The 55,606-nt window shown below is 70.6% G+C and carries 45 protein-coding genes, 1 tRNA gene and 5 pseudogenes (1 of these 51 cut by a window edge); 29 read left to right on the top strand and 22 right to left on the bottom strand.

All coding sequences use genetic code 11. From position 1 onward, the window contains the following. Nucleotides 1–1,086: the 3' portion of an alpha-D-ribose 1-methylphosphonate 5-triphosphate diphosphatase gene (locus ACK4S2_RS05960; protein ID WP_409621506.1), read on the top strand. It extends 90 nt beyond the left edge of the window; 1,086 of the gene's 1,176 nt are visible here — the last part of the coding sequence; its start codon lies beyond the left edge, outside the window; its stop codon occupies nucleotides 1,084–1,086. Nucleotides 1,087–2,057: 971 nt separating this feature from the next. Here the strand turns inward: ACK4S2_RS05960 and ACK4S2_RS05955 are convergent. The 10 genes from ACK4S2_RS05955 to ACK4S2_RS05910 all read right to left on the bottom strand — a co-directional run bounded on the left by ACK4S2_RS05955 (nucleotide 2,058) and on the right by ACK4S2_RS05910 (nucleotide 10,689). After that, nucleotides 2,058–2,675 (bottom strand): chloramphenicol acetyltransferase, encoded by a 618-nt coding sequence (locus ACK4S2_RS05955; protein ID WP_409621503.1) that lies wholly within the window; start codon nucleotides 2,673–2,675, stop codon nucleotides 2,058–2,060. 4 nt (nucleotides 2,676–2,679) lie between these two features. After that, nucleotides 2,680–3,999, bottom strand: coding sequence for a phosphonate ABC transporter, permease protein PhnE (gene phnE, locus ACK4S2_RS05950; RefSeq protein WP_409621500.1), 1,320 nt, complete (start codon nucleotides 3,997–3,999; stop codon nucleotides 2,680–2,682). A gap of 3 nt (nucleotides 4,000–4,002) precedes the next feature. Beyond that, a complete protein-coding gene (gene phnE, locus ACK4S2_RS05945) occupies nucleotides 4,003–4,881 on the bottom strand; it encodes a phosphonate ABC transporter, permease protein PhnE (protein WP_409621497.1) in 879 nt (292 codons plus the stop codon). Nucleotides 4,882–4,942: 61 nt separating this feature from the next. Continuing rightward, nucleotides 4,943–5,839 (bottom strand): phosphonate ABC transporter substrate-binding protein, encoded by an 897-nt coding sequence (gene phnD, locus ACK4S2_RS05940; protein WP_409621494.1) that lies wholly within the window; start codon nucleotides 5,837–5,839, stop codon nucleotides 4,943–4,945. Nucleotides 5,840–5,882: 43 nt separating this feature from the next. Then, complete coding sequence (gene phnC, locus ACK4S2_RS05935; protein WP_409621491.1) at nucleotides 5,883–6,701, bottom strand: phosphonate ABC transporter ATP-binding protein; 819 nt, start codon at nucleotides 6,699–6,701, stop codon at nucleotides 5,883–5,885. Continuing rightward, a complete protein-coding gene (locus tag ACK4S2_RS05930) occupies nucleotides 6,680–7,174 on the bottom strand; it encodes a hypothetical protein (RefSeq protein WP_409621488.1) in 495 nt (164 codons plus the stop codon). Before ACK4S2_RS05930 ends, phnC begins: the two co-directional genes overlap by 22 nt. A 322-nt stretch (nucleotides 7,175–7,496) precedes the next feature. Then, nucleotides 7,497–8,183: a glycosyltransferase gene (locus tag ACK4S2_RS05925; protein ID WP_409621485.1), complete on the bottom strand. Its 687-nt coding sequence runs from the start codon at nucleotides 8,181–8,183 to the stop codon at nucleotides 7,497–7,499. After that, nucleotides 8,180–8,737 (bottom strand): DedA family protein, encoded by a 558-nt coding sequence (locus ACK4S2_RS05920; protein ID WP_409621482.1) that lies wholly within the window; start codon nucleotides 8,735–8,737, stop codon nucleotides 8,180–8,182. Before ACK4S2_RS05920 ends, ACK4S2_RS05925 begins: the two co-directional genes overlap by 4 nt. Before the next feature lie 3 nt (nucleotides 8,738–8,740). Then, on the bottom strand, nucleotides 8,741–9,877 hold the full coding sequence (locus ACK4S2_RS05915) for a ceramide glucosyltransferase (protein ID WP_409621479.1): 1,137 nt from the start codon (nucleotides 9,875–9,877) through the stop codon (nucleotides 8,741–8,743). After that, nucleotides 9,874–10,689 (bottom strand): UDP-2,3-diacylglucosamine diphosphatase, encoded by an 816-nt coding sequence (locus ACK4S2_RS05910; protein WP_409621476.1) that lies wholly within the window; start codon nucleotides 10,687–10,689, stop codon nucleotides 9,874–9,876. The genes ACK4S2_RS05915 and ACK4S2_RS05910 overlap by 4 nt, the downstream gene beginning before the upstream one ends. A gap of 227 nt (nucleotides 10,690–10,916) precedes the next feature. Between ACK4S2_RS05910 and ugpB the strand changes: the two genes are divergently transcribed. The 4 genes from ugpB (at nucleotide 10,917) to ugpC (ending at nucleotide 15,105) form a co-directional block, all read left to right on the top strand. After that, nucleotides 10,917–12,230 carry a sn-glycerol-3-phosphate ABC transporter substrate-binding protein UgpB gene (gene ugpB, locus ACK4S2_RS05905; RefSeq protein ID WP_409621473.1) on the top strand — a complete coding sequence of 438 codons (1,314 nt, stop codon included), beginning with the start codon at nucleotides 10,917–10,919 and terminating at the stop codon, nucleotides 12,228–12,230. A gap of 77 nt (nucleotides 12,231–12,307) precedes the next feature. After that, nucleotides 12,308–13,186, top strand: a complete 879-nt coding sequence (gene ugpA / locus ACK4S2_RS05900) for a sn-glycerol-3-phosphate ABC transporter permease UgpA (RefSeq protein WP_409621470.1) — start codon at nucleotides 12,308–12,310, stop codon at nucleotides 13,184–13,186. Between the two features lie 2 nt (nucleotides 13,187–13,188). After that, nucleotides 13,189–14,037, top strand: coding sequence for a sn-glycerol-3-phosphate ABC transporter permease UgpE (gene ugpE, locus ACK4S2_RS05895; RefSeq protein ID WP_409621467.1), 849 nt, complete (start codon nucleotides 13,189–13,191; stop codon nucleotides 14,035–14,037). Nucleotides 14,038–14,040: 3 nt separating this feature from the next. Then, on the top strand, nucleotides 14,041–15,105 hold the full coding sequence (gene ugpC, locus ACK4S2_RS05890) for a sn-glycerol-3-phosphate ABC transporter ATP-binding protein UgpC (protein ID WP_409621465.1): 1,065 nt from the start codon (nucleotides 14,041–14,043) through the stop codon (nucleotides 15,103–15,105). Between the two features lie 81 nt (nucleotides 15,106–15,186). Here the strand turns inward: ugpC and ACK4S2_RS05885 are convergent. From ACK4S2_RS05885 to ACK4S2_RS05870, 4 genes and pseudogenes are all read right to left on the bottom strand, one after another. Beyond that, nucleotides 15,187–15,312 (bottom strand): annotated as a pseudogene (locus ACK4S2_RS05885) (acyl-CoA dehydrogenase family protein); the annotation flags it as partial. Between the two features lie 227 nt (nucleotides 15,313–15,539). Further along, a pseudogene (locus tag ACK4S2_RS05880) lies at nucleotides 15,540–15,653 on the bottom strand (hypothetical protein); the annotation flags it as partial. A gap of 67 nt (nucleotides 15,654–15,720) precedes the next feature. Then, a pseudogene (locus tag ACK4S2_RS05875) lies at nucleotides 15,721–16,017 on the bottom strand (acyl-CoA dehydrogenase family protein); the annotation flags it as partial. Between the two features lies 1 nt (nucleotide 16,018). Then, the gene (locus ACK4S2_RS05870; protein ID WP_409621462.1) at nucleotides 16,019–16,474 is read right to left on the bottom strand and encodes a MarR family winged helix-turn-helix transcriptional regulator; all 456 of its coding nucleotides are present in this window, start codon (nucleotides 16,472–16,474) and stop codon (nucleotides 16,019–16,021) included. 179 nt (nucleotides 16,475–16,653) lie between these two features. Here ACK4S2_RS05870 and ACK4S2_RS05865 point away from each other — a divergent pair. The 5 genes and pseudogenes from ACK4S2_RS05865 to ACK4S2_RS05845 all read left to right on the top strand — a co-directional run. Next, nucleotides 16,654–17,345, top strand: a pseudogene (locus tag ACK4S2_RS05865) (3-keto-5-aminohexanoate cleavage protein). Beyond that, nucleotides 17,284–17,547, top strand: coding sequence for a hypothetical protein (locus ACK4S2_RS05860; protein ID WP_409621459.1), 264 nt, complete (start codon nucleotides 17,284–17,286; stop codon nucleotides 17,545–17,547). The pseudogene ACK4S2_RS05865 and the gene ACK4S2_RS05860 overlap by 62 nt, the downstream one beginning before the upstream one ends. Before the next feature lie 30 nt (nucleotides 17,548–17,577). Then, a complete protein-coding gene (locus ACK4S2_RS05855) occupies nucleotides 17,578–17,886 on the top strand; it encodes a hypothetical protein (RefSeq protein ID WP_409621455.1) in 309 nt (102 codons plus the stop codon). After that, entirely contained in the window at nucleotides 17,781–18,821 is a 1,041-nt protein-coding gene (locus ACK4S2_RS05850; RefSeq protein WP_409621528.1) for a TRAP transporter large permease subunit, read from the top strand. Before ACK4S2_RS05855 ends, ACK4S2_RS05850 begins: the two co-directional genes overlap by 106 nt. Further along, nucleotides 18,743–18,982: pseudogene (locus ACK4S2_RS05845) on the top strand (FAD-dependent monooxygenase); the annotation flags it as partial. The gene ACK4S2_RS05850 and the pseudogene ACK4S2_RS05845, both read left to right, overlap by 79 nt. 174 nt (nucleotides 18,983–19,156) lie before the next feature. Here the strand turns inward: ACK4S2_RS05845 and ACK4S2_RS05840 are convergent. Beyond that, on the bottom strand, nucleotides 19,157–19,828 hold the full coding sequence (locus tag ACK4S2_RS05840; RefSeq protein ID WP_409621451.1) for a YggS family pyridoxal phosphate-dependent enzyme: 672 nt from the start codon (nucleotides 19,826–19,828) through the stop codon (nucleotides 19,157–19,159). Nucleotides 19,829–19,906: 78 nt separating this feature from the next. Beyond that, nucleotides 19,907–20,860 carry a porin gene (locus ACK4S2_RS05835; protein ID WP_409621448.1) on the bottom strand — a complete coding sequence of 318 codons (954 nt, stop codon included), beginning with the start codon at nucleotides 20,858–20,860 and terminating at the stop codon, nucleotides 19,907–19,909. 283 nt (nucleotides 20,861–21,143) lie between these two features. Here ACK4S2_RS05835 and ACK4S2_RS05830 point away from each other — a divergent pair, with 283 nt between their 5' ends. The 7 genes from ACK4S2_RS05830 to ACK4S2_RS05800 all read left to right on the top strand — a co-directional run bounded on the left by ACK4S2_RS05830 (nucleotide 21,144) and on the right by ACK4S2_RS05800 (nucleotide 28,834). Beyond that, nucleotides 21,144–21,707: a DUF3576 domain-containing protein gene (locus ACK4S2_RS05830; protein WP_409621445.1), complete on the top strand. Its 564-nt coding sequence runs from the start codon at nucleotides 21,144–21,146 to the stop codon at nucleotides 21,705–21,707. Between the two features lie 79 nt (nucleotides 21,708–21,786). Beyond that, on the top strand, nucleotides 21,787–24,345 hold the full coding sequence (gene leuS / locus ACK4S2_RS05825; protein ID WP_409621442.1) for a leucine--tRNA ligase: 2,559 nt from the start codon (nucleotides 21,787–21,789) through the stop codon (nucleotides 24,343–24,345). Next, nucleotides 24,332–24,814 (top strand): LPS assembly lipoprotein LptE, encoded by a 483-nt coding sequence (lptE, locus tag ACK4S2_RS05820; protein WP_409621439.1) that lies wholly within the window; start codon nucleotides 24,332–24,334, stop codon nucleotides 24,812–24,814. Before leuS ends, lptE begins: the two co-directional genes overlap by 14 nt. After that, on the top strand, nucleotides 24,811–25,839 hold the full coding sequence (locus ACK4S2_RS05815) for a DNA polymerase III subunit delta (RefSeq protein WP_409621436.1): 1,029 nt from the start codon (nucleotides 24,811–24,813) through the stop codon (nucleotides 25,837–25,839). The genes lptE and ACK4S2_RS05815 overlap by 4 nt, the downstream gene beginning before the upstream one ends. Nucleotides 25,840–25,907: 68 nt before the next feature. Further along, nucleotides 25,908–26,495: a glutathione S-transferase family protein gene (locus ACK4S2_RS05810; RefSeq protein ID WP_409621433.1), complete on the top strand. Its 588-nt coding sequence runs from the start codon at nucleotides 25,908–25,910 to the stop codon at nucleotides 26,493–26,495. A gap of 156 nt (nucleotides 26,496–26,651) precedes the next feature. Then, nucleotides 26,652–27,308, top strand: a complete 657-nt coding sequence (locus ACK4S2_RS05805; protein ID WP_409621430.1) for an SDR family NAD(P)-dependent oxidoreductase — start codon at nucleotides 26,652–26,654, stop codon at nucleotides 27,306–27,308. Next, on the top strand, nucleotides 27,302–28,834 hold the full coding sequence (locus ACK4S2_RS05800) for a cryptochrome/photolyase family protein (RefSeq protein WP_409621428.1): 1,533 nt from the start codon (nucleotides 27,302–27,304) through the stop codon (nucleotides 28,832–28,834). The genes ACK4S2_RS05805 and ACK4S2_RS05800 overlap by 7 nt, the downstream gene beginning before the upstream one ends. A 20-nt stretch (nucleotides 28,835–28,854) precedes the next feature. On the opposite strand, the gene ACK4S2_RS05795 is transcribed toward ACK4S2_RS05800, so the two are convergent. Further along, nucleotides 28,855–31,392 carry a response regulator gene (locus tag ACK4S2_RS05795; RefSeq protein ID WP_409621425.1) on the bottom strand — a complete coding sequence of 846 codons (2,538 nt, stop codon included), beginning with the start codon at nucleotides 31,390–31,392 and terminating at the stop codon, nucleotides 28,855–28,857. A 154-nt stretch (nucleotides 31,393–31,546) separates the two neighbouring features. Between ACK4S2_RS05795 and ACK4S2_RS05790 the strand changes: the two genes are divergently transcribed. Beyond that, a complete protein-coding gene (locus ACK4S2_RS05790) occupies nucleotides 31,547–36,955 on the top strand; it encodes an alpha-2-macroglobulin family protein (RefSeq protein WP_409621422.1) in 5,409 nt (1,802 codons plus the stop codon). Next, on the top strand, nucleotides 36,952–39,006 hold the full coding sequence (gene pbpC / locus ACK4S2_RS05785) for a penicillin-binding protein 1C (RefSeq protein ID WP_409621420.1): 2,055 nt from the start codon (nucleotides 36,952–36,954) through the stop codon (nucleotides 39,004–39,006). The genes ACK4S2_RS05790 and pbpC overlap by 4 nt, the downstream gene beginning before the upstream one ends. A 213-nt stretch (nucleotides 39,007–39,219) precedes the next feature. Here the strand turns inward: pbpC and ACK4S2_RS05780 are convergent, their stop codons facing one another. Next, entirely contained in the window at nucleotides 39,220–40,140 is a 921-nt protein-coding gene (locus ACK4S2_RS05780; protein ID WP_409621417.1) for a rhodanese-related sulfurtransferase, read from the bottom strand. 91 nt (nucleotides 40,141–40,231) lie between these two features. On the opposite strand from ACK4S2_RS05780, the gene ACK4S2_RS05775 reads away from it, so the two are divergent. From ACK4S2_RS05775 to aspS, 4 genes are all read left to right on the top strand, one after another. After that, a complete protein-coding gene (locus ACK4S2_RS05775; RefSeq protein WP_409621414.1) occupies nucleotides 40,232–40,819 on the top strand; it encodes a Pr6Pr family membrane protein in 588 nt (195 codons plus the stop codon). Between the two features lie 68 nt (nucleotides 40,820–40,887). Next, nucleotides 40,888–41,496 carry a bifunctional nicotinamidase/pyrazinamidase gene (gene pncA, locus ACK4S2_RS05770; protein WP_409621411.1) on the top strand — a complete coding sequence of 203 codons (609 nt, stop codon included), beginning with the start codon at nucleotides 40,888–40,890 and terminating at the stop codon, nucleotides 41,494–41,496. A gap of 1 nt (nucleotide 41,497) precedes the next feature. After that, nucleotides 41,498–42,790, top strand: a complete 1,293-nt coding sequence (gene pncB, locus ACK4S2_RS05765; protein ID WP_409621408.1) for a nicotinate phosphoribosyltransferase — start codon at nucleotides 41,498–41,500, stop codon at nucleotides 42,788–42,790. Between the two features lie 140 nt (nucleotides 42,791–42,930). Then, a complete protein-coding gene (gene aspS / locus ACK4S2_RS05760) occupies nucleotides 42,931–44,709 on the top strand; it encodes an aspartate--tRNA ligase (RefSeq protein WP_409621405.1) in 1,779 nt (592 codons plus the stop codon). On the opposite strand, the gene ACK4S2_RS05755 is transcribed toward aspS, so the two are convergent. Next, on the bottom strand, nucleotides 44,706–46,253 hold the full coding sequence (locus ACK4S2_RS05755; protein ID WP_409621402.1) for a Na/Pi cotransporter family protein: 1,548 nt from the start codon (nucleotides 46,251–46,253) through the stop codon (nucleotides 44,706–44,708). The two genes, aspS and ACK4S2_RS05755, sit on opposite strands and share 4 nt — an antisense overlap. 110 nt (nucleotides 46,254–46,363) lie before the next feature. Here ACK4S2_RS05755 and ACK4S2_RS05750 point away from each other — a divergent pair, with 110 nt between their 5' ends. After that, entirely contained in the window at nucleotides 46,364–47,263 is a 900-nt protein-coding gene (locus ACK4S2_RS05750; protein WP_409621399.1) for a DMT family transporter, read from the top strand. A gap of 56 nt (nucleotides 47,264–47,319) precedes the next feature. Continuing rightward, a tRNA-Pro gene (locus ACK4S2_RS05745) sits at nucleotides 47,320–47,396 on the top strand. Between the two features lie 54 nt (nucleotides 47,397–47,450). On the opposite strand, the gene ACK4S2_RS05740 is transcribed toward ACK4S2_RS05745, so the two are convergent. Next, nucleotides 47,451–48,326, bottom strand: coding sequence for a LysR family transcriptional regulator (locus ACK4S2_RS05740; protein ID WP_409621396.1), 876 nt, complete (start codon nucleotides 48,324–48,326; stop codon nucleotides 47,451–47,453). A 105-nt stretch (nucleotides 48,327–48,431) separates the two neighbouring features. Here ACK4S2_RS05740 and ACK4S2_RS05735 point away from each other — a divergent pair, with 105 nt between their 5' ends. From ACK4S2_RS05735 to ACK4S2_RS05725, 3 genes are all read left to right on the top strand, one after another. Further along, a complete protein-coding gene (locus ACK4S2_RS05735; RefSeq protein WP_409621393.1) occupies nucleotides 48,432–49,994 on the top strand; it encodes a proton-conducting transporter membrane subunit in 1,563 nt (520 codons plus the stop codon). Nucleotides 49,995–50,012: 18 nt separating this feature from the next. Beyond that, entirely contained in the window at nucleotides 50,013–52,382 is a 2,370-nt protein-coding gene (locus ACK4S2_RS05730) for a YbcC family protein (protein WP_409621390.1), read from the top strand. A gap of 218 nt (nucleotides 52,383–52,600) precedes the next feature. Then, nucleotides 52,601–52,834: a VPEID-CTERM sorting domain-containing protein gene (locus ACK4S2_RS05725; protein WP_409621387.1), complete on the top strand. Its 234-nt coding sequence runs from the start codon at nucleotides 52,601–52,603 to the stop codon at nucleotides 52,832–52,834. 65 nt (nucleotides 52,835–52,899) lie between these two features. Here the strand turns inward: ACK4S2_RS05725 and xrtE are convergent, their stop codons facing one another. Both xrtE and ACK4S2_RS05715 read right to left on the bottom strand, forming a co-directional pair. Continuing rightward, complete coding sequence (gene xrtE, locus ACK4S2_RS05720) at nucleotides 52,900–54,525, bottom strand: exosortase E/protease, VPEID-CTERM system (protein ID WP_409621384.1); 1,626 nt, start codon at nucleotides 54,523–54,525, stop codon at nucleotides 52,900–52,902. A gap of 102 nt (nucleotides 54,526–54,627) precedes the next feature. Further along, entirely contained in the window at nucleotides 54,628–55,098 is a 471-nt protein-coding gene (locus ACK4S2_RS05715; protein ID WP_409621381.1) for a transglycosylase SLT domain-containing protein, read from the bottom strand. Nucleotides 55,099–55,366: 268 nt separating this feature from the next. On the opposite strand from ACK4S2_RS05715, the gene ACK4S2_RS05710 reads away from it, so the two are divergent. Further along, complete coding sequence (locus ACK4S2_RS05710; protein ID WP_409621378.1) at nucleotides 55,367–55,573, top strand: cold-shock protein; 207 nt, start codon at nucleotides 55,367–55,369, stop codon at nucleotides 55,571–55,573. The last annotated feature ends 33 nt before the right edge of the window (nucleotides 55,574–55,606 follow it).

Raw genomic sequence — 55,606 nt, 5'->3', positions numbered from 1 at the left:
GTCGTGGCCGACGGGCCTGCGCGCGAGATCGACCTGTCGGGCTACCTGGTGCTGCCCGGCATCGTGGACCTGCACGGCGACGGGTTCGAGCGCCACCTGGCCCCGCGCCCCACCGCCCCCTTCGACAAGCGCCGCGCCCTTGCCTCGGCGGCGGCCGAGCTGGCGGTGAACGGGGTCACCACCGCCTGGTTCGCCCAAAGCTGGAGCTGGGAAGGCGGCCACCGATCCGGCGCCGCCACCCGCGACCTGCTGGCAGCTCTCGACGCGGTGCGCAGCAGCCTGCTGCCCGATGTGCGGGTCCAGATCCGGCTGGAAACCCACGTCACCGCCGACCACCCCGAGGTGCTGGCCACGGTGGCGCGGCACGGGGTGGACTACGTGGTCTTCAACAACCACCTGCCCGAGGCGCTGGACATGGCGCGCAGCGCCCCGGTCCGCTTTGCCCAGTGGGCGGCGCAAAGCGGCCGCTCGGCCGAGGAGATGCTGGCCGTCGTCCATGCCGCCGAGGCCGTAGGCCCGGCGGTGCCGGCGGCACTGGCCCGGATCGCCGCCTTGCTGGCGGCCTGCGGGGTGCGGCTCGGCTCGCACGACGACAACAGCGGCGAAACCCGCGCCTTCTTCCGCCGGATCGGGGCGCCGATCTGCGAATTTCCCACCAACGAGGTGGCGGCGATGGCGGCCCGGTCGGCGCGCGAGCCGGTGCTGATGGGGGCGCCCAACGTGGTGCGCGGCGGCAGCCAGTCGGGCAACATCGCGGCGCAGACCCTGATCGCGGCGGGCCTGTGCGACGTGCTGGTGTCCGACTATTACTACCCCGCCCTCCGCCAGGCCGCCTGGACGCTGGTCGATGCCGGGCTGGCCGACCTGCCCGCCGCCTGGGCGATGATCTCGACCCGCCCGGCCGAGGTCGCAGGGCTTGCGGATCGCGGGCGCCTGATGCCAGGGCAACGCGCCGACCTGGTGGTGATGAACCCCACGACCCGCGAAGTCGAGATGACCCTGTGCGCCGGTCGGGTCGCCCACCTGTCGGGCGAGATGGCGCGCCGGATGATGGGGGGCGGCGCGCTGCAGGCTGCGGCCGAATAGGCCGAACCCGCGCCCCGACCTGCTGCCCGTCCCTTGAAGGGACACAACGAGACCTTATTGAAATCAACAAGTTGCGCGATCGTTTTCACGCTTTGTTAACGCTTGACCGCCCCGCAACTCTTGCCGCCCCCGGCTTGGCCCCCCCGACCAAGGCCGCGCGGCCGGGCCTGGGTCATGGCCGCGCGGCGTCGCGTGGCTCCTGCAATATGTCGGAGGGCAGGGAACAGCGTGTCGCTGCGATCTGGTCCGGCGGCCAGCGGAAGCGACATGGCGATGCCGAACGAGGCGGCGGCGCCCCGCCTGGCCGGGGCGCCGCCGGATTGCGCGCTGGCTCGTCCCGCGGCGCTGCCCGGCAAGCCCCCCGCCTGCGCGCCGCGCTGGCCGATTTTTCGCGCGCTGGGGGCCGAGGCGTTTCCCGGCCGTCACGGCGGCGGTGCAGGGGCTCTGCCCCTCTGGGCCCGTGCCGGGCCCATTCACCCCGGGATATTTCGGTCAAGGTGAAAGGCAGACTGCGCGCCGGGGGGGTGCGCCTGCCGAAAGGGGCGGAATCGCACCGGACAAGCCGGCGCCGGCAGGCCCGTTCGGTCCGTCGCTGCATCCTTCGAGGGAAAGCGTGCAAGCGCCGCCGCCCTTTCGCCGGGTCATCTGGCCCGGGGCGGGCATCCGCACCTTCGGGCCGGGCGAGCTTGCGACATCGCACCGAGGCCACAGGACCGCCGCCCCCCCCGGCCCATTTCAACGCCCCCCGATTTCCGGCCCCCGGCCGCTCAGGCCCGGTTCGGCGGCCACCAGGCTTCGGCCCTGGCCCGTCCCCGCGCGCCCGCTGCGTGCCACTGGCAAGGCTCCCCTGCGCGCGGCCTGCCTTTCACCTTGACCCAAATATCCCGGGGTGAATGGGCCCGGCACGGGCCCAGAGGGGCAGAGCCCCTGCACTGCCGCCGCCGCGGCCCGGCGGCGGCGCGGGAAGGGGCTCAGCCGCCGTGACGGTCGAGGAAAGCCTCGGCCCCCAGCGCGCGAAAATCGGCCAGCGCGGCGCGCAGGCGGTCGTGCGGCCAATCCCACCAGGCCAGGGCCAGCAGGCGCGCGGCGGTGCGGGTATCGAAACGCGACCGAAGCGGTACCGCAGGGCAGCCGGCCACGATGGCAAAGGGCGCCACATCCCGCGTCACCACCGCGCCGGCGGCCACGATGGCCCCGATGCCCACGGTCACCTCGGGCTTGACGATGGCGCCGTGGCCGATCCAGCAATCGGCACCCAGCACGGTGCGCCGCGCGGCGCGGGCGGCGAAGAAGGCGGCATCGTCCTCGACATCGTCCCAGTAATAGCTGGAACGATACAGGAAATGGTGCTGCGCGGCATTGGCATAGGGGTGGTCGGTCGGGCCGATCCGCGTCAGCGCGGCGATATTGGCGAACTTGCCGACGCTGGTGTTGGCAATGTCGGCCAGCCGGTCGCAATAGGCGTAGTCGCCGAAGTCGCTGTTGGCGATGCGCGACCCTTCGCCCACCTCGCACCAGGCACCGAAGGTGGAATTGGTGATGGCGCAGCCGGGGTGGATCAGCGGCCGGTCGGCAGACAGTTTCGGCATGGGATCATTCGCCCTTGATGAGCTTGCGCCGCAGCCAGCCCGACAGGCTGTCCATCGCCATGACCATCAGCACGATGAGGGTCATGTAATAGGCCACCTCCTCCCAATCCTTCTGGGTCTGGATGGCCTGGGTCAGCATCAGGCCGATGCCGCCGCCGACGATGGCGCCGATCACCGTGGCGCTGCGGGTGTTGGATTCCAGGTAATACAGCACCTGGGACAACAGAACGGGTGTGACCTGCGGGATCACGCCGAAGCGCGCGCGCTGCAGGGCGTTCGCGCCGGTGGAGCGCACGCCTTCGACCTGCTTTTCGTCGATGTTTTCCAGCGCCTCGGAAAACATCTTGCCGAAGGATCCGGTGTCGGTGACCAGCATGGCCAGCGCGCCGGTCATCGGGCCGGGGCCGAAGGCGCGGCTGAGGATGATGGTCCAGATCAGCCCGTCGACCCCGCGGATGAAGTCGAACACCCGCCGCAAGGCAAAGCGCAGCGGCCCGAGCGGGTTGAAGTTGCGCGCGGCCAGAAACCCCAGCGGCAGCGCCACCATCGCCGCGCCCATCGTGCCCAGAAACGCCATCAGCACGGTTTCGAAGATGGCCCAGGCCACATCGCCGTGGCGCCACATCGCGTTGGTCCAGAAATCCTGCACCATGCCGGCGATGTTGCTGCGCGCCGGGTCCAGCCTTTCGCCCCACAGGGCAAGGCCGGCGAGTTCCAGCGGGCCGCGGCCCCAGTAGGGGCTTTCGACGGTGAAGAAGAACTGTTCCCACCCCGCGAAGTAGCGGAAGGTTTCGACCTTGGAGCGGGTGTAGGTGAACCGCCCGGCCGGCGTGGTGACGGCAACGCGGGTGTCCGACGCGTTGATCCAGGCCGGCAGCGGCAGCGGCGCGTCGAGCGCAAGGCCCGAGTCGCCCGGGCGAACGGCGATGGTGCCGTAGCCCGGCACGTCATAGCGCGCGCCCTGGTCGTCGTAGGTGACGATGTGGCCATTGCCGAGGTCGATGGTGGTGCGCGTGCCGTCGGTGGCGATCCAGGCAGGGTATTTTTCCGGCGGGAACAGGCCCTTGCCTTCGCCTTCGTAGGCGACCGACAGCGCGCCCGAGCGGTTGTCGCGGGTGACGTGGATCTTGTGGCTGACGAAATCCGACAGCAGAATCCGCGCATTGTCGAGCCGCGCGCGCGCCGCAAGGCCCGCCACGTCGAAGGCGACGAAGGCATAGGCCAGGTAGGCAAGGATCGCGGCCGGCACGGCAAAGGCCAGCAGGCGCTTGCGGGCAAAGCCGGCGGTGACGCGGGCGGTCAGAACGGGGTCGATGGTGGCCAAGGCTCAGTGCCCCCTGACAAGACGGTTGCGGAAGTGGTCGGACAGCCGGTCGATGGCGAAGATGGCCAGGAACAGCAGGGCGAAGATGGCCACCACCTCGTCATAGCGGCCCTGACCCCATTGCATGGCGATCTTGAGGTCGTGGCCGATGCCGCCTTCGCCGACGAAGCCGAGGATGGCCGAGGCGCGCACGTTGATTTCGAAGCGCAGCAGGGCGTAGCTGATCCAGTTCGGCGCCACCTGCGGGATCACGCCCAGCCACATGCGCTGAAACCAGGTGGCCCCGACGGAGTGCAGCCCCTCGACCGGCTTGAGGTCGGCGTTTTCGGCCACCTCGGAAAACAGCTTGCCCAGCGCCCCGCCGGTGTGCAGCGCGATGGCGATGACCGCGGGCACCGGGCCGCCGCCAAGAATGTAGATCAGCACCAGCGCGATGACGATTTCGGGAATGGCGCGCAGCCCGTCCATGCTGCGGCGGAACAGCGGGATCGCCCGCGGCCAGCGCGCGAGGCCGCGCGTGGACAACAGCGCCAGCGCCATTGCCGCAAGGCCCCCCAGCAGGGTGGACACGGCCGCGATGTTGATCGTTTCGATCAGGGCGGGGACATGGTCCAGAAACAGGCCGGGCAGGTTGGCGCGTTTCGCCCAGGCCTCGGTCAGCACTTCGGCAGGAAAGTCGAACACGCGGGGGGCGCCGTTCCAGAGCCCGCCGGCGTTGCGGCTTTCGGCCAGCAGGAAGCCCGAGGCCATCAGCGCCACGAAGATCGCCAGCAGCAACCCGCCATACATGCGCTTGCGGCGCACCATCTCCAGATAGGCGGCGCGGGTATCGGTGGCGTCGGGGCGCGGGCCCCGTTCCGGCCCGAAGGCGATATCGACCATGAGAACCCCCGGAATGCAATTGCCGGGCCCCTTGCAGGGCCCGGCAGACGGTGATGAAAGCTTACGAGCCCTGCTGCAGCTTGCGCGCGGCGATCACGCCCAGGTAGTCTTCGTGCGTGATCGGCACGAAGTCCTTCGCCTCGCCGGCGGCGACGTTGTAGGCGCACTTCGGGTCGGTTTCCCACATGGTGTCGAGCAGCGCGACGACCTTGGCCTTGGTATCGGCGGGCAGCGCGCGGCGCAGCACCATCGGGCCTTCGGGGATCAGCTTCGAGCGCCAGATCTCCACGAGGTCGTTCATGTCCACGAGGCCCGAGTCGGAGGCCTTGCGGAAGGCGCCCGAGGTGAAGCCGTCTTCCCAGTTGCCCAGGCCGTCGGCCCAGGTCACGCCGGCGTCGAAATCGCCCTTGGCCACGCCGACGATGGTCTGTTCATGCCCGCCCGACATCTTGACCTGGCCGAAGAAGGCATCGAGCTTGCCATACTTTTCGGTCAGTTCCGCACCGGGGATCAGGTAGCCCGAGGCCGAGTTCGGGTCGGCGAAGGCAAAGACCTTGCCCTTGGCGTCGTCCATCGAGGTGATGCCGCTGTCCTTGCGCGCGAAACCGATGGAGTAGTAGCCGGTAGAGCCGTCCACGTTCTGCTTGGTCAGCACCACGTCCACCGCCTCGGGGTCGGTCAGCCAGACCTTGGCATAGGCCGACGGCCCGAGCCAGGCGAAATCCAGCGTGCCGCCCAGCAGGCCCTGGATGACGCCGTCGTAATCGGCGGGGGTGAACAGCTTGACCGGCACGCCCAGTTCGGCCTCGACCTTGGCGCGGAAGCATTCGGTGTTGGTCATGCGGTCCTGGGCGTTTTCGCCGCCGAGGATGCCGATGTTGAAGCCGGTGATGGATTGCGCCTGCGCGGCGCCGGCCAGCGCGGTAGAGGCGGCAAGAGCAAGGAGAAGGTGTTTCATGGCAGTCTCCGGGGTTGAGGGGGGAGCAGGGGGAAAGCAGGCGTCAGGCCAGCATCCGCGCGGCGTATTCGGCGTCGGCCCGGGTGTCGGCCGGAATGGCGGTGGAGGTGGCAGCCTCGTTGAAGCTGTCGTCGGCGCCGTAGATGTCGCGCGCCACACCGGTGGACAGCTGGTCGGGCGTGCCGTCGAACACGATGCGGCCGTCGCGCATGCCGATCACGCGGTCGCAGTAGCGGCGCGCGGTATCGAGCGTGTGCAGGTTGGCGATGACCATGCGCCCGTCTTCGGTGTTGATGCGCTTGAGGGTATCCATGACGATCTGGGCGTTCATCGGGTCGAGGCTGGCGATGGGCTCGTCGGCCAGGATGATCTTCGGATCCTGCATCAGCGCGCGGGCGATGGCGACGCGCTGTTGCTGGCCGCCCGACAGCGCCTCGGCCCTTTTGGGCGCCTGTTCGGCGATGCCGAGCCGGTCGAGGATTTCCAGCGCGCGCAGGATGTCGGCGCGCGGCCAGAGGTTGAACAGCGTCTGCAGCGTGGAGCGCCGGTTCAGGATGCCGTGCAGCACGTTCGAGGCCACGTCCATGCGCGGCACAAGGTTGAACTGCTGAAAGATCATCGCGCATTGCGATTGCCAGGCGCGCGCCTCGGCGCCCTTGAGCGCCAGGATGTCGCGGCCATCGACCAGGATTTCGCCCGAGGTGGCGGCGGTCAGCCGGTTCATCATGCGCAGGAAGGTGGATTTGCCTGCCCCCGAGCGCCCGATGATGCCGACGAAGGCCGGGCCATCGACGGCAAAGCTGATCCGGTCCACCGCGGCCTTCGGGCCGAAGGTCCGGGTCACGTTCCTGACTTGCAGCATCTCACCGTCCTTGCTGTCTGCGACCGCTGCCGGATACCGGCGATGCGTGACGGGTCTGCTGCGGTTCGATGAACTTTGCGTGACGCGGGCTGTGCCGGCACCCGGGCCGTCGGCCCGGTTTCCACGATGCGCCCGGCCTGCATGACCGCGACGGGGTGGCCGACCCGTTCGGCCACGGCAAGGTGGAGGCCGATGAGCCGGAACGACACCCCGTCGCGGGCCGGAAGGTCGGCTGCAAGGTCGCCTGCGCGGCGCGCCGGTGCGGTCGCGCGGTCGCGCACGGTCAGGTCGCCGGCCTTTTCGGCGCGGTCGAAGTTGGCCAGCCGGTCGCGCCTGCGCACCTGACAGGGCGAGACATCGGCCCGCACCCTGCGGCTGTGCGTGAACCGCAGGCCGTAGAGGCTGCGCGAAAGGATGTTGCGGCCCGGCTCGTCGGTGCCTGGCCAGTGGCCGGGGCGGGCGAAAGCGGGCAAGCAGGCTTTGCGCGGTGGGGTCGTGCGGCGCGATCGGCACGGCAAGCTGCGGCTGCGGCTGGGCCCGGGCAATTCGATGCCCGGCATCGCCATTGCCGGGCGGATACTGGCGCAGCATTCTGGCCTGTCGATCGGGGTGGTGACCGGCGTGCACCAGCAGATCCTGTCGGCGGTGCTGCGGCGCGAGGTCGGGGCGGTGCCGCCCGACGTGCCGGCCGATGCGCGGTTCCGACGCGCCGGGCCGGTGCCGGAACCGCGGCTGACTGCCCGCACCCGCGATGCCGTCTGCGAGGCCGTGACAGCGGGCAGCGGGGCGGGGGGGTCAGGCCCCGGCGCGGGCGGCCATGCGGCGCATGGCGCGCATCTGCGCAACCGCCCGGCGCAGGCCGACGGTGCGCCCGATGTCGCGCAACATGCCGAAATCGCCGGCCAGCCCGGCGGCCAGCCCGTGCTTGGCGGCCTTGGCCGGGCTTTGCACCGGCAGGCGCACCACGGCAAGGCGCAGGTCGGCGGCGATCCACAGGTCGTTGAGCCAGACCTCCAGCCCGAAGCGGCGCAAGGCGGCCATCTGCGCCAGGTGCGGCGCCAGCAAGGCGCGCGGCATCACCCTTTCGCCCGAGATGTAGTCGAGCCCCAGCGCCTGCCAGGCCCGCGGCGCGTTGGCGCGCAGGCTGAGCGCGGCATCGGCCCGGCCCGTCAGCACCGGGTCGAGCAGCCGCGTCAGATCGGCCGCGGTCAGCCCGACCAGGTCGGCATCGAGCAGCAGCACCAGGTCGCCCCGCGCCGCCGCCAGCCCGCGCGCCACGGCGGCCGATTTGCCGCCGTTCTGCGGTTGGCGCAGCACCCGGGCGCCTTGTGCCGCGGCAATGGCGGCGGTGGCGTCGGTCGAGGCATCGTCCACCACGATCACCTCGGCCAGGGCGGGGTGGGCAAGGGCGGCGTCCAGCACGGCGCCGATGCGCGCCGCCTCGTTCCAGGCCGGGATGATGCAGGAGACGGGCGCGGTCATCGCCGGCCCCGCCGCTGCTGCCATGCCCAGGCCGCGGTGCCGAGGCCGGCGGCGCCGAGCACCAGCGCGGCCGGCCAGTTCGCCGCCAGCGCCTGCCCGAAGCCGTAGCCCGCCGCCACCAGCACCGCCACCTTGGGAATGGCGGCCAGCGTGCTGGCCAGCGCGAACAACCTCGCCGGCACCCGCGCCGCCCCGGCCGCCAGGATCACGGCAAAGCCCAGCACATGCGTGAGCTTGCCCAGCACCAGAAGCCGCCAGGCCTGCGCCTGCATCAGGTCGCGCAGGCCGCCGCTGCGGTCCAGCACGGCGTTGACGCGGCGGCCGGCCAGGCGCCGCGTCAGCCCCGGCGACAGCCGGCCGATGGCGTAAAGCACCCCGTCGCCGGCCAGGTCGCCGGCCAGCGCCACCGCGAACACCGCCGCCGGGTCCAAAAGGCCGCGCGCCGCCATTGCCGCGGCCACGAGGGTGGCGACCGGCCCTTCGATCAGGGTCAGCAGCAGCAGCACCCACAGCCCGTGGCGCTGGATCAGCACGGCGATTTCGGCATCGGCCATCGGTCAGCCGGGCAGCTTTTGCAGCGCGCCGGGCGCCATCGCGTTGCCGCGCCAGGCAAAGCCGCGGCTGCGCAGCGTGGCCAGCCAGATCGGCAGCAGCAAGGCATCGCGCAAGGGCAGCAGCGCCAGGTCGCGTGCCCGCGACACCCAGCCCATGCGCCAGGCCAGCGCCGATTCGGCGCCATACCACGCCAGCCCCAGCGCCAGCGCCGCCCCCGGCCCCCCGGCCAGCAGCGCCGCGGCCAGGGGCAGCGCACCGCCGTTCAGCGGCTCCAGCGCGAACAGGGCCGGAAAGCCCTCGCGCCGCACGCGCGACCAGCGGACCTGCCGCTGCCAGACCTGGGCCGCGCTGCGCCGCCCGATGGGCTGGGCGAACAGCACCCGCGGCAGCGCCACCCGAAGGCCGGCGCGGCGCACGATCCGGGTGGCGGCCACATCTTCGGCCAGGCGGGCGCCCAAGGTCGGCAGGCCGCCGGCGGCGGTCAGAAAGGCGCGGTCCCACAGCATGGTCTTGCCTTGCGCAAAGCCGAAGCCCAGCGCATCGGCCGCCAGTTGCAGCCGCGCCTGGTTGGAGTTGAGAAAGGCGCATTCCATCGCGCCCCAGAACCCTTCGCCCAGGGTGCCGACCGGCGGGGCCGACACCAGCCCCACGCCGGGGCCGCGCGCGGCCAGCAGGTGCCACAGGTAATCGGGCGGCAGCAGCAGGTTGCTGTCGGCCATGACCACAAGGTCGCCTTGCGCCGCCTCCCAGCCCTTGGCCAGGTTGTTGAGCTTGGGGTTGGCGGTGATGCGGTCGTCGCCCACCAGCAGGCGGGCGCGCACGCCGGGGTGGGCGGCGATCAGGTCGTGCAGCAGCGGCACCGCGGGGTCGGCCGGGTCGGCCACGCAGAACAGCACCTCGAAGCGCGGATAGTCGAGCCCGAAGCTGGAGCCAAGGGTGGCGCGGTCGGCCGGGTCGCGCCCGCAGACCGGGCGCAGCAGCGTGACGAAGGGCGCATCCGCCGGGCGCGGCGGCGGCGGCGTGCGCCGCCCGGCCACCAGGGCGCAGCTGCCCAGGTGCAAGGCCAGCATCAGCACGGCGAAACCAAGCAGCAGCAGCGGCCAGAGGTCGGAGGGCAGGGCGGAGGGCAGGTCGGTCATGGGCGTGTGCCTTGGGCTGTGGCCAGGGCGCGGGCGGGGGCGGGGGCCGCCCCGTGCGCCACCAGCGCAAGGGTGCCGCCGTGATCCTCGATCAGGGCGGTGCAACTGTCGGTCCAGTCGCCGCAGTTGGCGTAGCGCAGGCCGTGGTCGTCGTGCAGCGCGGCGATGTGGAAATGCCCGCAGATCACGCCGTGGCACCCTGCCGCACGGGCCAGTTGCACCAGCCGGCGTTCGTGGCGCCGGCCGCGATACATCAGGCCGTTGAGCGCGCAGATCGCCAGTTCCATCGGGCCGCGCGCCTCGGGGCCGAAGCGCAGGCGCATCCGCCGCAGGCCGCGGTCGAGCAGGCGCAGGAAGCTGTCGGTGCGGCTTCCCAGCCGGGTCCAGACGTGAAAGCGCAACAGCCGTGCATCGCAGACATCGCCGTGCAGCACCAGATAGCGCTGCCCGTCGGCGGCGTGATGGACGAAATCGTGCCGCACCGCCGCCGCAAGCCCGGCCACCGCCGGATGCGCCTTGCCGCGGTCGGTCAGCAAGGCGCGGTCGTGGTTGCCCACCAGCAGCACCACCTGCCGCCCGGCCGCGGCGCGGTCGCGCAACAGGCCGACGATGCGATCGTGCGCATCGGACCAGTGGGTGAACATCGGATCCCACAGGTCGAAGGTGTCGCCCACAAGGCAGATGGTGTCGGCATCGTGCCGGCGCAGGAAATCGAGAATGGCTTCGGCCCGACAGCCCGGCGCGCCCAGGTGCAGGTCCGACAGGAACAGGCTGCGCAGGCGGCGCACCGGCGGGATCGTGCAAGGTTCCATGCCCTGGGGCTCCGGCGTGGGGGCGACGTGGCACGACCCTGGGCCGGATTTGCGATGGTGCCGCAACGCAGCGATGACAAGGCGATGAAATCCGCCCCGCGCGGCGATGACGTTGCGGCAGCTGCGAGGCCCGGGGCGCATTTGTCACCGAACCGACAAGCGGCGGTTACGCAGTTGTCGCATCGCCCGGTCACAAGCGCCCCCAGGCGCAACCCGAGAGGACCGACATGATCCGAACCTTCAGCCTGGCTTCCGTGGCCGTTGCCGCCACCGTTTCGGCGGCGATGGCGCAGACCGAAATCCAGTGGTGGCACGCCATGGGCGGCGAACTGGGCGAAAAGCTGGAAGCGATTGCCGCCGACTACAATTCCAGGCAGTCGGACTACAAGGTCGTGCCCAGCTTCAAGGGCACCTATGGCGAGACGATGACCGCCGCCATCGCCGCCTTCCGCGCCAAGGAACAGCCCGCCATCGTGCAGGTGTTCGAGGTGGGCACCGGCACCATGATGGCGGCCAAGGGCGCCATCTACCCCGTCCACAAGCTGATGAAGGATGCCGGCGAGCCCTTCGACCCGGCGGCCTTCCTGCCGGCGGTGGTGGGCTATTACACCGACACCGACGGCAACATGCTGTCGATGCCGTTCAACAGCTCGACCCCGATCCTGTATTACAACAAGGACGTGTTCGAAAAGGCGGGGCTGGACCGCAACACCCCGCCCAAGACCTGGGAGGATGTCGAGGCGTTCTCCAGGAAGATCATGGAATCGGGCGCCGCGAAGTGCGGCTTTACCACCGGCTGGATCAGCTGGGTGCAGCTGGAAAACTTCTCGGCCTGGCACAACCAGCCCATCGGCACGCTGGAAAACGGCTTCGGCGGGCTGGCGACCGAGCTGACGGTGAACGGCCCCCTGCAGGTGCGGCACTGGGAAAACCTGGCGCGCTGGCAGAAGGAAGGCATCTTCCAGTATGGCGGCCCGGTGGGCGGCAACGATGCCCCGCCCAAGTTCTACACGCAGGAATGCGCGATCTACATGAACTCCTCGGCCAGCCGCGCGGGCGTGATCGCCAACGCGAAGGATTTCGAGGTGGGCTACGGCATGTTGCCGCATTATGCCGACGTGCAGCCGCAGAACTCGATCATCGGCGGGGCGACGCTGTGGGTGCTGCAGGGCCGGCCGGAAGCGGAATACAAGGCTGTGGCCAACTTCTTCAGCTACCTGTCCTCGGCCGAGGTGCAGGCGAAGTGGCACCAGTCCACCGGCTATCTGCCGATCACGCAGGCGGCGTGGGATCTGTCGAAGTCGCAAGGCTATTATGACGCCAACCCGGGTGCCGACGTTTCGATCCGGCAGATGACGCTGAACGCGCCGACGCCCAATTCCAAGGGCCTGCGTTTCGGTTCCTACACCCAGATCCGCGGCATCATCGACGAGGAGTTCCAGGCGCTGCTGGGCGGGCAGAAGTCGGCGCAGGCGGCGCTGGACGATCTGGTCAAGCGCGGCAACGTGCTGCTGCGCGAGTTCGAAGCCGCCAACAAGTAAGGCGCCCTGGGCGCCGCAAGGGCAGCCCGCGCCGCATCGCGCGCGGGCTGCCGCCCTTTTTCCTGCGGGATACCCCGATGAAGCGTTCGATCTTTCGCAACCAGCTGCTGCCCTGGCTGTTGCTGGCGCCGCAACTGGCGGTGACCTTCGTGTTCTTCCTGTGGCCGGCGGCGCAGGCCGGGTGGCAAAGCTTTCTGCGCGAGGATGCCTTCGGCCTGAAGACCGAATTCGTCGGGCTGGCGAATTACGCGCGCCTGATCGGCGATGCCGAATACCTGAAATCGGCGCAGGTGACGGTGGTGTTTTCGGTGGCGGTCGCGGTGCTGGCGATGGCGGTGGCGCTGGTGCTGGCGCTGGCGGTGGACCGCATGATCGCCACCGCGCGCACCTATACCACGCTGCTGGTCTGGCCCTATGCGGTGGCGCCGGCGATTGCGGGGCTGTTGTGGTGGTTCATCTTCAACCCGACCATCGGGCTGATGCCCTTTGCGCTGAAGGCGCTGGGCTATGACTGGAACCACAGCCTGAAGCCGAACGATGCGATGGTGCTGGTGGTGATTGCCGCAGCGTGGAAGCAGATCAGCTACAACTTCCTGTTCTTTGTCGCGGGGCTTCAGGCCATTCCCGCCAGCTTGCGCGAGGCCGCGGCCATCGACGGGGCAGGCCCGGTGCGGCGGTTCTGGACCATCACCTTTCCGCTGCTGGCGCCGACCAGTTTCTTCCTGCTGGTGGTCAACACGGTCTATGCGCTGTTCGACACGCTGCCGGTGATCGACGCCACCACCGAAGGCGGGCCGGCGCAGGCGACCAACATCCTGGTCTACAAGGTTTATGTCGATGGCTTCCTGGGGCTGAACCTCGGGTCTTCGGCGGCGCAGTCGGTGGTGCTGATGGCGGTGGTCGTGGCGCTGACCGTGGTGCAGTTCCGCTATATCGAGCGGCGGGTGGAGTATTGAACATGGTCGAACGCAGACCCTGGCTGAACCTGCTGGCGCATGGCGTGCTGATCGCCGGCGTGCTGATCGTGGCCTTTCCGGTGTGGGTGGCGCTGGTCGCCTCGACCCACCCGGCCGAGGCGTTCCAGACCGGGCGCATCCCCCTGTGGTTCGGGGATGCCGCTGTGGCGAATTACAGCCTGATGCTGGGCAACGGCCTGTCGACCATGGGGGCGCCGCCGCTGGCGGGGATGCTGTGGAACAGCCTGCTGATGGCGTTGCTGATTGCGGTGGGCAAGATCGCCATCTCGATCACCTCGGCCTTTGCCATCGTGTATTTCCGCTTTCCGTTCCGCATGTTCGCCTTCTGGTGCATCTTCATCACGCTGATGCTGCCGGTGGAGGTGCGGATCCTGCCGACCTTCAAGGTGGTGGCCGATCTGGGCATGCTGAACAGCTATGCGGGCCTGACCATCCCGCTGATCGCCAGCGCCACGGCCACCTTCCTGTTCCGGCAGGTGTTCCTGACCATCCCCGACGAGCTGCTGGAGGCCGCGCGGATCGACGGGGCGGGGCCCTTGCGGTTTTTCCGTGACATGCTGGTGCCGCTGAGCCGCACCAACATCGCGGCGCTGTTCGTGATCCTGTTCATCTATGGCTGGAACCAGTATCTGTGGCCGCTGCTGATAACCACGGACGAGGGGTATTACACCATCGTCGCGGGCATCAAGCGCATGGCCGAAGCCGTGGATGCCAACCCGATCTGGAATTACGTCATGGCCGCCGCAGTGCTGGCCATGCTGCCGCCGGTGGTGGTGGTGATCCTCATGCAGCGGGTCTTTGTCAAAGGCCTGATCGAGACGGAGAAGTAGGACATGGCATCCATCACGCTGGAACGGCTGGGCAAGACCTATGCCGGGGGCACGCAGGCGGTGTCGGAGATCGACCTGGCGATTGCCGACGGGGAATTCGTGGTGCTGGTCGGGCCGTCGGGCTGCGGCAAGTCCACCTTGCTGCGCATGATCGCGGGGCTGGAGACGGTGAGCCACGGCACCGTGCGCATCGGCGAGCGGGTGGTGAACGACCTGGAACCGGCCGAGCGCGACGTTGCGATGGTGTTCCAGAGCTATGCGCTCTACCCCCACATGACGGTGCGGCAGAACCTGGCCTATGGGCTGAAGAACCGCCGGATGGACCGGGCCGAGATCGCGCGCCGGGTGGATCAGGCGGCGGCGATGCTGGAAATCGGCCCCTATCTGGACCGCAAGCCGCGCCAGTTGTCGGGCGGGCAGCGCCAGCGCGTGGCGATGGGGCGCGCCATCGTGCGCGAGCCGGCGGCCTTTCTGTTCGACGAACCGCTGTCGAACCTGGATGCCAAGCTGCGGGTGACCATGCGCGGCGAAATCCGTGCGCTGCAACGCCGGCTGGGCACCACCAGCGTCTATGTGACCCACGACCAGGTCGAGGCGATGACCTTGGCCGACCGGCTGGTGGTGCTGAACGGCGGCCGGGTGGAACAGATCGGCACGCCGCTGGAGGTCTATCGCCGCCCGGCCTCGGTCTTTGTCGCGGGCTTCATCGGGGCGCCGGCGATGAACCTGCTGGCCGCAGCCCGCGACGGCGGCCGGGTGGTGCTGGACGGGCGCGCGCTGGCGCTGCCGGCGGCGGGCGCGGGGGCGGTGACGCTGGGCCTGCGGCCCGAAGATCTGGTGCCGGTGGCGCCGGGCACGCCGGGCGCGCTGGACATGGCGGTCACCCATGTCGAGGAACTGGGCGCGCAGCGGCTGGTGCATGGCCGGGTCGGCGGGCAGGCGCTGGTGGCCGCGCTGCCGGCCGATGCGGCGCTGGCCGACCGGCTGGCGCTGGCGGTCGAGCCCGCGCGGGCGCATCTGTTCGACGCCGCCAGCGGGGCCCGGCTGGGCCAGGCCGGTGCCGCCTGACGAAAAGGGCGGCCCCTTGCGGGGCCGCCAGTCGAAAGGGAGGGTCGTGAAACCGGGCGGGCGCGGCCAGAGCGCGCGGGAAATCAGTTCGCGCAGGATCTCGGACGTGCCGCCATAGATGCGCTGTAGCCGGGCATCGGCGTAAAGGCGGCAGATCCCGTATCCGCGCATGAAGCCGTAGCCGCCTTGGAACCGCACACGAGCCATCGACCACGCGGCCTGGCATGTCGCTGCACCACAGCTTGGCCATCGACTCCGCGTAGGTGCCGAGCCCGCCTTGCACGTGGCGCAGGATGCACTGCTCCGCAAAGGCCCAGCCGAAGGTGAGGTCGGTCTTGAGATCGGCCATCCGGTGCGGGATCGCCTGAAAATCGCCGATGGCTGCCCGAACCGCGGCCTTCGGCGGTGCGGGTGACCACGATTGCCAGGTCGGCGTGCCGGCCGCTGGAAATGATGGTCTTTGGCCCGTCGTAGGCCCATTGGTCGCCGTCGCGCCGGGCGGTGGTGCGGATGCCCTGCAGGTCGCTGCCGGTGACGGGCTCGGTCATGGCGATGGCGCAGACGGTGGTACCCGCCAGCATGCCGGGCAGCCGGCGCGCCTTTTGTTCCGGCGGTGCCATGCGACGGCAGGTAACCCGGGCCTACGTCGGAATGCACCGGAATGTCGGCCGCCGGCCCGGCAAAGCCCGATCGGGCCAGTTCCTCGGCCACCACGGCGTTCATGCGGAAATTGCCGCCGATGCCGCCGTATTCCTCGGGGACGGTGGGGCACAGCACGCCGGCTGCGCGAGCCTTGTCCCAGAAATGCCGGGCGACGATGCCATCGGTTTCCCGGCGGTCGAAATGCGGGGCGATTTCGGCCTGGATGAACCGCCGCACGCTGGCGCGCAACTGGCGATGGTCTTGCGTCAGATCAATCCAGCCCGTCGCCGCCGTCGTCGCCTTCGTCGCCGTTGGTCAGCGCGATCAGGTTCTGCTTCATGCGGTAGAGCGTGCGCGCCGTCAGCTCCAGGTCCTCGCGCGGGATGCCGGCAAGGATCTTGGCGTTGAAGCTGTCGTTGACCGGGGCGATGTCCTTGATGATCTGGCGGGCCTTGTCCGTCAGGAACACGCGCTTGACGCGGCGGTCCTTGGCATCGGGGATGCGCTCGACGAAGCCGGCGGTTTGCAGCCGGTCGATCAGCGAGCCGAGCGCGACCTTGCCGGCATCCAGTTCGTTCGCCAGCCGGGTCTGCGGCAGCCCGTCGTTGCGCGAGATGAAGGCCAGCACCCACCACTGCGACCGGGTGATGCCCAGCGGCGCAAGTTCGCGGTCGAAGCAGACCCTGCGAAGGCGCGACATGTCATGGATCAGGGAACCAAACCGCATGTCCCGGCTTCGGGGCTCGTTCATTCCATGCCCTCGTCAAACTCTCGCGCCCCGCGGACCGAAGATCAATACGCAGGCGAACGAAAATCCGGGGCTGTGGCGCGAGCGGCTTACGGGGATCATGCGCTACCTTGCCATTCGCTTCGACATCAACATGCCCGGCAAGGAGTCGCGAAATCGTGCAATGTGCAAGTCGCACAAGGTCATCATCAGTTGCGCCGTCACCGGCGCCCGAGGACTATGCGCGGTTCCTGCCGGTCATCAAGGAGGCTTGCGATGCGGTGGCCACCATCACCACCGGGGGCGGGCCGGGCCTGTCGCAGGACGACCGGCTGGCGACGGCAAAATGGGCGCGGTGCGAAGTGGCCGCGACGAACGTGGGGTCGCTGAACCTCAACATCTCGGGGGCGGCAGGCGGTTCGAGTTCGAGCGCTACGACATCGGCCACCTTTGCAACCAGGCGCATTTCCGCGACCGCGGGTTGGTCGAGGGGCCGCTGTTCATCCAGGGGGTGTTCGGCATTCCGGGCGGGATCGCGCCCGAGATGAATTGCGGGCCGCACATGAAGGCCACGGCCGACCGGCTGTTCGGCGACGACTATTACCTTCCGGTGCTGGGGGCCGGGCGGCACCAGATGCCCTTTGCCGTGACCAATGCCTTTGCCCGAGAGCCGCGGGGGACGGCTCGAAAGCATGGCGGATCGCAGGACCGGTCAGAACTTGGATCGCCCCGCCCTTCGCATGCGCTGAACGGATTGGTGGGGGACTGCACGCATTGCCCCGAACGACAAGCACAGAAGACGAAAGGCGGTGCAGCATACTATCGGTATCGCCATTTCCAAGGACACGCTCGATATCCGCCGTCAGCCTGACGGCCGACATGCCCGGTTCGGCAACGACGAGGCGACCGGGCGCTGTCACCGCGACATGGAGGCTGCGCCGGATGCGGCGGGCCATGCGCTGGTGAAGATGCAGCCGGGCCGCGCGCGCCGGTTCGCACAGGTTGCGGGATACGCGGCACAGACCGACCGCGCCGACGCCGCCATGCTCGCCCGGTTGGGTGCCGTGCCCTAACGCGAGGCCACGCCCGTTTGCAGCGAGAGCATGCCCGAAATCAGGGCGTTGCACCTCGCGCGCCTCCGTCTGATAAAGGGGCGCGCCGCCTGCCGCAACCGCCTGCACAAGGCGCGCAATCGGGTCGTCCCGGCACAGCCTGGCGCCCGGCTGCGGCAGCTCGAGATACGCATCGGGCAGCGCGACGCCGAACTGGTGCGCCTCGTCATGGAGGATCCGGCGCTCGCCCATAGCTGCGGGATCCGGCTGCCCATTCCCGGCATCGGGCCCGTCGCAGCGATCGCTCCGGGCGTGGAGATGCCCGAGCCAGGCACGATGGACGGCAAGGAAGCCGCCTGAATGCCGAAGCAGCGCGGCCCGCGCTGTGCGCCTGCGGCGCGGTCATGGTGATCGGCGTTGCCCTCGGTTACGGCACCCGGCAGCTGACCTTGCGCGAAGTGCGCAACCATCTGGTCCGAACCGGCGGTTCGTGGGCGGATATCCTGATGATCGCCGCCGCAGCGGACATCATCATGGGCACGCTGCAACCGACCGGGTTGGGCTTTGCGCTGACCATGCTGCGGGTCAAGCTGGGCATGCCGCCGCGGGCCGATGCCCTTCGTGACGCCGCCCGTGGCGATTGCCGCCTTTTTCACGGCGCTCGCGCATCGCCACACGCCTTCGGTGCTGCGCTTCATGCCCGAAGGCGAAGGCGCGAGCACCGTGGTCGGCGGCGAAGCACCACCATGCGGCGCGGCGATTTCGCCATCGTCCCGTTCCGGGCCGGCAGAATCACGGCAACGAAGGCACCGGGCCTTGCGCCTGGCTCGATGGGCCGGACCTGCCGTCGGTGCCGGTCTTCGAAACCCGCCCGATACGCTCGACCGCCGGGCAGGCGATGGCGCTGGCCGAAGGCGACTTGGCCGCGCAGATCGGCGACCAGCGCTTTGACCTTGCCGAAAGCAATGTGGCCGCCGCCCCCGGCTGGACCCGGCGCAGCGACCGCGCGGAAAAGGACAGCGTCCTGTTCGTGTTCTCCGACCGGGTGGCACAGGAAAAACCGGGGTCCACCGCGAACTGCGCGGCGCCTGAGCCAAGGAAAGACACGATGCGTTTCTGCCGTTTCGACGACAACCGAAGGCGTGGTCAAGGGCGACATGGTCCACGATGTCGCCGTGGTGCCGGACGAACTGCCCGCGCTGCGCTGGCCGCCCAGGTGCCCGGGCGCCCGGTGGAAAAGGTGCGCCATCTGTCGCCGGTGGCCAACCCCGGCAAGATCGTCGCGGCGCCGGTGAACTATCGGCTGCACCCCGACGAAGCTCGCACCGATGGCCGCGTCAGCCTGCTGGGCGGCGCCGCGCATCCGACCTTGCCCTACATTGCGCAAGGGGCGGCAATGGCGATGGAGGATGCGGTGGTGCTGGCCCGCGCCTTGTCGGGCGGCGCCCCGGTGCCGCAGGCGCTGGCGGCCTATCGGCAGGCCCGGCTGGCGCGGGCAGACCGCATCGTCACCGAATCCAACGCCAACCGCGCGCTGTCCCACCAGCCCGACCGCGACCGGCTGCGCGCTGCCTTTGCTGCGCGCGCCTTGAACGCCGAATGCAGCGCCTGGCTTTTTCCTGCGATACGGTCACGGTGCCTCTGGCCTGATCGCCGCCACCCGGGCGCCGAAGATGGCCGAGCCCACGCGCACATGCGTGGCGCCGTGGGCGATGGCCGCTTCGAAATCGCTGCTCATGCCCATCGACAGGCCCGACAACCCGTTGCGCGCGGCCATGCCGGCCAGCATTGCGAAATGCGGGGCCGCATCCTGATCTTCGGGCGGAATGCACATCAGCCCGGCAACCGGCAGGTCCAGCCGGCGGCAGGCGGCAACGAAACCGTCCAGCTCGGCGGGCAGGGCGCCGGCCTTTTGCGGCTCGGCCCCGGTGTTGACCTGCACGAACAGTTGCGGGCAGCGCCCCTGCGCCTGCACCAGCCGTGCCAGGCGTTCGGCCAGCGAAGGCCGGTCCAGCGTGTGGATGGCGTCGAACAGCTCCAGCGCGGGCTTGGCCTTGTTGGTCTGCAAAGGCCCGATCATGTGCAGCGCCACACCCTCATACCGCGCGCGCAGGTCGGGCCATTTGCCGGCGGCCTCCTGCACGTAGTTTTCGCCAAAGGTGCGATGGCCCGCGTCCAGCACGGCCACCACCCGTTCCAGCGGTTGCACCTTGGAAACGGCGATCAGCGTCACCGACCCGGGCGCGCGGCCGTGTGCGGCCTCGGCAGCGCGGATGCGGGCGGTGATGTCGTGCAAGCCCATGATCCCCCCGAAATGCTTGTCCCCGAAATGGAAAAGAGCGGGCTTTCGCCCGCTCTTCCCGGCTTTGATCCGTCAGGATCAGAAGCTGAACGCCACACCGATGTCGGCGCGGGTGGTCTTGGCGGTCGTGCGCTCGATGCCGCCAACCAGACGGGCGCCGCCGCCCATGTTGTAGGCAGCGCCGATGCCGTAGGTGGTCTTCGAGGCCGGAACCGCGACGCCCACGTGACCCGATTCCGAGGCGACGTAGCCCGAAACGGTGGTCGCACCCATGGTGTACGAGCCGTTGATGGCGAACTTGTTCACCTTGGTGCCGCCCGAGCCGTTGCGAGCCGCGCCGAAGCCGATGCCGAAGTCGCCAACCTTGCCCGAAGCGGTCAGGATGATCTTGTCTTCAGCGGCCAGGTTCGAGTCCTGCATGCCAAGGGCCACGGTCCAGCCCGAGAAGGTGTAGGCACCGAAGGCGGCCAGACGCTTGCCGACGCCGGTGCCAGCCAGGGCCAGCTTGTCGGACGAGTACGACACATGGCCGGTGAAGTCGCCCATGGTGTAGATGGCTTCGACGCCTTCCGCACCGTTGCCACGCGAGTCGTAGGCATCCCACGCGAAGGCGTTCAGCGAGGTGTTGGTCACCAGACCCGACCAGCCGAGGCCGGTCAGACCGACCGACGGGCCGTACAGGTTCGGCATCGATTCGACGGCGCCCAGGATGTTGCCGACGGCAACGGTCAGGCCACCGGCCCGAGCGTAGACGCGGGCACCGTTCACGGCGGTGTTCGAGGCGCCGTTGCGGTTGCCTTCGTCCGAACGGATGCGGACGCGCGCACCGAAGGTCACGCCGTTGTCAGCGGTGGTCGAACCGTCGATGTTGACGGTCATGCGCTTTTCCAGACGGGTCTTCGCCACACCGGTAGCGGCGGCGCCGCCGTTGTACTGGATGCCGAAGCGGGCGTCGCCCGAGAACTTCACTTCCGCAGCGGCCATGCCGGCCGACAGGGCGAGCGCGGTGGACGCGATCAGAAACTTTTTCATCGTTTTCCCTCGTTGTGTCAAAGGTGCGCCCAACTCAGGGGAATCTGAATTGGGTATGGCCACTGTTTCCCCCGCCGCGCCGCTGATTGCAACGACTAGGCGCGGCCTGCCGGAACCTTGGGCGCCCGTGGTGCAGACATGCCACAGTGCCGCCGGGTCACCCCCGCGCCGCGCCGCTGCCGCAATTCCGGTTCGGATGCGGGCGCAGGCGCGTCGGGGCAGAAGGGCTTGCCCGGGTGCGGCGCAGCCGCTAGACAGGTCGCACCTTCAGGAGGTCGGCTGCATGACGTTTTCCAACCGTTCCCGCCTTGTGCTGTGCAGCGCGCTGGTTCTGGCCCTGGCAGGGTGCGGCGGTGGCGGCGGCGGGTTGTTCGGCCGCATGGCGGCGCCGGCGCCGCTCAGCCCCGAACAGCAGACCCGGGTGGCCAACCTGAACGAGTCGTTCTCGCGCGAGGAACGCGCCGAGCGCGCGCGGGCCTTCACCCCGGCCACCGAACGGCGCAGCGTGCTGGGCGACCTGTTCCGCGCGCGCAGCGAATCCGACGTGGGCACCAACGTGAACCGCTATCTGTGGAACGCCTCGCTGGATGCGCTGTCGTTCCTGCCGGTGGAAACGGTCGATCCCTTTACCGGCGTCATCGCCACCGGCTACGGCACGCCGCCCGGCGGCGGGCGGGCCTATCGCGCTACGATCTACATTTCCGACCCGGCGCTCGATGCGCGTTCGCTGAAGGTTGCGATCCAGACGCGGGGCGGCGGCCCGGTTTCGGCCCAGACCGTGCGCGCGGTCGAAGACGCCATCCTGACCCGCGCGCGCGAGCTTCGGGTGCGCGATTCGCGCCTGTAACGCTCTGGCATTCGCTGCCGCCACGGGTATAACCACGCCGGGCCGCTCAGCCCGGCGTTTTCACTGACAGGAAGCCGCGATGTCCCGCTACACGCCCGCAGAGATCGAACCGAAATGGCAGGCCGCGTGGGACGCGGCCGGGGTATTCGCCGCCAAGGCCGACCCGTCGCGGCCGAAATACTATGTGCTCGAGATGTTCCCTTATCCTTCGGGGCGCATCCACATGGGGCATGTGCGCAACTACACGATGGGCGATGTGGTGGCGCGCACCAAGATGGCGCAAGGCTACAGCGTGCTGCACCCGATGGGGTGGGATGCCTTCGGGATGCCCGCCGAAAACGCCGCGATGGAACAGGGCGGCCACCCCGCCACCTGGACCGAAAACAACATCGCCGTGATGAAGGGGCAGATGAAGCCGCTGGGCCTGTCGATCGACTGGTCGCGCGAAATCGCCACCTGCCGGCCGGAATATTACGGCCACCAGCAGGCCATGTTCCTCGATTTCCTGGCCGCCGGGCTGGTCTACCGCAAGGCGGCGGTGGTGAACTGGGATCCGGTCGACATGACCGTGCTGGCCAACGAACAGGTGATCGACGGCAAGGGCTGGCGCTCGGGCGCCCCGGTCGAACGGCGCGAGCTGGTGCAGTGGTTCTTCCGCATCTCCGACTATTCCGAGGAGCTGCTCTCGGCGCTGGACGGGCTGACCAGCTGGCCAGAAAAGGTGCGCCTGATGCAGGCGAACTGGATCGGCAAGTCCCGCGGGCTGCAATTCGCCTTCGAAACCGTGGGCGCGCCGGCCGGCTTCGAGCGGCTGGAGGTCTACACCACCCGGCCCGACACGCTGATGGGCGCCTCGTTCGCCGCCATTTCCGCCGATCATCCGCTGGCCCGCGCGCTGCAGGCCGACCCGAAGGTTGCGGCCTTTGTCGCCGAATGCCGCAAGGGCGGGACGAGCGCCGAGGAAATCGAGACGGCCGAGAAGATCGGCCTCGACACCGGCATCCGCGTCCGGCACCCGCTGAACCCCGACTGGACGCTGCCGGTCTGGATCGCCAACTTCATCCTGATGGATTACGGCACCGGCGCCATCTTCGGCTGCCCGGCCCACGACCAGCGCGATTTCGAATTCGCCAGCAAGTATGGCCTGCCGATTCCGCCGGTCTTCGTGGCCGAAGGCGCCGAGGAAACCCCGCTGACCGAAGCCTTCGTGCCGCAGAAGTCCGAACGCGTGACCTACATCCGCGGCTTTGCGGGGGTTGCCGGCACCATGACCGCCGACGAGGCCGTGGCCGCCGCCATCGCCCATGCCGAACAGCAGGGCTATGGTCAGGGCGTCACCAAGTTCCGCCTGCGCGACTGGGGCCTGAGCCGCCAGCGTTACTGGGGCTGCCCGATTCCGGTGGTGCATTGCGACGCCTGCGGCGTGGTGCCCGAGAAAAAGGAAAACCTGCCCATCGCGCTGCCGATGGACGTGACCTTCGACCAGCCCGGCAACCCGCTGGACCGCCACCCCACCTGGCGCAACTGCGCCTGCCCGGCCTGCGGCAAGCCCGCCCGGCGCGAAACCGACACGATGGATACCTTCGTCGATTCCTCGTGGTATTTCGCCCGCTTCACCGCGCCCCACGCCGCCACCCCGACCGATCCGGCCGAGGTCGATTACTGGATGAACGTCGATCAGTATATCGGCGGTATCGAACACGCGATCCTGCACCTGCTCTATTCGCGCTTCTTCGCCCGGGCGATGGCGAAAACCGGCCACCTGCCGGCTAAGGCAATTGAGCCGTTCAGCGCGCTGTTCACCCAAGGCATGGTCACGCACGAAATCTACCTGACGCGCGATGCCAACGGGCGCCCGGTCTATCACCTGCCCGAAGACGTGATCCGCAGCGAAACCGGCGCCACGCTGAAGGACGGCACCCCGGTCGAGATCATCCCTTCGGCCAAGATGTCGAAATCGAAGAAGAACGTCGTGGACCCGATGAACATCATCGCGGCCTATGGCGCCGATACCGCGCGCTGGTTCGTCATGTCCGACAGCCCGCCCGAACGCGACGTGGAATGGACGGCCGCCGGCGCCGACGCCACCTTCAAGCACCTCAACCGGGTGTGGAACCTGTGCAGCCGGATCAAGGACATGGCCCCCGGCGCCCCCGGCACGGGCGACAACGAGCTGATGCGCGCGCTGCACAAGACCATCGACGAGGTGACGCGCAGCATCGAGGGCTTCGCCTTCAACAAGGCCATCGCGGCGCTTTATGCCTTTACCAACACGCTGGCGCGGGCCGAAGCCTCGCAACCCGCAATGCAAACCGCCATGCGCACGCTGGGCAAGCTGATGTCGCCGATGACCCCGCATATCGCGGAATCGATCTGGGCGGCGCAAGGCGGGCAGGGGCTGTGCGCCCAGGCGCCCTGGCCCGTGGCCGACCCCGCGCTGCTGGTGGACGATACCGTGACCCTGCCGGTGCAGATCAACGGCAAGCGGCGGGCCGAAGTGACCGTGCCCAAGGACATGCCCGCGGCCGAGGTTGAACGAATCGTTCTGGCGAACGAGGATGTGGTCCGGTTCATGGCCGGTCAGCCGGTGAAGAAGCTGATCGTGGTTCCGGGGCGCATCGTCAATGTCGTGGTCTGACCGACGTCTGTTCCTGCTGACCGGGCTTGCCGCGCTGGCAGGGTGCGGCTTTGCCCCGGCCTATGCGCCGGGCGGGGCCGGGGCGGCCTTGCGCGGCGCGGTGGCGCTGGCCGACCCGGCCGACCGCGACGGTTTCGACTTTGCCGCCCGGCTCGAAGACCGCCTGGGCCGCGCCGAGGCGCCGCGCTTCCGGCTGGACTGGCAGGTTGCCACCGAACCCGTCGGGGCGGGCATCACCCCCACCGGGGCCATCACCCGCTACACGCTCAAGGGCCGCGCCCGCTTTGCGCTGGTCGCCGCCGGCAGCGGCGCCACCGTCACCTCGGGCACGGTCGAAAGCTTTACCAGCTGGTCCACCTCGGGCTCCACCGTGGCCACGCTGACCGCCGAACAGGATGCCCGGCGCCGGCTGATGGTGATTCTGGCCGATCAGGTCGTGGCCCGGCTGATCGCCGCCGCCCCGCAATGAAGCTTGCCGGCGCCGAGGCCAACCGCTGGTGCGCCCGGCCCGACCCGGCCGCCGCCGGGGCGCTGATCTATGGCGCCGACCCGATGAAGGTGGCGATGAAGCGCCAGCAGCTGGTTGCCGCCATCATCGGCCCGGGCGGCGAGGCGGAAATGCGGCTGGCGCGCATTGCGGCGGCCGATCTGCGCCGCGACCCGGCGCTGCTGCTGGATGCGGTCAAGGCGCAGGGGTTCTTTCCAGGTCCGCGGGTCGCGCTGGTGGACGATGCCGGCGATGGCCTGGCCGACCTGATCGGCGCCGCGCTGGCCGACTGGCGGCCGGGCGATGCGCAGATCGTGGTCACAGCGGGCGCCTTGCCGGCGAAATCGGCCTTGCGCAAGGTGTTCGAGCCGCACCGCAGCGCACCTGCCATCGCGCTTTACGACGACCCGCCCTCGCAAGCCGAAATCGAGGATGAGCTGCGCCGCGCCGGGCTTGCCGACATTTCCCCCGCCGCGATGAAGGATCTGGTGGCGTTGTCGCGCGATCTCGACCCCGGCGATTTCCGGCAGACGCTGGAAAAGATCGCGCTGTTCAAATGGGGCGACCGCACGCCTCTGGCCAGCGCCGATGTGGCCGCCTGCGCCCCCGCCACCGTCGAAGGCGAGGTGGACGATGTGCTGCACGCCGCCGCCGAGGGCCGCACCCGCGAGGTGGGCGCGCTCATGCGGCGGCTCGAAGGGCAGGGCATCGCGCCGGTGACGCTGGCGATTCGCGCCTTGCAGCACTTTCGCGCGCTGCACGCCGCCGCCTGCGACCCGGGCGGGGCCGCCGCCGGGCTGGCGCGCGCCCGGCCGCCGGTGTTCGGGCCCCGCCGCGACCGGCTGCAACGCCAGGCCGAAGGCTGGGGCCGCGACCGGCTGGAAAAGGCGCTGGGCCTGATCGTCGAAACCGACCTGACGTTGCGGTCTGCCAGCAAGGCCCCGGGCCTGCCGCTGGTCGAACGCACCTTGCTGCGGCTGGCCGAACTGGCGCGCGCCCGCGCCTGACGCAAGGACGTGCTTGCACCGCCCCGGTGCTCGTGGCGTGATGCGCGCAACGGCCAGGGAGGGCACGCATGTACAAGGTCTACGGAACCGTCAAGAGCCGCGCCGCGCGGGTGATCTGGATGCTCGAGGAACTCGGCGTGCCGTTCGAGCATGTCAACGCCGGCCCGCGTTCGGCCGAGGTGCTGGCGGTGAACCCCTCGGGCAAGGTGCCGGTGCTGGAGGTCGAAGGCCAGGCCATCGCGGATTCCACCGCGATCCTGCAGTTTCTGGCCGATCGCCACGGCCGCCTGACCCACCCCGCAGGCACGGTCGCCCGCGCCTTGCAAGACAGCCTGACCCATTTCCTGCTCGACGAACTCGACGCCGTTCTGTGGACGGCGGCGCGCCACAGCTTCATCCTGCCCGAGGACATGCGCCTGCCGGCGATCAAGGAATCGCTCAAGTGGGAATACGCGCGCAGCCTGTCGCGGCTGGCCGAGCGGCTGGGCTCCGGCCCCTTCCTGATGGGCGAGACGATGACCGTGCCCGACATTCTGGCGACTCATTGCCTGATCTGGGGGGCCGGGGCGCGATTCCCCACGGTCGAAGGCAGCCTGTCCGATTACCTCGACCGCATGCGGGCCCGCCCGGCGTTTCAGCGCGCGATGGCGCGGTAGGCGGGGCGCTCCCGCACCGCAGCGGCGCCCCGAGGGGGGCGCCACCGCGCCTTGGGCCCGGCGCCGCGCGTGCCGCGCGGCGCGGTTGCGCGCGGTGGGGTCGGGCATTGATTCCCTGCACCCGCATGCTAGCTGCGCGGCGACAAGGAGGCGGGCATGACCAAGGCACTGGTGATCGGGTCGCAAGGCGGTATCGGCAAGGCGCTGGTGCAGGCGCTGGCAGAGCGGGGCGAGGTGACGGGCCTGAGCCGGGCCGACGGGCTGGACGTGACCGATGCGGCCTCGGTCGCGGGCGTGCTCGGTGCGCTGAGCGGGCCTTTCGACGCGGTGATCGTCGCCACAGGCGCGCTGGCCCCGCCGGGCCGGCAGCCGGAAAAGACCCTGCGCGCGCTGGACCCGGCGCAGATGGCGCAGCAGTTCGCCGTCAACGCCACCGGGCCGCTGCTGGTGCTGCAACATGCCTTGCGGCTCTTGCCGCGCGACCGGCGCTGCGTCTTTGCGGCCCTGTCGGCGCGCGTCGGCTCCATCGGCGACAACCGGCTGGGCGGGTGGTATTCCTATCGCGCCTCCAAGGCGGCGCTGAACCAGCTGATCCGCACCGCGGCGGTCGAGGTGGCGCGCAGCCACCCGCAGGCGGTGCTGGCGGCCATTCACCCCGGCACGGTCGCCACCCGGTTCACCGAAGGCTACCCTGCCCACCGCAAGGCGACCCCGGCCGAGGCCGCGCGCAACATCCTGGCCGTGCTCGACGCGCTGTCGCCCGCGCAATCGGGCGGGTTCTTCGACTGGTCGGGCGCGGTGGTGCCGTGGTAGCCCCGCGCCTGATCCTCGTGCTGGGCGACCAGCTGACCCCCGGGGTGGCCGCCTTGCGCGCGGCGGACAAGCGCCGCGATGTGGTGGTGATGGCCGAAGTGATGGCCGAGGCGCAGGCCGTGCCCCACCACCCGCAGAAGATCGCCCTGATCTTTGCCGCCATGCGCCACTTTGCCGCCGACCTGCAGGCCCAGGGCTGGCGCGTGGCCTATGCCCGGCTCGACGACCCCGAAAACACCCAGTCGATCCCGGGCGAACTGATCCGCCATGCGGCCGCCACCGGCGCGGTCGAGGTGCTGGCCACCCGCCCCGGCGACTGGCGGCTGATGGCCGCGCTGGAAACCTGCCCGCTGCCCGTGCATCTGCTGGAGGACGACCGTTTCCTGTGTTCGGTCGCCGACTTCGATGCCTGGGCCGATGGGCGCAAGGAATTGCGGCTGGAATGGTTCTACCGCGAGATGCGCCGCCGCACCGGCCTGTTGATGCAAGGCGACCAGCCGGCCGGCGGGCAATGGAACTTCGACAAGGAAAACCGCAAGCCCGCCGCCCCCGACCTGCTGCGCCCGCGCCCCTTGCGCTTTGCCCCCGATGCGACGACGGCCGAGGTTCTGGCCCTGGTGGCCGCGCGGTTCGGCGGGCATTTCGGCCGGGTCGAACCCTTCGGCTGGCCGGTCACGCGGGCCGAGGCCCTGCAGGCGCTGGAACATTTCGCGCAACATTCCCTGCCGCGCTTTGGCGACGAACAGGATGCGATGCTGGCGGGCGACCCCTGGCTGTCGCATTCGCTGCTGTCGCCGGCGCTGAACCTGGGCCTGCTGTTGCCGATGGAGGTCTGCCGGCGGGCCGAGGCCGAATGGCAGGCCGGCCGCGCCCCGCTGGCCGCGGTCGAAGGCTTCGTGCGCCAGATCCTCGGCTGGCGCGAGTTCATCCGCGGGGTCTGGCGGCGCGAGGGGCCGGGCTATGCGCAGCGCAATGCGCTGGGGGGCGGGCTGCCCTTGCCGCAGGTCTACTGGGGCGGGCCCACGCGCATGGCCTGCATGGCCGCGGCCGTGGCCCAGACCCGCGATCTGGCCTATGCCCACCACATCCAGCGGCTGATGGTGACCGGCAATTTCGCGCTTCTGGCCGGTCTGGACCCGGCCGAGGTGCATGGCTGGTATCTGGCGGTCTATGCCGATGCCTTCGAGTGGGTAGAGGCGCCGAACACCCTGGGCATGAGCCTGTTTGCCGACGGCGGGGTCGTGGCCTCCAAGCCCTATGCTGCCTCGGGCGCCTATATCGACCGGATGTCGGACTATTGCGGCGGCTGTTCCTACCGCGTGCAGGACAAGTCCGGCGACCGCGCCTGCCCGTTCAACCTGCTGTACTGGCATTTCCTGCTGCGCCACCGCGACCGTTTTGCCCGCAATCCGCGCATGGCGCCGATGTATCGCACCTGGGACAGGATGGCCGAAGGGCACAAGGCAAGGGTGCTGGCCGATGCCGACCGCTTTCTTGCCCGGCTGGCCGAAGGCGCCCCGGTCTGACGCCCCGGTCCGACGCCGCGCTACTCGTCGGGCACCGGGCCGACCGGGCGGGCTGCGGGCGGGCACAGTTCGGCAATCGTGCGGGCAATGGCGGATTTGCGCAACGGTTTGGTCATGTAGCGGTCGATGCCGGCGGCCAGGATCGCGGCCTCGTCCCCCTCCAGCGCCAGCGCGGTCAGCGCCACGATGGGCACATGCTGCCCGGTGCCGGCCTCGGCCGCGCGAATGGCGGCGGCGGCCTGGCGGCCATCCATTTCCGGCATCGAGATATCCATGAAGATCATGTCGGGCCGGAACCGGCGCCACAGCTCGACCGCTTCGTGTCCGTTGCCGGCGAACTCCAGCTCGATGTCCAGATCGCGGACCATCTTGCGGAACACCAGCTGGTTGGTGCGGTTGTCTTCGGCCGCCAGCACCCGCATGGCCCGGCTGGCAGGGGGGGCTTCGGGTGGCGCCGGCACCGGCGGCGGCGCCGAAAGCGCTTGCAGGTGGCGAAACAGGTCCGACCGCAGCAGCGGCTTTTGCAGCACGGCCGCCAGCCCCTCGCTGCCGTCGCGTGCCGCGGCCGGGTTCGACGACAACAGCACGATCGGCACCGCATGTCCGGCCGCGCGGATGGCACGCGCCAGTTGCAGCCCGTCCATCTCGGGCATGTCGTGGTCGGTCAGCACTGCATCGATTTCCGGCCCTTCGGCCAGCGCGGCCAGCGCCTCGGCGCCCGAGCGGCAGATCACCGTATCCACCCCGGCGGTTTCCAGCTGCCGTTGCAGGATGGTGCGGTTGATGAACTGGTCGTCCACCACCAGCACGCGGTGCAGCGTGATCGGCACACCGGCCGGCGGCGCCGCACCCTCGGCCACCGGCAGCGTCAGGCGGAAGCCGAAGCACGAGCCCTTCCCCAGCTCGCTGTCCACCCAGACGGCGCCGCCCATGCGTTCGATCAGCCGCCGGGTGATCGCCAGCCCCAGACCCGTGCCTTCGAACTTGCGGTTCGCGGCATCCTCGACCTGGTTGAACTCGCCGAAGATATGGTCGAGGTGCTGCGGCGCGATGCCGATGCCCGTATCCTCGACCGTGACATGCAGTTGCTGGCGCCCGTCTTCGGCCTCGAACCCGACCACGCGCACCAGCACATGCCCGGCCTCGGTGAACTTCACCGCATTGCCCATCAGGTTCGTCAGCACCTGCCGCAACCGGCCCGGGTCGCCGACGAATCGTGTGGGCAGGAACATGTCGAAGTCGATCAGCAGGTCGATGCCGCGCGCCCGCGCCTTGGGTTGCAGCAGCATCGCCACTTCGTGGATCACCCGTTCCAGATCGAACGGCTCGGGGTAAAGCGTCAGCTTCTCGGCCTCGATCTTCGAGTAATCGAGGATGTCGTTGATGATGACCAGCAGCGCCTCGCCCGACGACCGGATGGTTTCGGCGAACAGGCGCTGGTCTTCGGTCAGGGCGGTATCGCAAAGCAGTTCGGCCATGCCGACGACTCCATTCATGGGGGTGCGGATTTCGTGGCTCATGTTCGCAAGGAAGGCGGATTTGGCGCGGTTCGCGGCCTCGGCCTCGGCGCGGGCGGTTTCCAGCTCGGCCTGCTGGCGCTTGAGCTCGGTGATGTCCACGCGCAGGCCGACCCGCCCGCCATCGGGTGTGGCGCGGTCGATCACGCGCAGCCAGCGGCCATCGGCCAGCACCTGTTCGTCGGTGCCTTCGGCGCGGCGGTGCTTGGCCAGGCGTTCGGCCAGCCATTCCTCCTCGCGCCCGATGGCGTCGCTGTGCTGGCCGCGTTCCAGCCCGTGGCGCAGGATATCCTCGAACCGCGCGCCGGGGACCATCGCCTCGGCGCTGGCGGCATAAATCTCGCGGTAGCGCTGGTTGCACATCACCAGCCTGTCATGGCGATCGAACAGCACGAAACCATCGGGAATCGCCTCGAAGGCGGTCATCATCCGCATGTGGTCGGTGATGTTGACCGCCAGTGTCACCATGTCGCCGTCGCGGGCGCGCCGGTCCACCAGCCGGACCCAGGTGCCATCGTGGAACTGCACCACTTCGGACGGAATCGGGTCGGCCTCCCACCGGGCGCGGATGCGTTCGGCCCAGGTATCGGCATCCTCCTCGCCACGCAGGATCAGCCTTTCGCGGGCGCACAAGGCGATGATGTCGCCATAGCCGATGCCGGGCCGCACCTCGGGGAACCGTTCGAAAGGTGTCAGAAAGGCCTTGTTGGCCATCACCAGCCTATGGCGGTTGTCGAACACCGCGAACCCGTCCAGCAGGGTGTTGATGCTGTCCCACAGCCGGCGTTCGGCCATGACGGCGGCAGTATGCGCGCGGTCGAGGTCGCTCAGAAAGCGCGAGTTCTGGCCGCGCAGCACCTCGGCCTGGCTGCGCGCCGAGGCCGCGGCATGGCGCTGTTCCAGCACCTGTTCCGACAGCGCCTTGGCATGCAGGGCCAGCTTTTCGTTCGCGGCCTGCAACTCGCGGCTTTTCTGTTCCAGCAGCCGCTCCGCCGCCAGACGTGCCCGCCGTTCCCGTGCCAGACGTTCCGCAATATCCATCGACCCGATCAGCCTTGCCGCCCTGCCGCCTTGACTACCTTGGCCTGTCCGGGGTGAACGTGCGGTTAACCGCACTGTTCCGAGGCGGCGTTTTGCTTGCCTTGCAACGCGCCGGCTGGCACCATCACGCCAACTGCACGCAGGAGATTTCAGCATGCGCATGGGGTCGTTTGCCCTTGGGGTGATTCTTTCGGCCGGTCTGCTGGCAGCGCCCGCCGCCGCGCAGGATCTGCTGCCCGAACGGCGCGCGGTGCTGGTTGACGGGTTCGACCTGCCGGGGGGCGACCTGCGCACGATTCTCGACACCACGCTCGAAGCCTGCGAGCGCGCCTGCACCACCGACCGGCGCTGCACCGCCTTTACCTACAACGCGCGCAATGGCGCCTGCTTTCCCAAGGCCGAACCCGGCGCCCCGGTGCCCTATGCCCGGGCGATTTCGGGCACCATCGCCCCGACCGATGCCGCGGCCCAGGCCACCGCCCGCGACCGTGCCGCCGACCTGGCCTTCCTGCCGCGCTGGACGATCCTGCAGGCCACCGAACAGGCGGCGCGGCTGGGGCGCGACCATGTGGCCGGCCTGTTCGCCGCCGAAGACCTGCGCAAGGCGGCCGTGGCGGCCGAGAACGCCGGCGACCCGGCCCGCGCCATGCAGCTGTGGGGTGCTGCCGCCAGCCGGACCGACGCCGCCTCGGACTGGGAAGAATATGCCCGCCAGTCGCTGCGGGTGGCGCAGCAAGGCGGCGATGCCGCCCCGGCCTTGCACGACCGGGCGATTCGCGCCGCGACCAACGCCTATCTGCGCACCACAACCCCGGCGCAGCGCCACAGCGTGCTGGTCGTCCTGGCCGAGGCGCTGGAGGCTGGCGACCGCGGCCGCCTGGCCGTGGGGGCGCTGCGTCGGGCGCAGGCGATCCAGTTCCGCGACGATACCGCCCGCGCGCTGGAGCGCGTTTCGGCGCTTTACGGCCTCAGGATCGAAGATCACGAGGTCCAGTCCGACCTTGCCAGCCCGCGGCTCTGCGCGACCTTTTCCGAGGATCTGGTGGAAAAGGGGCTGGATTACACGCCTTATGTGCAGCTTCCCGAACCGGGCCTGACGGTAGAGCCGGGCGGCTGGCGGCAACTGTGCGTGGCCGGCCTGAAACACGGCCAGCGCGTGACGATCACCTTCCGCGAAGGCCTGCCCGCGGCCGATGGCCAGACGCTGGCGCAATCGGTCGGCATCACCGCCTATGTCCGCGACCGTCGCCCGCAGGCGCGTTTCGCCGGTGGCGGCTTCGTGCTGCCGCGCACGGGCACGGCAGCGCTGCCGGTGCAGACGGTCAATACCCCCCGGCTGGACCTGGAGCTTTACCGCGTGTCCGACCGCAGCCTGATCCGCTCGATCCAGGCCGACTGGTTCGGCCGCCCGATGGACAGCTGGGATGCCAGCCGCTTTTCCGCCGATACCGGCGAACGCATCTGGCAAGGCAGCGCCGAAGTCCCGGTCGAGGTGAACCGCGACGTGACCACCCGCCTGCCGCTGGATGCGGCGCTGCGCGGCCAGCCTGCGGGCATCTATGCGCTGAAAGCCGCCGTGCCCGGCGCCGACGAATGGGAAACGCCGCCGGCCTGGCAATGGTTCGTCGTCTCCGACCTCGGCCTGACCACGCTGTCGGGCGTGGAGGGGCTGACGGTGGTGGCCCGGTCGCTGGCCGATGCCGGGCCCAAGCCGGGGGTTCAGGTGCAACTGCTGGCGCGCTCCAACCGGGTGCTGGGCACCGCCACGACCGATGCCCAGGGCCTCGCGCGTTTCGACGCGGCGCTGACGCGCGGCACGGGGGCGGCGCAACCCGCGCTGGTGGTGGTGGCCGACGGCGACAGCGACATCGCCTTCCTGTCGCTGACCGACCCCGAGTTCGACCTGTCGGACCGCGGCGTCGAGGGCCGCCCGGCCGCGCCGCCGATCGACCTGTTCCTGGCCACCGACCGCGGCGCCTACCGCGCGGGCGAAACCATCCACGCCACCGCGCTGGCCCGCGACGGCAACGCCCGCGCCTTGCCCGGCCTGCCTCTGACCGCCCGCCTGCGTCGCCCCGACGGGGTGGAATACGCCCGCCAGCGCATCACCGACGTGGCCGGCGGCTTTGCCTTTGCCATGCCGGTTGCCGCCAATGCCCCGCGCGGGGCCTGGAAGCTCGAGGTGCTGGCCGACCCGGAGGCCGCGCCCCTGGCCGTTGCCTCGGTGGTGGTCGAGGATTTCCTGCCCGAACGCATCGACTTTGCCGTGACCGCGCCCGACACGCTGAACCTTGGCGGCAGCGCCCAGCTGGGCATCGCGGCGCGCTACCTGTTCGGTGCGCCGGGCGCCGGGCTGGTGGCCGAAGGCGAGGCGGTGCTGCGCGCAGCGCCCGGCCTGCCGGGGCTGCCCGGCTATGTCTTCGGTTTGGCCGATGCGCCGTTCAGCGCGCAGATGTTCCCCTTTGTCGCCGGTGCCACCACCGACGACAGCGGCGCCGCCAGCCTGACCGCCACGCTGCCCGACCTGCCCAACCCCGGCCGCCCGCTGGAAGCCGTGCTGCGCCTGCGCCTCGCCGAAGGCTCGGGCCGCCCGGTGGAACGCTCGGTGACGGTGCCCGTGGCCCCGGTGGCCACGCTGATCGGCGTCAAGCCGCTGTTCGACGGCGTGCTGCCCGAACGCGGCGAGGCGCGGTTCGAGGCGGTGGCCGTGGGCGCCGAAGGGGTGGCGGCCACCTGGCGGCTCGACCGGCTGGAAACCCGCTATCAGTGGTATCAGCTTGGCGGCGAATGGAACTGGGAACCCATGACCACCCGCACCCGGGTCGCCGAAGGCAGCGTCACGCTGGGGGCGGCGCCGGTGGCGCTGGCCGCGGCGGTGGACTGGGGCGAATACGAACTGACCGTTTCGGGCGACGGTGCCGCCACTTCGACCCGCTTTGCCGCCGGCTGGTTCGCCGCCGCCGACACCACCCGCACGCCCGACACGCTGGAGCTGTCGCTGGACAAGCCGGCCTATGCCCCGGGCGACACCGCGCGGCTGCGCGTGGTGCCGCGGGCGGCGGGGGTGGCGCTGGTGTCGGTGCTGTCGAACCGGGTGCTGTCGATGCAGGCGGTGCCGGTGGCCGCCGGCGAAAACCTGATCGACCTGCCGGTGACCGACGACTGGGCGCCCGGCGTCTATGTCACCGCCTCGGTGCTGCGCCCGATGGATGCGGCCGCCGGCCGCCTGCCGGCCCGGGCGCTGGGCCTTGCCCATGCTGCCATCGCCCCCGGCGACCGCCAGCTTGCCGCCACGCTCGACCTGCCGGCCGAGGCGGCCCCCCGCGGGCCTCTGGACATCGCCGTGCGGGTGCAAGGCGTTCGGCCCGGCGAAACCGCCCATGTCACGCTTGCGGCCGTGGATGTGGGCATCCTCAACCTCACCGGCCACAAGGCGCCCGACCCTTCGGCGCACTACTTCGGCCAGCGCAAGCTGGGCGTGGGCATCCGCGACCTCTACGGCCGGCTCATCGACGGGCTGAACGGCGCCGAAGGCCAGGTGCGCTCGGGCGGCGACGCGGCCGGCCCGCGGTTCCAGGCCGACCCGCCGACCGAGGATCTGGTGGCCTGGTTCTCGGGCCCGCTCGAGGTTGGCGCCGACGGCTATGCCCGCGCGTCCTTCGACCTGCCGTCCTTCAACGGCACGGTGCGGGTGATGGCAGTGGCCTGGTCCGACAGCGGGGTGGGCCAGGCGCAGGCCGATGTGCTGGTGCGCGACCCGGTGGTGGTCGCGGCCAGCCTGCCGCGCTTCCTGCAACCGGGCGATTCCAGCCGGCTTCTGCTGGAAATCGTGCATGCCACCGGCCCGGCCGGGCGCATGGGCCTCGATGTGGCGGCGCAAGGCGCCACGCTTGGCCCGGTGCCTTCGGGGGTGGACCTGGCGCCGGGCGGCAAGCAGGTGCTGTCGATCCCCGTGACCGCCGCGGCCGAAGGGCTGGCGACGCTGACCGTGCGGCTGACCACGCCCGAAGGCCGGGTGCTGGCCAAGCCGCTGAACCTGCCGGTGCGCGCGAACGACCCCGAGACCCAGCGCCTGACCCGGTTGGACCTCGCGCCCGGCCAGACCTTTGCCGCCGATGCCGGCCTGCTGGCCGGCCTGCGCCCGGGCGCGCATGCGCTGATCTCGGCCGGCGGGCTGGCGCGGTTCGATGCGCCCGGCCTGCTGGCGGCGCTGGACAGCTACCCCTACGGCTGCACCGAACAGATCACCTCGCGCGCGCTGCCGCTGCTGGCCTTCGGCCCGATGGCCGAGGCGATGGGCCTGCCCGAAACCGCCACCGTGCAACAGCGGGTGGAACAGGCCCTGGCCGGGGTGCTGCTGAACCAGACCGCCGAAGGCGGCTTCGGCCTGTGGTCGGCGCGCGGCGGCGGCGAAATGTGGCTGGATGCCTATGTCACCGACTTCCTGTCGCGGGCACGGGCACAAGGGCACGCCGTGCCCGACCGCGCCTTCCGCGCCGCGCTCGACAACCTGCGCAGCCGGGTCAACTACTACGGCGATTTCGAACAGGGAGGCGAGGATCTGGCCTATGCCCTGATGGTGCTGGCGCGCGAAGGTGCCGCCGCCATCGGCGACCTGCGCTATTACGCCGATGTCAAGGCGGGGGCCTTTTCCACCCCGCTGGCGCTGGCGCAGCTGGGGGCGGCGCTGGCCAGCTACGGCGACCAGCCGCGTGCCGATGCGCTGTTCCGCCGCGCAGCCGACATGTCGATGAACCGCCGCAGCGCCGAGGCCGAACAGCTCTGGCGCGCCGACTTCGGATCGAACCTGCGCGATGCGGCCGGCGTGCTGGCCCTGGCGCTGGAGGCCGGCAGCACCGCCGTGGACCGCGAGGCTTTCGCCGCCCGGCTGGCCGCCACCGCCGGGCAGCGCGCGCTGTCCACCCAGGAACAGGCCTGGATCCTGCTGGCGGCCCGCGGCCTCGTGGGCAGCGGCGCCGAAGGGCTGGAGCTGGACGGCACCCCGGTGACCGGCCCGCTGGTGCGCCGCTTCGACGGCGCGCCGCTGACGATCCGCAACGCCGGCACCGCGCCCGCCACGCTGACCGTCGCCGCCTTCGGCCAGCCCGAAGGCGCCGAGCCCGCAGGCGGCGCCGGCTACGACATCCGCCGCAGCTACTACACGCTCGACGGGGCCGAGGCCGACCCGACGCGCCTGCGCGCCGGAACGCGGCTGGTGGCGGTGCTGGACATCACCCCCACCGGCTCGGGCGAGGCGCGCCTGATGGTGGCCGACCCGCTGCCCGCGGGCTGGGAAATCGACAACCCCAACCTGCTGCAAGGCGGGCAGGTCGCCGCGCTGGACTGGCTGGCCCCGGAAACCGACGTCACCCACGCCGAGTTCCGCGCCGACCGTTTCCTTGCCGCGCTGGACCGGCGCGACGATGCGCCGTTCCGGCTGGCCTACATCCTGCGGGCGGTGTCGCCCGGCAGCTTCCACCACCCCGCCGCCACGGTCGAGGACATGTATCGCCCGACCTTCCGTGCCTGGACCGATGCCGGCCGGGTGACCGTGACGGAATGAAGGCGCGCGCCGCCTTTGCCCTGGCTGCGGGGCTCTGGCTGGCCGCGCTGGCGCGCGACGGGGCCGAGGCCTGGGTGGCCGCCACCGACCTGCCGCCGCTCGCGGTCGAGACGGGGGCCGAGGTGCTGGCGCGCGACGGCCGCGCCTTGCGGGTCTGGACCGTGGCCGATGGTCGCTGGCGGCTGGCGACCGAACCGGGGCTGGTGGACCCGCTGTATCTGGCCATGCTGACCGCCTTCGAGGATCGGCGCTTTGCCGACCATCCGGGGGTGGACTGGCGCGCCTTGCTGCGCGCAGGCTGGCAGGCGGTTGCAGCGGGGCGCGTGGTGTCGGGCGGCTCGACCCTGACGATGCAGGTGGCGCGGCTGCTGGAGGACAGCGGCACCGGCCAGTGGCGCGGCAAGCTGCGGCAGGTGCGGGTGGCGCTGGCGCTGGAACGGCGGCTGAGCAAGGCGCAGATCCTGTCGCTCTACCTGCACCTTGCGCCCTTCGGCGGCAATGTCGAAGGCGTGCGGGCCGCGTCGCTGGCCTGGTTCGGGCGCGAGCCGGCGCGGCTGACCCCGGCGCAGGCGGCGCTGCTGGCGGCTTTGCCGCAATCGCCCACCCTGCGCCGCCCCGACCGCGCCCCCGCCGCCGCGGCTGCGGGGCGCGACCGGGTGCTGGCCCGCGCGCTGGAGGCCGGGCTGATCGACCGCGACACCCACGATGCCGCCCGGGCCGAGCCGCTGCCCGCCGCGCGCCGCCCGTTTCCGCGGCTGGCCCCGCACCTGGCCGAACGGCTGCGCGCCGCCGCCCCCGGGCAGGGGCGCATCGTGACCACGCTGGACGCCGACCTGCAGGCGCGGCTGGAAAGCCTGGCCTCCGAGGCGGTGGCGCGGGCGGGCGAGCGGTTGCAGGTGGCGCTGATCGTGGCCGACCACCGCTCGGGCCACATCCTCGCCTCGGTCGGGTCGGCGGCCTACGACAACGATGCCCGGCAAGGGTTCGTGGACATGACGCAGGCGGTGCGCTCGCCTGGGTCGACGCTGAAGCCGCTGGTCTACGCGCTGGCCTTCGATCAGGGGCTGGCCCACCCCGAAACGCTGATCGAGGACCGGCCCACCGCCTTTGGCCGCTATGCCCCGCAGAACTTCGACCGCCAGTTCCGCGGCACCCTGCGGGTGAAGGAGGCGCTGCGGCTGTCGCTGAACGTGCCGGTGGTGGCGCTGGCCGAGGCGCTGGGGCCGGAGCGGCTGATGCAGGGCCTGCGGCGGGCCGGGGTGCGGGCGGTGCTGCCGGGCAACGGGGTGCCGGGGCTGGCGGTGGCGCTGGGCGGCGTGGGGGTCAGCCTGGAACATCTGGCGGGGCTTTATGCGGCGCTGGCGCGGGGCGGGGTGGCGCGGCCCCTGTCGGCCTTGCCCGACGCCGCCGGCGCCGAAGAAGGCGAGCGGCTGGTGTCCGGCGTGGCGGCCTGGCAGGTGGGCGACATCCTGGCGGGGCTGGCCCCGCCCGACGCCAGCGCGCCGGGCCGCGTGGCGTGGAAAACCGGCACCAGCTACGGCCACCGCGATGCCTGGGCGCTGGGCTGGGACGGGCAGCATGTGGTCGGGGTCTGGATGGGGCGGGCCGACGGCACGCCGGTGCCGGGCGCCTTCGGGGGCGAGCTGGCGGCGCCGGTGATGTTTGCGGCCTTTGCCCGGCTGGGGCCGCAGCGGGCGGCCTTGCCGCCGCCGCCGCCGGCGGCGCTGCTGGTGGACAACGCCCGCCTGCCGCAGCCTTTGCAGCGGTTCCGCCCGCGGGGCGCGCTGACCGGGCCGGGGCTGGCGACTGCCCCGGAAATCGCCTTTCCGCCCGACGGGGCCGAGGTGGCGCTGGACGGCGCGCCCCTGCTGGCGCGCATCCGGGGCGGGCAGGGCCCCTTTACCTGGCTGGCCGACGGGGTGCCGCTGGCGGTGGGCGACCCGGGGCGGGAGGTGCACCTGCCGGTGCCGGCGGGGGCCGGGGCGGTGACGCTTTCGGTGATCGACGCGGCGGGGCAGGCGGCGCGGGTGCGGGTCACGCTGGCGCCCTGAGCGGGCCGGGCCGGAAAGGCGCCGGGGGTCACGAGGCGGGCGGAAGCCGGCGGACCTGGGCGCCAGAGGGCCGAAAGACGGCCGGCCCTTGGCCTGTCTCTGCGAGGGACAGTTTCCGGCCCCTTTTTTCTCAATGGGTTACGCCGGCGTTTTCACGAAGCCTTAACCTTTGCCCGCGGTGCAGGGGCGCGGGGGCGCGGGGGGCGAGAGGCCTCAGCCTTCGGGCATCGCGCCTTCGCCCAGGTGCACGGCGCCGCGGGCCTGGGCGAGGCGCACCTGGCGCATCCGTTCGCGGAAGCGGGCGCGGCGCGCCTCGTCGTAATCGTCGATGCAGGCGGGGCAGCTGACGCCTTCTTCATACGCGGGGTGGGCGCGGTCGGCCGGGGTGACGGGGCGGCGGCAGGCGTGGCACATGGCGGCATCGCCCGGCACCAGCCCATGCCCGACCGACACGCGCTGATCGAACACGAAGCATTCGCCTTGCCAGAGGCTTTGGTCCGGCGGCACCTCCTCGAGATACTTCAGGATGCCGCCTTGCAGGTGGAACACCTGATCCACCCCTTGCCCCAGCAGCCAGTTGGTGGACTTTTCGCAGCGGATGCCGCCGGTGCAGAACATCGCGATGCGCTTGTTGTGAAATCGGTGGGCATTGGCGCGCCACCAGGCGGGAAATTCGCCGAAGGACCGCGTGCCCGGATCGACCGCGCCGGCAAAGGTGCCGATCGCCACCTCGTAAGCGTTGCGGGTGTCGATGACGGCGACATCGGGGGCGGAAATCAGCGCGTTCCAGTCTTGCGGGGCGACGTAATGGCCGACGCGGGCGCGCGGGTCCACGTCGGGTTGGCCCATCGTCACGATCTCGCGCTTGAGCCGCACCTTCATGCGGCCGAAGGGCAGGGTTTCGGCGCGGCTTTCCTTCCAGTCCAGATCGGCGCAACCGGGCAGCGCGCGGATATGCGCCAGCATCGCGTCGATGCCGGCGCGCGGCCCGGCGATGGTGCCGTTGATGCCTTCGGGCGCGAGCAGCAGCGAGCCGCGCACCCCTTGTGCCCGCGCCAGCGCCAGGAGCGGCGCGCGCAAGGCGGCCGGGTCGGGAAAGCGGGCAAAGTGGTAGAGGGCTGCGATGACGACCATGCCGGCGGTTTACCCGACTGGCCCGGCGGCGCAAGGGGCTTGCCTTGGCGGCGCCGGTCGGGCCTGATGCAGCCGCAAAGGGGGGGCAGGCATGGCACGGACATTGGCGCTGATCCTGGGGGCGGTGGCGCTGGCGGCGGTGGTGGCCGAGTTCGTCCGGCTGGGCGGCCGGCCGGGCCTGGCCGACTGGGGCGCGCGCGCCTGGGAAATGGCGCGGTTCTTTACCATTCTGACCAATGTGCTGGTGGCGGGCACGATGCTGGCGCAGGGGCTGGGGCGGCGGGTGCCGGCGGACCTGGCGATGACGGCGGTGCTGAACATCCTGATGGTCGGCGCGGTCTATCAGGTGTTGCTGCGCCCCGAGGTGCCGTTTCAGGGCCTGCGGTTCTGGACCGACCTTGCCTTGCACGCGCTGGTGCCGGCGGGGGCGCTGCTGTGGTGGCTGGGCTTCGGGCCGCGGGGCCTGGCGGCGGCGCGGGTGCCGCGCTGGCTGATCTGGCCGGCGGCCTATTGCGGCTATGCGCTGTGGCGAGGGCTGGCCGAAGGGCGTTACCCCTATTTCTTTGTCGATGTCGGGCGCTTCGGCTGGGCGCAGGTGGGGCTGAACATCGCCGGGCTGGTGGCGGTGTTCGGCGTGGTGGGATGGGCGATGGCGGCGCTGTCGCGCCGGTTGCCCTGAGCGCGGGCGATTGACGCGAGGCTGCGCGCCGCTTAGGCAACGTCAGGATGACAGCACCGGAACCCCTCATGCGCCCCAGCACCGAAGCACTGATCGTGATCGACATCCAGAACGATTTCTGCCCCGGTGGTGCGCTGGCGGTGGCCGAAGGCGACGCGATCATCCCGGCCGTCAACGCGATGATGGACGATTTCGCCACCGTGGTGCTGACGCAGGACTGGCACCCGGCGGGGCATTCCAGCTTTGCCGCCAGCCACCCCGGCGCGCATCCTTTCGAGACGGTGCGGATGGAGTATGGCGACCAGACGCTGTGGCCCACCCATTGCGTGCAAGGCAGCCACGGTGCCGCCTTTCACCCCGGGCTGCGCACCAGCCCGGCGCAGGCGATCATCCGCAAGGGGTTCCGCCGCGGCATCGACAGCTATTCGGCGTTTTTCGAGAACGACCGCACCACCCCCACCGGGCTTGACGGGTTGCTGCGCGCCCGCGGGGTTTCGGCGGTGACGCTGACCGGCCTTGCCACCGATTTCTGCGTCGGCTTTTCGGCGCTGGATGCCGCCCGGCTGGGCTTTGCCGTGACGGTCGAGCTGGCCGCCTGCCGGGCGATCGACCTGAACGGGTCGCTGGCCGCGATGCTGGAGCGGATGCGCGCGGCCGGGGTGCGGCTGGAGGGGTGAGATGGTCGATATCGCCACACGGGTGCACAACCACAACTGGAACATCGACCCGATCGTGCGGTCGCTGATCGACACCGATTTCTACAAGCTGTTGATGTGTCAGTCGATTTTACGCAACCACCCCGATACGACGGTGGTGTTCTCGCTTATCAACCGCAGCGCCGACGTGCGGTTGGCCGAGCTGATCGACGAAGGCGCGTTGCGCGAGCAGCTGGACCATGTGCGCAGCCTGAGCCTGAGCCGGGGCGAGTCGACCTGGCTGCGCGGCAACATGTTCTATGGCAAGCGCCAGATGTTCCGCCCCGATTTCATGGAGTGGTTCGAGGGCTTGCGCCTGCCGCCCTATCATCTGGAAAAGGTGGACGGGCAATACGAGCTGACCTTCGAGGGGCGCTGGCCCGAGGTGATGCTGTGGGAGATTCCCGCGCTGGCCGTGCTGATGGAGCTGCGCAGCCGCGCGGTGCTGCGCGGCATGGGCAGGTTCGAGCTGCAGGTGCTCTATGCCCGGGCGATGGCGCGGGTCTGGGAAAAGGTGGAGCGGCTGCGGCGGATCGAGGGGCTGAAGATCGCCGATTTCGGCACGCGGCGGCGGCACGGGTTCCTCTGGCAGGACTGGTGCGTGCAGGCCATGCAGGAAGGGCTGGGGGCCAAGTTCATCGGCACCTCGAACTGCCGCATCGCCATGAAGCGCGACATCGAGGCGATCGGGACCAATGCGCACGAGTTGCCGATGGTGACGGCCGCGCTGGCCGACAGCGACGAGGAGCTGGCGCAGGCGCCTTACCGCGTGCTGGCCGACTGGCACGAGGAGCACGACGGCAACCTGCGCATCATCCTGCCCGATACCTACGGCACCGAAGGGTTCCTGGCGCGCGCGCCCGACTGGCTGGCCGGCTGGACGGGCATCCGCATCGATTCGGGCGACCCGGTCACGGGGGCGGAAACCGCGATCCGCTGGTGGAAGGCGCGCGGCGAGGATCCGGCGCAGAAGCTGGTGATCTTTTCCGACGGGCTGGACGTGGACAGGATCGAGGCGCTTCACGCCCGGTTCCACGGCCGGGTGAAGGTGAGCTTCGGCTGGGGCACGCTGTTGACCAACGATTTCCGCGGCCTGGTGGCGGGCGACCGGCTGGCGCCGTTCAGCCTGGTGTGCAAGGCGGTCAGCGCCGACGGGCGGCCGACGGTGAAGCTTTCGGACAACCCCATGAAGGCGATGGGCCCGAAGGCCGAGGTGGAACGCTACAAGCGGGTGTTCGGCGTGGGCGAACAGGCAGCGCAGCCGGTGGTGGTCTGATCCGGCCGGCCGGGGCCTGCGGAGCAGGCCGGGGCCTCCGGCGGGGATATTTGGACAAGGTGAAAGGGGCGCGGGCTTGACTTCGCCGGGCCGGCGCGCTTTCACGGCGCGGTCAGTCAGCCCCGCGGAAAGGGACGCCCATGCACGCCTATCGCAGCCATACCTGTGCCGATCTGAACCTGGACCATGTGGGCCAGACGGTCCGGCTGTCGGGGTGGGTTCACCGGGTGCGCGATCATGGCGGGGTGCTGTTCATCGACCTGCGCGACCATTACGGCATCACCCAGGTGCTGGCCGATGCCGACAGCCCGGCGCTGGGCGCACTGGAAAAGGTGCGCAGCGAATTCTGCATCCGGGTGGATGGCCTCGTGAAGGCGCGCGATGCGGCGCTGGTGAACCCAAAGCTGCCCACCGGCGCGATCGAGGTTTATGTGACGGCGGTGGAGGTGCTGGGCCCGGCGGACGAGCTGCCCTTGCCGGTGTTCGGCGAGCCCGATTACCCCGAGGAAACGCGGCTGACCTACCGTTTCCTCGACCTGCGGCGCGAGACGCTGCATGCCAACATGATGCTGCGGTCGAACGTGATCCGGTCGATCCGCAACCGGATGTGGGCGGCGGGGTTCAACGAGTTCCAGACGCCGATCATCACCGCGTCGAGCCCCGAGGGGGCGCGCGATTTCCTGGTGCCGAGCCGTCTGCACCCGGGCAAGTTCTATGCGCTGCCGCAGGCGCCGCAGCAGTTCAAGCAGTTGCTGATGGTCTCGGGCTTCGACCGCTATTTCCAGATCGCGCCTTGCTTTCGCGACGAGGATCCGCGCGCGGACCGCAGCCCGACGGATTTCTACCAGCTGGACCTGGAGATGAGTTTCGTCACGCAGGAGGATGTGTTCGCCACCGTCCAGCCGGTGATTGCCGGGCTGTTCGAGGAGTTCGGCAAGGGGCGCCCGGTGAACAAGGTGTGGCCGCGCATCGCCTATCGGGACGCGCTGAAGTGGTATGGCAGCGACAAGCCCGACCTGCGCAACCCGATCCGGATGGCGGATGTGAGCGAGCATTTCCGCGGCTCGGGCTTTGCGATCTTTGCGAAACTGCTGGAGCAGGAGGGCACCGAGATTCGTGCCATTCCGGCGCCCACGGGCGGCAGCCGCAAGTTCTGCGACCGGATGAATGCCTTTGCCCAGGCGCAGGGCCTGCCGGGGATGGGCTATATCTTCTGGCGCGAGGAAGGCGGCGCGATGGATGCCGCCGGGCCGGTGGCCAAGAACATCGGCCCCGAGCGCACCGAAGCGATCCGCCAGCAGCTGGGGCTTGGCCTGGGGGATGCCGTGTTCTTTCTGGGCGGGCGGCCCGAAACCTTCGAGGCGGTGGCGGGCAAGGCGCGCAACGAGATCGGGCGCGAGCTGGGGTTGACGGATTTCAACCGGTTCGAATTCGCCTGGATCGTCGATTTCCCGATGTACGAGAAGGACCCGGAGACGGGCAAGATCGACTTCAGCCACAACCCGTTTTCCATGCCGCAAGGCGGGCTGGAGGCCTTGGCGGGCGACCCGCTGAACGTTCATGCCTATCAATACGACCTGGCCTGCAACGGCTATGAGCTGATTTCGGGCGGCATCCGCAATCATACGCCCGAGATCATGTTCAAGGCCTTCGAGCTGGCGGGCTATGGCCGCGAGGAGGTGGAAAGGCGCTTTGGCGGCATGGTCAAGGCCTTTCGCTATGGCGCGCCGCCGCACGGGGGCTGTGCCGCGGGCATCGACCGCATCGTGATGCTGCTGGCGGACGAGGCGAACATCCGGCAGGTCATCCTGTTCCCGATGAACCAGCGCGCCGAAGACCTGCTGATGGGCGCGCCGAGCGAGCCCACCAACGAGCAGTTGCGCGAGCTGCGGTTGCGGGTGCTGCCGAAGGACGCCTAAGCCCCCGCCAGTTCGGCGCGGTAATGCGCGATGCGTTCGCCGTGCCGGGCAACGTGGGACAGCCAGCGCATGGCGTCGGTGCGGCGGAACAGGTCGGGCACGGAAACCTGCCCGAGGTGTTCGCGCAGCAGCGTGGCGCGGCGGTGGCGCAGGCTGCGCCGGTCGATCAGGTCGGCCAGCCGGTCGAACCGGGAGGCAGGCAGGCCGGGGCGGCGAAAGGCGGCGCCGACCGCGCGGGCGGTGCGGTGCAGGGTGCGATCCTCGGCCGAGGCGGCGAGCGGCGCGGTGCGCGACAGCCGTTCGGCCAGGCGGCCGAGGTGGTCGGTCAGGTGCAACAGCGCGGTCATGCGCCGGTGCAGCGCGGGCCGGTCGTCGGGCAGGCGGATGCGGGCCAGAAAGGCCTGAAGCTGGGCCAGAACCTCGGGCGCCTGGGCCGAAAGGGCGGCAAGGCCGCGCAGGTCGGGTGCGGGCGCGAGGGCGGCGCCGGTGGCGGCGAACATGCGGTCGGCCAGGTCGCCGGCCACGGTGGCGGCGGCGGCCAGGGCGGTTTCGGGGTCGGCCAGCAAGGCGGGGTCGAGCGCGGGCAGGTGTGCCGTCGGCCGTTCGGGCACCAGCCGGTCGAGCAGGCGGGCGAAGGCGCCGGTGAACGGCAGGAACACCAGCGCGCCCGCCACGTTCAGGCTGGTGTGATACAGCACCAGCGCCGTCTGGTCGTCGCGCCCCAGGGCGGTGCCGTGCAGAAGCGGCGACACCGCGTCGAGCAGCGGAAAGGCCAGCACGGCGGAAATCACGTTGAACAGCAGGTTCGCCAGCGCCGTCTGGCGCATGGCGCGGCTGCCGCCGGCAGCGGCGAGCAAGGCGGTCAGCGTGGTGCCGACGTTCATGCCGATGGCCAGCGCTGCCGCCTGGGTGAAGGTGACGCCGCCCGCGCCCAGCACCACCAGCAGCAAGGCCATTCCGGCGCTGGAGCTTTGCAGCATCGCCACCAGAACCGCCCCCGCCAGCACCAGTTGCGCGCGCCCCGCCCAGGTGTCGCCGGGCAGCACGTCGGGGCCCAGCCAGCCTTGCACCAGCGCACCGGCGCCTTGCATCAGGTCCAGCCCGATGAACAGCAGGCACAGCCCCGCCAGCCCCTTGCCCAGCGTGGCCCAGCGGCCCTGGCCCAGCACCGCCAGCAAGGCGGCGCCGAACATGGCCGGCATGGCAATGGTGCCGAGTTTCAGCTTGAAGCCCAGCAGGTTCACGATCCAGCCGGTGGCGGTGGTGCCGATGTTGGCGCCATAGATCAGCCCCAGCGCCTGGCCCGTGGTCAGCAGCCCCGCCCCGGCAAAGCCCACCGTCATCACCGTGACGGCGGTGGAGGATTGCACGATGGTGGTGGCCAGCGCGCCGGTCAGCGTGCCGCGCAACGGCGTGGTGGTGGCGCGCGCGATGGCGCGGCGCAGCCCGTCGCCGGCGGCGGCGCGCAGCGATTCGGTCAGGATCTTCATCCCGAACAGGAAGATTCCGATGCCCCCGAGGGCGGTCAGCACGCCGGTGTCCATGCCGGCAGATTGCCCCCTGCATCCGGCCGCCGCAAGCGGTTGAGCCTGCCGACGGATCGGGTATGGTGCCGCCGGAACGCCCGGGTTTCGGGCCTGCAAGGATGCCCGACATGCTGCGCCAGAGCCCGAACGCCACCGGAGCCCTGTTGGCGCTTGCGGCGTTTTTCGTGTTTTCCTCGCATGATGCGCTGATAAAGGTGCTGGCGGCGACCTATTCGCCGGTGCAGATCGTGTTCTGCATCGCGCTGTTCGGCTTTCCGCTGATCCTGGCGATGGTGGCGACCGACCGGGCCGCGGGCACGCTGCTGCCGCGCAACCCGGCCTGGGTCTGGGTGCGCGGGCTGACGGTGGCGGGGTCTTCGGTGTGCGGCTTCTACGCCTTTTCGGTGCTGCCGATGGCGCAGGTCTATGCCATCCTGTTCGGCACACCGCTGATGATTACGCTGCTGTCGGTGCCGGTGCTGGGCGAAAAGGTGGGCTGGCGGCGCGGGCTGGCGGTGGTGGTGGGCATGTGCGGTGTGCTGGTGGTGCTGCGGCCCGGGTCGGCCGAGCTGTCGCTGGGGCATCTGGCGGCGCTGGCCAGCGCGGCGATGGGGGCGATGACCTCGGTCATCACGCGGAGGATCGGCCAGCAGGAACGCGCGGCGGTGCTGCTGCTGTATGCGATGGCGGGCAATTTCGTGCTGATGGGGGCGATGATGCCCTGGGTCTACCTGCCGATGCCGGGGCCGGACCTGGCGGTGATGATCGCCATTGCCGCGATGGCCTTTGCCGCGATGCAGCTGGTGATCCTGGCCTATCGCCGGGCCGAGGCGGTGGTGGTGGCGCCGATGCAGTATTCGCAGATCGTCTGGGCGGTGGTGTTCGGCACGCTGTTCTTTCAGGAACAGCCCGATGCCATGACCCTGCTGGGCGCGGCGATCGTGATTGCCAGCGGCGTCTACATCGTCTGGCGCGAGGCGCGGCGCAAGGTCGAGGGGGCCGGCGTCGATGCGGGCGCGCGGCTTTAGGCTGCATCTACCCCCTTGCCAAGCTGGCGCGAAGGGTTTAACCCCCCGCCCACGGTCGGAGCGTAGCGCAGCCTGGTAGCGCACCTGCTTCGGGAGCAGGGGGTCGGAGGTTCGAATCCTCTCGCTCCGACCATTTTCCCGCCTTTCCCTGTCCTTCGCGCAAGGCATGGCGCATCCGGTCCGCCTGTCAGTCGGTGGCCGACAGCAGCGGCGCCAGCAGCGGGTTGGCGAAGCGTCGGGTGCGGGTGATGGCGAGGAAGGTTTCGCTGAGCCCGTCGAGCTTGGCGGCCTCGACCAGGGTGCCGGCGCCCAGTTCGTCTTGCACCACGATGGGCGGAATCGCCGCAAGGCCGGCGTTTTCGCGCGCCAGCAGGCGCAGCATGGCCATGTCGTCGGCCTCGGCCGCGATGTTGGGGGTGACGCGCAGGCGGCTGGCCAGCGCATCGAACCCGGCGCGCAGCGCGGTTTCGGGCGGGGGCAGCACGATGGGTTCCTGCGCCAGCAGGTCGGCCAGGCTGCGCGGGCTGGCGCCGATGCGCGCGGGCGTGCCGATCAGGCTGACGGGTTGTTCGGAGATGCGGTGCACCAGCCAGGGGCTGGCCGCATCGCGCGGGGGGGCAAGGTTCGTCAGTACCACGTCCAGCGCCAGCGCATCGAGCCCGCGCAGCAATTCGCCTTGCGAGCCCGAGCGCAGCACCACCTCGACATCCGGGCGGCCGATCAGCGGGCGCAGGAACCGCATCTGAAGGTTGCGCGACAGCGTGGCCAGCGCCCCAACCCGCAAGGCGCGCCGCCCGCGCCCGGTTTCCTGCAAGGTCGAGGCGAGGTCGTCGGCGGTGCGAAAGATCGCCTCGGCATGGTCGAGCGCGATGCGCCCGGCCTCGGTCAGCACGAGGCCGCGGCCGCGGCGTTCGAACAGGTCGTGCCCCAGCGTCTGTTCCAGCGTGCGGATCTGCGCCGAAAGCGCGGATTGCGACAGGTTCAGCCGCCGGGCGGCGCCGGTCAGGGTGCCATCGGTGGCAACGGCGCGGAACAGGCGCAGGTGGTGCAGGTTCAGGTGCATGGCCGTTCTATATAATGGAACGGTTACGGCGAAAATATGTAATTTTCTGCGATGCTGGCGCAGGCTATCTGCATCGGCAGTCCAATGGTCACGGAGTGCCGAACGATGGAGACCTTCTTTCCCCCGGGCCTGGTTGCCCCTGTGGTTCTTCTGGCGGCAGCGGCGGTTGCGGCCGCGCGCCCGGGCCGCCGTCCCGCGCCGGTGCCGCGCCTGGCCGAAGCGGCGGCGCTGGTGGCGCTGGGCCTGGCGGGCACCGGCCTTGCCGGGCTGATCGCCTGGGGGCCGGCGACGTTCGGCGCCGGCACGGGGGCGCTGACGCTGCTGCTGCGGGTGGATGCGCTGTCGGCGACGATGGCGCTGCTGGTCGGGTTTGTCGGCTGGGTGGTGGTGCGCTATGCGCGCAGCTACATGGATGGCGAGGCGCGCGAAGGCGCGTTCCATGCCTGGATGCTGGCGACGCTGGCGGCGGTGCTGGTGCTGGTGCAGGCGGGAAGCCTTGCGGTGCTGGTGCTGGCGCTGGTGGCGGTGGGGCTGGGGCTGCGGCAGTTGCTGCTGTTCTACCCCGGGCGGCCCGAGGCGCGGCGCGCGGCGGCCAAGTTCTCGTTGGTCTGGGGCGCGGGCGACGTTGCGGTGTTCGGGGCGGCGGTGCTGTTGTGGGTTGCCTTCGGCACTGCCGACCTGGCGGCGCTGAGTGCGATGGCGGCCGGCGGCCTGCCGCTGGCGGCGCAGGGCGCGGTGGCGCTGCTGGTGCTGGCCGCGCTGTTCAAGACCGCCTCGTTTCCGCTGCACGGCTGGTTGACCGAGGTGATGGAGGCACCGACGCCGGTTTCGGCCCTGCTGCACGCCGGCATCGTGAACGCGGGCGGGTTCCTGCTGATCCGGCTGGCGGACCTGGTGCAGGCCAGCCCGGGCGCGATGGCGGCGCTGGTGATGCTGGGCGGGTTCACCGCGCTGTTCGGGGCGGCGGTGATGCTGACGCAAAGCGCGGTCAAGACCGCGCTGGCCTGGTCCACCGTGGCGCAGATGGGCTTCATGCTGGTGCAATGCGGTCTGGGCCTGTGGGCGCTGGCCTTGCTGCACATCGTGGCGCATTCGCTTTACAAGGCGCATGCCTTCCTGTCGTCGGGCGGGGCGGTGCAGGCGGTGGCGGCGGTGCGCCGGCCGGGGCCGGTGGCGGTGCCGGGGCCCTGGGCGGTGGCGCGCGCCTTCGGCATCGCGGTGGTGCTCTATGGCGCGGTGGCGGCGGGCTTTGGCGCGCTGGCCGGGGCCAAGACGCCGCAGGCCCTGGCGCTGGGCGTGATCCTGGTGTTCGGCGTGGCCTATCTGGTGGCGCAAGGCCTGGCCGATGCTGCGCCGCGGGCGCTGACGCAGCGCACGGCGGCGGCCGCGGCGGCGGCGGCGGTGGGATATTTCGCCTTTCACCAGATTGCCGGCCTGGTGTGGGGCGGGCAGCTGCCGGCGCCCCCGGTGCCCGGGCCGCTGGAATGGGCGCTGATCGTGCTGGCGCTGGTGTCGTTCGGGCTGGTGGCCTGGGCGCAGGCGCTGTTCCCGCTGTGGGCGCACCATCCGGCGGCGGCCGGGCTGCGGGTGCACCTGGCCAACGGGCTTTACCTGAATGCCGTGCTCGACCGCCTGATCGGCGGGTTCCGGGCCTCGAAACCGCAGTGATCCGAAAGGGACCGACCGATGTTTCTGAAAGCGATCGACATTGCCCCGGCCCGGGTGGCCGGCCTGCTGGAAGCGGCCGAAGCGGCGGCCCGGGCCATACCGCCGGCCTTTCCCTTGTCGGCCACGGTGGCGGTGAACCCGTTCCTGGGCCAGACCGGCGAGGATCTGGCCACCGCCGCGGCGCGGTTGGCGCGGGTGGCCGGCGTGCGGCTGATGCGCCCGCGGGCCGAGCTGGCGGCCGAGGTGGCCGCCGGCCGGATCGGCGACGACGACCTGGCCGAGGCGCTGATCGCCTGTGCCTCGCCCTTGAAGCCGGCCGACCTCGCGCTGCTGAAGGCGCGGCTGGCGACCGAGCCGCCGGCCCCGGCCGCCTTGCCCACGCTGGCCGACCTGGTCGCCGGGGTCGGCGGCACCGACTGGCCGGCAGTGATCGCGCGGGCCTTCGGGCTGTGGGCGGCCGGGCAGTTCGACCTCGGGCAGGCGCTGTGGTCGCCCGCCGCGCGGCAGGGTGCCTATGCGGCCTGGCGCGAATGGGCGACGCATGACCTGACACCGGAAATCGCGGGCCTGACGGGTTTTTGCGCCCATGTCGCCGCGGCGCCCGACACCGCGGCGCGGGCGGTGCTGCGCGCCTCGGAGCGGCTGGGGCTGACCGAGGCGGCGGCGCCGACCGCCTATCACCGGCTGCTGATGGACCTGGGCGGCTGGGCGCAGCACGCGCGCTGGCTGTTGTGGCAGGCCGAGCTGGCCGGGGGCAGCGACACCACGCTGACCGACCTGCTGGCGATCCGGCTGGTGTGGGAGGAGGCCCTGCTGGCCCATGCGCCCGAGGTCGGCAAGGCCTGGGCCGAAACGCTGGCCGCGCACGAGGCGCCGGTGGCGCCGACGGCCGATCAGGTGCTGGACGCGATCTTGCAGGAGGCGGCCGAGCGCGCGCATCAGCGGCGGCTGGCGGCGATGCTGAACGGCCCGGCCCCGGCGCTGCCCGCGCGGCCGGCGCTGCAGGCGGCATTCTGCATCGACGTGCGGTCCGAGGTGTTCCGCCGCGCGCTGGAATCGCTCGACCCCGGGATCGAGACCATCGGCTTTGCCGGGTTCTTCGGCCTGCCGCTGGCGCATCTGGCGCATGGCACGGACGAGGCGGCGACGCATCTGCCGGTGCTGCTGAACCCCGGGCTGACCGCCACCAGCCATGCCGCGCCAGAGGTCGAGCAGGCCGCGCGCATCGCGGCGCGCACGGCGCGGGCCTGGGGCCGGTTCCGGCAGGCGGCGGTGTCGTCCTTTGCCTTTGTCGAGGCGGCGGGGCCGCTTTATGGCGCCAAGCTCGTGCGCGATGCGCTGGGCCTGGGCGCCAAGGCGGCCCCCGCCCCGGCCCCCCGCCTTGCCGAGGCGCTGCCGGTGGCGGCGCGGGCGGCCACGGCGGCGGCGGTGCTGAAGGCGATGAGCCTGAGCCGCGGCCATGCGCCGGTGGTGCTGCTGGTCGGGCATGGCGCGCAGGTCGCCAACAACCCGCACGAAAGCGCCTATCATTGCGGCGCCTGCGGCGGGCAGACCGGCGAGGTCTCGGCCCGGCTGCTGGCCAGCCTGCTGAACGACCCCGAAACCCGGGCGGCCTTGCCGGCGCAGGGCATCGCCTTGCCCGAGGATACGGTGTTCGTGGCCGGCCTCCACGACACCACGACCGACACGGTGACGCTGCACGATACCGAGGCGCTGCCGGCCGAGACGCTGGCCGCGCTGCGGCGCTGGCTGGCCGGCGCGGCGGCGCTGGCGCGGGCCGAACGCGCGGCGCGCCTGCCCGGCGCCACGGCGCTGACCATTGCCGACCGGGCGCGCAACTGGGCCGAGGTGCGCCCGGAATGGGGCCTGGCGGGTTGCGCCGCCTTTGTCGCCGCCCCGCGGGCGGTGACGGCCGGGGCCGACCTGCAAGGCCGCGCCTTCCTGCACAGTTACGACTGGGCGGCGGATCCGGGCTTTGCCACGCTGGAGCTGATCCTGACCGCGCCGGTGGTGGTGGCCAGCTGGATCAGCCTGCAATACTATGGCTCGGCCGTGGCGCCCGAGGCCTTCGGCGGCGGCAACAAGCTGATCCACAACGTCACCGGCGGTATCGGGGTGGTGCAAGGCAACGGCGGCATCCTGCGCCCCGGCCTGCCCTGGCAGGCGGTGCACGACGGCGCGCGGCTGGTGCACGAGCCCTTGCGGCTGTCGGTGCTGATCGAGGCGCCGACCGAGGCGATGAGCGCCGTGCTGGCACGGCATCCGGGGGTGCGGGCGTTGTTCGACAACGGCTGGTTGCACCTGTTCGCCTTGCAGGGCGGGCGCGTGGCGGCGCGGTATAGGCCCGGCCTGGTCTGGCAGGCCGAAGGCGCCGGCGCCGGGGCGTGATTCGCGCGGCCTCTGGCGCCTGCCTGAAAACCGGGCAGGCGCCGGGGCCGGGCCGGGGCGGGGTAGCGCCGGTTCGGAAACAATCCCGCGCCGTCTTGCACTTTGCTGCCGCGACGGAGACAGAGAATGGCAAGATTGTGGCGCAGGGCAGCAAGCCCCTTGTTTTGAGGCGCGGAATCTGGCTTTTGAAAGGCAGAGGGTTAGTCGGGAGTGTGCGTATGACTTCGTTCAAGACAGTGGCTTTGGCGGCCGTCGCCTTTGGCACGATGACCGCGCCGGCAATGGCGCAGTCGTTGCTGTGGTGGCTTACGGGTGGCGGGCGTGGGGGCTCGGGCGGTTCGACCACGCCCGTGGCGGTGCCGGAGATCGACGGCTCCACGGCGCTGCTGGCCGTGGCGGCGATCGTGGCCGCGCTGGCCTTTGCCTGGGAACGCAACCGCCGCCGCGCCTGAGGCGCAAGCGCCGAAATGCAGGGCGCCGCGGGCAACCCCCGCGGCGCCTTTGCCTTTTCAAGTGCTCAGATCAGTGCCCAGTCGCCGTGCCAGAGCGCGGCCGCCGCCACCACGGCATTGGCCGCGACATGGCCCCAGACGGCGTCGGCCAGCCGCCCGCGCCACAGCATGAGCCCGCCGAAGACCAGCCCGGCCGCCGCCGCCTCGGCCCAGCGGCCGTGCATCAGGCCGAACAGCCCCGAGGAGACCGCCAGCGCCACGAGGCGCCACCCGAGACCGCCGCGGTCCAGCCGCGCCAGCACATAGCCGCGAAAGAACAGCTCCTCGACCAGCGGGACGAGGGCGACGGTGCCCACCACGCGAAACACCACCCAGAAGGCAAGACCGGCGCCGCTGAGCCCGGTCAGCAGCTGCGACAGCACGAAGGCATCGGGATCGTCGGCCGGGGCGGTCAGCACCCAGCCGATGCCGACCAGCACCCCCAGCACCAGCGCCGCGGCCGAAGGCGCCCAGTCCTGCGCGCGCAGGGCCGGCCAGAACAGCGCCAGCACCAGCGCCATGACAGCGGTTTTCCACGGGTAGCCAAGCTCGGGGTGAAAGAACAGCGCCGCGGTCAGCGTGGACACCACCATGAACGCCACGAAGGGCAGGATGCGCGCCGCCAGCCAGTCTTGCCGCAAGGGGGGGGCGGGCGCGCGGGGCATCGCGGCGGCGCGGTGCAGCCAGGGCGTCGCCTGCACGAACCACATCAGCCCCAGCGCCAGCAGGATGAAGAACAGCCAGCCCGCATAGGAATGGAACCCGTTGACCGCGAGGTCGGGCGAAACCCGGTCGCCGATGACGATCAGCGCCGCGATGCGCAGCACGTTGAGGCCCCAGCTGAGCACCAGCCCCAGCGGCAACACCACCAGCGCATAGCGCAAGGGGCGGATGCGGTCGTGGAACAGCGCGGCATAAAGCGCGGTAAAACCGGTGACCAGCGCCAGCCCCTCGACCCCCGAGCATTGCTGGGCGATGTGCACCCGGAAACCGCCGATGCCGATGATGTAGCCCGCAGCATCCACATGCACCGGGCCGCCGGTCAGCGCCAGCACCGCGGCCACGGCATGGAAGGTCGCCCCGGTCAGCGCCGGCCAGTGCCACCACAAGGGCAGGATCAGGTCGGCCAGGTCGGGCAGCAGGATGCCGCCGGCCAGCGCGGCCAGCACCACCGGCGCGTCGCGCCCGGCGACGCGGCGCCAGGCCGGCGCGGGGGCCAGCCAAAGCACCGCCCCCGCCAGCGCGGCCACCGCCCCCGCCAGCCAGAACGGGGCGAGCCGCACGAACATCGGCGCCATGTCCTGGCCTGCGGCCACGAACAGCGGCACCGCCAGCAGCGCGACCCCGGCAAAGTGCAACGCCGGCCACAGGCCGTTGGGTCCGGGGCGCTGGGTTGCCGCGGCCAGCCGCACCGCCAGCGCGGGCCGCGCCCAAAGCAGCACCGCCGCCACCGCCAGCACCGACATGGCGCGGGCCACAAGGCTGCGCAGGCCGCGGCAGGCCGCTTCGGCCTCGGTCGCCTGGCATTCGATGCGCGCAAGGAACTGGTAGGCCGCCGCCAGCAGCAGAAGCTCCGCCACGAACAGCGCGATCAGCACGGCGGCGCGGTGGAACCCGCCCAGACCCTTGCGGCTGTCACGACTGCTGTCCAAACCCCTGTCCGTCATGCTGCATCCCGGCCTGCGTCCTGCATGCCATGTCGCAGGGGTTCCGGGCAAGCGCGGGGCGGCACTGCGGCGATTTTGCGCGGGGGCTCAGGCGCGCAGGCCGGTTTCGCGCAAGAGGCCGCGGCGCTTGGCCTCGTAGTAATACCCCTTGGAATACCACATGACTGCCCGGTCGTGCGACCCGTCGGCCACGAGCCAGGCACCGCGCAGGTATTTCACGCCATAGGTCAGGTTGATTTCCGGGTCCAGCAAGCCTTCGGGCGGGCCGGCATAGCCCATGGTGCGCGCGGTCTGCGGCAGAATCTGCATGAGCCCGAAATAGGGGCCGTTGCGTGCGGCGGGATTGTAGCGGCTTTCGCGCTGCACCACCCGGTGCACGAGCTTGCGCGGCACGTCGTAGTGGTCGGCGTAGCGGTCCACCATCGCGCGGATTTCCGGCGAGCCTTCGGGCAGGTTCGACGCCGAAGGCCGCGCCCCGTGCCGCCGCACGGGCGAACAGCCCGCCACCAGCGCCCCGGCGGCAAGGGTCAGGAACAGGCGGCGCGAAGGCTGGAACATCGGCGGGCATCCGGCATGGGTTTTCACGGGGTGACAACCCTTGCATAGCGCGAAGGGACCGGCCGGGAAACAGGCCGGAAACGGCATCGGCAAAGGCTTGCCGGAAATAAAACGCGGCGGGGGGTTGTGCGAATCGCTGCAAGGGCGCATATGGGGTGCGCTACGCTCTACTCTTGATCCTCTGTCTCCTCACGGCTTCAGGTTTCTTGTTTCGACCGGGCCGGGCCACTGCACTTTCGCAGGTGGCATACATGAAGGAGACATCACGATGGCCAAAGGCACCGTGAAATGGTTCAACGCCACCAAAGGCTTCGGCTTCATTGCCCCGGAAGGTGGCCGCAAGGACGTGTTCGTGCACATCAGCGCGATGGAACGCGCCGGCATCCGCCAGCTGAATGACGGCCAGGCCGTCACGTTCGACATCGAATCCGGCCGCGACGGCCGCGAATCGGCGACGAACCTCGCGCTGGCCTGACAAGGCCCCGCCTTCGGGTGGATCGGGGCGGCC

This window comes from Gemmobacter sp., assembly GCF_046292685.1.
GTDB lineage: Bacteria > Pseudomonadota > Alphaproteobacteria > Rhodobacterales > Rhodobacteraceae > Wagnerdoeblera.
The sequence above is the reverse complement of the archived record's forward strand: the minus strand, read 5'-3'. Positions and strand labels throughout refer to the sequence as shown.

Excerpts from the sequence above, each read along its gene's own strand:
- ACK4S2_RS05710 (WP_409621378.1), top strand. The coding sequence starts at position 55,367 with ATGGCCAAAGGCACCGTGAAATGGTTCAACGCCACCAAAGGCTTCGGC.
- ACK4S2_RS05840 (WP_409621451.1), bottom strand. The coding sequence starts at position 19,828 with ATGGGCTTGCACGACATCACCGCCCGCATCCGCGCTGCCGAGGCCGCA.
- ACK4S2_RS05795 (WP_409621425.1), bottom strand. The coding sequence starts at position 31,392 with ATGGATATTGCGGAACGTCTGGCACGGGAACGGCGGGCACGTCTGGCG.
- ugpC (WP_409621465.1), top strand. The coding sequence starts at position 14,041 with ATGGCATCCATCACGCTGGAACGGCTGGGCAAGACCTATGCCGGGGGC.
- ugpB (WP_409621473.1), top strand. The coding sequence starts at position 10,917 with ATGATCCGAACCTTCAGCCTGGCTTCCGTGGCCGTTGCCGCCACCGTT.
- ACK4S2_RS05955 (WP_409621503.1), bottom strand. The coding sequence starts at position 2,675 with ATGCCGAAACTGTCTGCCGACCGGCCGCTGATCCACCCCGGCTGCGCC.
- ACK4S2_RS05910 (WP_409621476.1), bottom strand. The coding sequence starts at position 10,689 with ATGGAACCTTGCACGATCCCGCCGGTGCGCCGCCTGCGCAGCCTGTTC.
- phnC (WP_409621491.1), bottom strand. The coding sequence starts at position 6,701 with ATGCTGCAAGTCAGGAACGTGACCCGGACCTTCGGCCCGAAGGCCGCG.
- ACK4S2_RS05775 (WP_409621414.1), top strand. The coding sequence starts at position 40,232 with ATGGCACGGACATTGGCGCTGATCCTGGGGGCGGTGGCGCTGGCGGCG.
- ACK4S2_RS05870 (WP_409621462.1), bottom strand. The coding sequence starts at position 16,474 with ATGCGGTTTGGTTCCCTGATCCATGACATGTCGCGCCTTCGCAGGGTC.
- pncA (WP_409621411.1), top strand. The coding sequence starts at position 40,888 with ATGCGCCCCAGCACCGAAGCACTGATCGTGATCGACATCCAGAACGAT.
- phnD (WP_409621494.1), bottom strand. The coding sequence starts at position 5,839 with ATGAAACACCTTCTCCTTGCTCTTGCCGCCTCTACCGCGCTGGCCGGC.
- ACK4S2_RS05915 (WP_409621479.1), bottom strand. The coding sequence starts at position 9,877 with ATGACCGACCTGCCCTCCGCCCTGCCCTCCGACCTCTGGCCGCTGCTG.
- phnE (WP_409621497.1), bottom strand. The coding sequence starts at position 4,881 with ATGGTCGATATCGCCTTCGGGCCGGAACGGGGCCCGCGCCCCGACGCC.
- lptE (WP_409621439.1), top strand. The coding sequence starts at position 24,332 with ATGTCGTGGTCTGACCGACGTCTGTTCCTGCTGACCGGGCTTGCCGCG.
- ACK4S2_RS05735 (WP_409621393.1), top strand. The coding sequence starts at position 48,432 with ATGGAGACCTTCTTTCCCCCGGGCCTGGTTGCCCCTGTGGTTCTTCTG.
- ugpE (WP_409621467.1), top strand. The coding sequence starts at position 13,189 with ATGGTCGAACGCAGACCCTGGCTGAACCTGCTGGCGCATGGCGTGCTG.
- ACK4S2_RS05715 (WP_409621381.1), bottom strand. The coding sequence starts at position 55,098 with ATGTTCCAGCCTTCGCGCCGCCTGTTCCTGACCCTTGCCGCCGGGGCG.
- leuS (WP_409621442.1), top strand. The coding sequence starts at position 21,787 with ATGTCCCGCTACACGCCCGCAGAGATCGAACCGAAATGGCAGGCCGCG.
- ACK4S2_RS05730 (WP_409621390.1), top strand. The coding sequence starts at position 50,013 with ATGTTTCTGAAAGCGATCGACATTGCCCCGGCCCGGGTGGCCGGCCTG.
- pncB (WP_409621408.1), top strand. The coding sequence starts at position 41,498 with ATGGTCGATATCGCCACACGGGTGCACAACCACAACTGGAACATCGAC.
- ACK4S2_RS05810 (WP_409621433.1), top strand. The coding sequence starts at position 25,908 with ATGTACAAGGTCTACGGAACCGTCAAGAGCCGCGCCGCGCGGGTGATC.
- ugpA (WP_409621470.1), top strand. The coding sequence starts at position 12,308 with ATGAAGCGTTCGATCTTTCGCAACCAGCTGCTGCCCTGGCTGTTGCTG.
- ACK4S2_RS05740 (WP_409621396.1), bottom strand. The coding sequence starts at position 48,326 with ATGCACCTGAACCTGCACCACCTGCGCCTGTTCCGCGCCGTTGCCACC.
- ACK4S2_RS05920 (WP_409621482.1), bottom strand. The coding sequence starts at position 8,737 with ATGGCCGATGCCGAAATCGCCGTGCTGATCCAGCGCCACGGGCTGTGG.
- ACK4S2_RS05835 (WP_409621448.1), bottom strand. The coding sequence starts at position 20,860 with ATGAAAAAGTTTCTGATCGCGTCCACCGCGCTCGCCCTGTCGGCCGGC.
- ACK4S2_RS05750 (WP_409621399.1), top strand. The coding sequence starts at position 46,364 with ATGCTGCGCCAGAGCCCGAACGCCACCGGAGCCCTGTTGGCGCTTGCG.
- ACK4S2_RS05805 (WP_409621430.1), top strand. The coding sequence starts at position 26,652 with ATGACCAAGGCACTGGTGATCGGGTCGCAAGGCGGTATCGGCAAGGCG.
- ACK4S2_RS05780 (WP_409621417.1), bottom strand. The coding sequence starts at position 40,140 with ATGGTCGTCATCGCAGCCCTCTACCACTTTGCCCGCTTTCCCGACCCG.
- ACK4S2_RS05790 (WP_409621422.1), top strand. The coding sequence starts at position 31,547 with ATGCGCATGGGGTCGTTTGCCCTTGGGGTGATTCTTTCGGCCGGTCTG.
- ACK4S2_RS05815 (WP_409621436.1), top strand. The coding sequence starts at position 24,811 with ATGAAGCTTGCCGGCGCCGAGGCCAACCGCTGGTGCGCCCGGCCCGAC.
- ACK4S2_RS05725 (WP_409621387.1), top strand. The coding sequence starts at position 52,601 with ATGACTTCGTTCAAGACAGTGGCTTTGGCGGCCGTCGCCTTTGGCACG.
- ACK4S2_RS05925 (WP_409621485.1), bottom strand. The coding sequence starts at position 8,183 with ATGACCGCGCCCGTCTCCTGCATCATCCCGGCCTGGAACGAGGCGGCG.
- pbpC (WP_409621420.1), top strand. The coding sequence starts at position 36,952 with ATGAAGGCGCGCGCCGCCTTTGCCCTGGCTGCGGGGCTCTGGCTGGCC.
- ACK4S2_RS05855 (WP_409621455.1), top strand. The coding sequence starts at position 17,578 with ATGCCCGAAATCAGGGCGTTGCACCTCGCGCGCCTCCGTCTGATAAAG.
- ACK4S2_RS05755 (WP_409621402.1), bottom strand. The coding sequence starts at position 46,253 with ATGGACACCGGCGTGCTGACCGCCCTCGGGGGCATCGGAATCTTCCTG.
- aspS (WP_409621405.1), top strand. The coding sequence starts at position 42,931 with ATGCACGCCTATCGCAGCCATACCTGTGCCGATCTGAACCTGGACCAT.
- ACK4S2_RS05830 (WP_409621445.1), top strand. The coding sequence starts at position 21,144 with ATGACGTTTTCCAACCGTTCCCGCCTTGTGCTGTGCAGCGCGCTGGTT.